At 39.2% G+C, this 50,677-nt stretch carries 49 protein-coding genes and 2 pseudogenes; 27 read left to right on the top strand and 24 right to left on the bottom strand.

The features are described from left to right. Positions 1–77: 77 nt before the first annotated feature. Both IQ31_RS24440 and IQ31_RS24435 read left to right on the top strand, forming a co-directional pair. Positions 78–287: a hypothetical protein gene (locus tag IQ31_RS24440; protein WP_145330733.1), complete on the top strand. Its 210-nt coding sequence runs from the start codon at positions 78–80 to the stop codon at positions 285–287. A 41-nt stretch (positions 288–328) separates the two neighbouring features. After that, the gene (locus tag IQ31_RS24435) at positions 329–892 is read left to right on the top strand and encodes a hypothetical protein (RefSeq protein WP_145330731.1); all 564 of its coding nucleotides are present in this window, start codon (positions 329–331) and stop codon (positions 890–892) included. Positions 893–1,214: 322 nt separating this feature from the next. Here IQ31_RS24435 and IQ31_RS28130 read toward each other — a convergent pair whose 3' ends face one another. Beyond that, a complete protein-coding gene (locus IQ31_RS28130) occupies positions 1,215–1,349 on the bottom strand; it encodes a hypothetical protein (protein WP_257786995.1) in 135 nt (44 codons plus the stop codon). A 133-nt stretch (positions 1,350–1,482) separates the two neighbouring features. After that, positions 1,483–1,857, bottom strand: coding sequence for a VOC family protein (locus IQ31_RS24430; protein ID WP_075993116.1), 375 nt, complete (start codon positions 1,855–1,857; stop codon positions 1,483–1,485). Positions 1,858–2,450: 593 nt separating this feature from the next. Between IQ31_RS24430 and IQ31_RS24425 the strand changes: the two genes are divergently transcribed. Then, positions 2,451–3,092 carry a DNA alkylation repair protein gene (locus tag IQ31_RS24425; protein WP_075993115.1) on the top strand — a complete coding sequence of 214 codons (642 nt, stop codon included), beginning with the start codon at positions 2,451–2,453 and terminating at the stop codon, positions 3,090–3,092. 668 nt (positions 3,093–3,760) lie between these two features. Here IQ31_RS24425 and IQ31_RS24420 read toward each other — a convergent pair. Together IQ31_RS24420 and IQ31_RS24415 are read right to left on the bottom strand one after the other, a co-directional pair. After that, positions 3,761–4,243, bottom strand: coding sequence for an adenylyltransferase/cytidyltransferase family protein (locus tag IQ31_RS24420; protein WP_145330729.1), 483 nt, complete (start codon positions 4,241–4,243; stop codon positions 3,761–3,763). A gap of 15 nt (positions 4,244–4,258) precedes the next feature. After that, positions 4,259–4,741, bottom strand: coding sequence for an adenylyltransferase/cytidyltransferase family protein (locus IQ31_RS24415; RefSeq protein WP_083663667.1), 483 nt, complete (start codon positions 4,739–4,741; stop codon positions 4,259–4,261). Positions 4,742–4,940: 199 nt separating this feature from the next. On the opposite strand from IQ31_RS24415, the gene treY reads away from it, so the two are divergent. The 3 genes from treY to treZ are packed head-to-tail and all read left to right on the top strand — an operon-like array spanning position 4,941 to position 13,091. Next, on the top strand, positions 4,941–9,143 hold the full coding sequence (treY, locus tag IQ31_RS24410) for a malto-oligosyltrehalose synthase (protein WP_145330727.1): 4,203 nt from the start codon (positions 4,941–4,943) through the stop codon (positions 9,141–9,143). Between the two features lie 8 nt (positions 9,144–9,151). After that, positions 9,152–11,260: a glycogen debranching protein GlgX gene (gene glgX, locus IQ31_RS24405; RefSeq protein WP_145330725.1), complete on the top strand. Its 2,109-nt coding sequence runs from the start codon at positions 9,152–9,154 to the stop codon at positions 11,258–11,260. Between the two features lie 13 nt (positions 11,261–11,273). Beyond that, positions 11,274–13,091, top strand: a complete 1,818-nt coding sequence (gene treZ, locus IQ31_RS24400; protein ID WP_145330723.1) for a malto-oligosyltrehalose trehalohydrolase — start codon at positions 11,274–11,276, stop codon at positions 13,089–13,091. 53 nt (positions 13,092–13,144) lie between these two features. Here treZ and IQ31_RS24395 read toward each other — a convergent pair whose 3' ends face one another. Further along, positions 13,145–13,297: a lmo0937 family membrane protein gene (locus IQ31_RS24395; RefSeq protein WP_120333750.1), complete on the bottom strand. Its 153-nt coding sequence runs from the start codon at positions 13,295–13,297 to the stop codon at positions 13,145–13,147. Between the two features lie 433 nt (positions 13,298–13,730). Between IQ31_RS24395 and IQ31_RS24390 the strand changes: the two genes are divergently transcribed. Beyond that, on the top strand, positions 13,731–14,231 hold the full coding sequence (locus IQ31_RS24390; RefSeq protein ID WP_075993110.1) for an RNA polymerase sigma factor: 501 nt from the start codon (positions 13,731–13,733) through the stop codon (positions 14,229–14,231). 163 nt (positions 14,232–14,394) lie between these two features. On the opposite strand, the gene IQ31_RS24385 is transcribed toward IQ31_RS24390, so the two are convergent. Further along, positions 14,395–14,679, bottom strand: coding sequence for a hypothetical protein (locus IQ31_RS24385; protein ID WP_075993109.1), 285 nt, complete (start codon positions 14,677–14,679; stop codon positions 14,395–14,397). A 246-nt stretch (positions 14,680–14,925) separates the two neighbouring features. Here IQ31_RS24385 and IQ31_RS24380 point away from each other — a divergent pair, with 246 nt between their 5' ends. Further along, positions 14,926–15,111 (top strand): hypothetical protein, encoded by a 186-nt coding sequence (locus IQ31_RS24380; protein WP_075993108.1) that lies wholly within the window; start codon positions 14,926–14,928, stop codon positions 15,109–15,111. A 188-nt stretch (positions 15,112–15,299) separates the two neighbouring features. On the opposite strand, the gene IQ31_RS24375 is transcribed toward IQ31_RS24380, so the two are convergent. Further along, positions 15,300–15,863: a YciE/YciF ferroxidase family protein gene (locus IQ31_RS24375; protein ID WP_075993107.1), complete on the bottom strand. Its 564-nt coding sequence runs from the start codon at positions 15,861–15,863 to the stop codon at positions 15,300–15,302. Between the two features lie 310 nt (positions 15,864–16,173). Here IQ31_RS24375 and ligD point away from each other — a divergent pair, with 310 nt between their 5' ends. The 5 genes from ligD (at position 16,174) to IQ31_RS24350 (ending at position 24,014) form a co-directional block, all read left to right on the top strand. After that, positions 16,174–18,936, top strand: coding sequence for a DNA ligase D (gene ligD / locus IQ31_RS24370; RefSeq protein WP_145330721.1), 2,763 nt, complete (start codon positions 16,174–16,176; stop codon positions 18,934–18,936). Positions 18,937–18,952: 16 nt separating this feature from the next. After that, complete coding sequence (locus IQ31_RS24365; RefSeq protein ID WP_088163585.1) at positions 18,953–19,864, top strand: cation diffusion facilitator family transporter; 912 nt, start codon at positions 18,953–18,955, stop codon at positions 19,862–19,864. A 153-nt stretch (positions 19,865–20,017) separates the two neighbouring features. Next, positions 20,018–22,132, top strand: a complete 2,115-nt coding sequence (locus IQ31_RS24360; RefSeq protein WP_075994852.1) for a catalase — start codon at positions 20,018–20,020, stop codon at positions 22,130–22,132. Between the two features lie 109 nt (positions 22,133–22,241). After that, entirely contained in the window at positions 22,242–23,105 is an 864-nt protein-coding gene (locus IQ31_RS24355) for an SDR family oxidoreductase (RefSeq protein ID WP_145330719.1), read from the top strand. A gap of 228 nt (positions 23,106–23,333) precedes the next feature. Further along, a complete protein-coding gene (locus tag IQ31_RS24350; protein ID WP_075993105.1) occupies positions 23,334–24,014 on the top strand; it encodes a DUF421 domain-containing protein in 681 nt (226 codons plus the stop codon). 353 nt (positions 24,015–24,367) lie between these two features. Here IQ31_RS24350 and IQ31_RS24345 read toward each other — a convergent pair whose 3' ends face one another. Continuing rightward, complete coding sequence (locus IQ31_RS24345) at positions 24,368–25,681, bottom strand: mechanosensitive ion channel family protein (RefSeq protein ID WP_145330717.1); 1,314 nt, start codon at positions 25,679–25,681, stop codon at positions 24,368–24,370. A 178-nt stretch (positions 25,682–25,859) separates the two neighbouring features. Here IQ31_RS24345 and IQ31_RS24340 point away from each other — a divergent pair, with 178 nt between their 5' ends. From IQ31_RS24340 to IQ31_RS24330, 3 genes are all read left to right on the top strand, one after another. Next, positions 25,860–26,849, top strand: coding sequence for an NAD(P)H-dependent glycerol-3-phosphate dehydrogenase (locus IQ31_RS24340; RefSeq protein ID WP_145330715.1), 990 nt, complete (start codon positions 25,860–25,862; stop codon positions 26,847–26,849). A 1-nt stretch (position 26,850) separates the two neighbouring features. Next, positions 26,851–29,115 carry a glucosylglycerol-phosphate synthase gene (gene ggpS, locus IQ31_RS24335; RefSeq protein ID WP_145330713.1) on the top strand — a complete coding sequence of 755 codons (2,265 nt, stop codon included), beginning with the start codon at positions 26,851–26,853 and terminating at the stop codon, positions 29,113–29,115. Between the two features lie 236 nt (positions 29,116–29,351). Next, positions 29,352–30,209, top strand: a complete 858-nt coding sequence (locus IQ31_RS24330; protein WP_145330711.1) for a helix-turn-helix domain-containing protein — start codon at positions 29,352–29,354, stop codon at positions 30,207–30,209. Positions 30,210–30,254: 45 nt separating this feature from the next. On the opposite strand, the gene IQ31_RS24325 is transcribed toward IQ31_RS24330, so the two are convergent. The 5 genes from IQ31_RS24325 to IQ31_RS24305 form a co-directional block, all read right to left on the bottom strand. Beyond that, positions 30,255–31,157 (bottom strand): hypothetical protein, encoded by a 903-nt coding sequence (locus IQ31_RS24325; RefSeq protein ID WP_075993100.1) that lies wholly within the window; start codon positions 31,155–31,157, stop codon positions 30,255–30,257. Positions 31,158–31,175: 18 nt separating this feature from the next. Continuing rightward, positions 31,176–31,871: a hypothetical protein gene (locus tag IQ31_RS24320; protein ID WP_075993099.1), complete on the bottom strand. Its 696-nt coding sequence runs from the start codon at positions 31,869–31,871 to the stop codon at positions 31,176–31,178. A 91-nt stretch (positions 31,872–31,962) separates the two neighbouring features. Continuing rightward, complete coding sequence (locus IQ31_RS24315; protein WP_145330709.1) at positions 31,963–33,210, bottom strand: helix-turn-helix domain-containing protein; 1,248 nt, start codon at positions 33,208–33,210, stop codon at positions 31,963–31,965. A 189-nt stretch (positions 33,211–33,399) separates the two neighbouring features. Beyond that, complete coding sequence (locus IQ31_RS24310; RefSeq protein ID WP_070565714.1) at positions 33,400–33,996, bottom strand: hypothetical protein; 597 nt, start codon at positions 33,994–33,996, stop codon at positions 33,400–33,402. Between the two features lie 173 nt (positions 33,997–34,169). Beyond that, on the bottom strand, positions 34,170–34,766 hold the full coding sequence (locus IQ31_RS24305; RefSeq protein ID WP_088161916.1) for a Crp/Fnr family transcriptional regulator: 597 nt from the start codon (positions 34,764–34,766) through the stop codon (positions 34,170–34,172). A 540-nt stretch (positions 34,767–35,306) separates the two neighbouring features. On the opposite strand from IQ31_RS24305, the gene IQ31_RS24300 reads away from it, so the two are divergent. Beyond that, on the top strand, positions 35,307–35,885 hold the full coding sequence (locus tag IQ31_RS24300) for a Crp/Fnr family transcriptional regulator (protein ID WP_075993096.1): 579 nt from the start codon (positions 35,307–35,309) through the stop codon (positions 35,883–35,885). Positions 35,886–35,954: 69 nt separating this feature from the next. Further along, positions 35,955–36,887 (top strand): DUF4267 domain-containing protein, encoded by a 933-nt coding sequence (locus tag IQ31_RS24295; RefSeq protein ID WP_075993095.1) that lies wholly within the window; start codon positions 35,955–35,957, stop codon positions 36,885–36,887. A gap of 152 nt (positions 36,888–37,039) precedes the next feature. Here the strand turns inward: IQ31_RS24295 and IQ31_RS24290 are convergent, their stop codons facing one another. Then, positions 37,040–37,387: a winged helix-turn-helix transcriptional regulator gene (locus tag IQ31_RS24290; protein ID WP_075993094.1), complete on the bottom strand. Its 348-nt coding sequence runs from the start codon at positions 37,385–37,387 to the stop codon at positions 37,040–37,042. Positions 37,388–37,512: 125 nt separating this feature from the next. Here IQ31_RS24290 and IQ31_RS24285 point away from each other — a divergent pair, with 125 nt between their 5' ends. Genes IQ31_RS24285 through IQ31_RS24275 form a run of 3 tightly spaced genes read left to right on the top strand, consistent with a single transcriptional unit; the run spans position 37,513 to position 38,806 of the window. Further along, the gene (locus IQ31_RS24285) at positions 37,513–38,307 is read left to right on the top strand and encodes an SDR family oxidoreductase (protein WP_075993093.1); all 795 of its coding nucleotides are present in this window, start codon (positions 37,513–37,515) and stop codon (positions 38,305–38,307) included. Then, a complete protein-coding gene (locus tag IQ31_RS28330) occupies positions 38,282–38,476 on the top strand; it encodes a DUF1330 domain-containing protein (RefSeq protein ID WP_088161915.1) in 195 nt (64 codons plus the stop codon). Before IQ31_RS24285 ends, IQ31_RS28330 begins: the two co-directional genes overlap by 26 nt. 6 nt (positions 38,477–38,482) lie before the next feature. After that, entirely contained in the window at positions 38,483–38,806 is a 324-nt protein-coding gene (locus IQ31_RS24275) for a hypothetical protein (RefSeq protein ID WP_088161914.1), read from the top strand. Positions 38,807–38,895: 89 nt separating this feature from the next. Here the strand turns inward: IQ31_RS24275 and IQ31_RS24270 are convergent, their stop codons facing one another. The 3 genes from IQ31_RS24270 to IQ31_RS24260 form a co-directional block, all read right to left on the bottom strand. Further along, positions 38,896–39,423 (bottom strand): hypothetical protein, encoded by a 528-nt coding sequence (locus IQ31_RS24270; protein WP_088161913.1) that lies wholly within the window; start codon positions 39,421–39,423, stop codon positions 38,896–38,898. A 167-nt stretch (positions 39,424–39,590) separates the two neighbouring features. Beyond that, entirely contained in the window at positions 39,591–39,998 is a 408-nt protein-coding gene (locus IQ31_RS24265; RefSeq protein ID WP_145330707.1) for a GNAT family N-acetyltransferase, read from the bottom strand. 108 nt (positions 39,999–40,106) lie between these two features. Beyond that, the gene (locus tag IQ31_RS24260; protein WP_145330705.1) at positions 40,107–40,862 is read right to left on the bottom strand and encodes an immunity 22 family protein; all 756 of its coding nucleotides are present in this window, start codon (positions 40,860–40,862) and stop codon (positions 40,107–40,109) included. Positions 40,863–40,970: 108 nt separating this feature from the next. Here IQ31_RS24260 and IQ31_RS28325 point away from each other — a divergent pair. After that, a pseudogene (locus IQ31_RS28325) lies at positions 40,971–41,168 on the top strand (integrase core domain-containing protein); the annotation flags it as partial. Between the two features lie 58 nt (positions 41,169–41,226). Here IQ31_RS28325 and IQ31_RS24250 read toward each other — a convergent pair. The 6 genes from IQ31_RS24250 to IQ31_RS24225 form a co-directional block, all read right to left on the bottom strand. Continuing rightward, the gene (locus IQ31_RS24250) at positions 41,227–42,012 is read right to left on the bottom strand and encodes a hypothetical protein (protein WP_145330703.1); all 786 of its coding nucleotides are present in this window, start codon (positions 42,010–42,012) and stop codon (positions 41,227–41,229) included. A gap of 11 nt (positions 42,013–42,023) precedes the next feature. Continuing rightward, complete coding sequence (locus tag IQ31_RS24245; protein ID WP_075993067.1) at positions 42,024–42,791, bottom strand: T6SS effector amidase Tae4 family protein; 768 nt, start codon at positions 42,789–42,791, stop codon at positions 42,024–42,026. 166 nt (positions 42,792–42,957) lie between these two features. Continuing rightward, positions 42,958–43,371, bottom strand: coding sequence for a hypothetical protein (locus IQ31_RS24240; protein WP_075993066.1), 414 nt, complete (start codon positions 43,369–43,371; stop codon positions 42,958–42,960). A 10-nt stretch (positions 43,372–43,381) separates the two neighbouring features. Beyond that, positions 43,382–44,335, bottom strand: coding sequence for a hypothetical protein (locus IQ31_RS24235; RefSeq protein ID WP_145330701.1), 954 nt, complete (start codon positions 44,333–44,335; stop codon positions 43,382–43,384). Between the two features lie 8 nt (positions 44,336–44,343). Beyond that, the gene (locus tag IQ31_RS24230; protein WP_145330699.1) at positions 44,344–45,543 is read right to left on the bottom strand and encodes a LicD family protein; all 1,200 of its coding nucleotides are present in this window, start codon (positions 45,541–45,543) and stop codon (positions 44,344–44,346) included. Beyond that, the gene (locus tag IQ31_RS24225; RefSeq protein WP_145330697.1) at positions 45,503–46,240 is read right to left on the bottom strand and encodes an IspD/TarI family cytidylyltransferase; all 738 of its coding nucleotides are present in this window, start codon (positions 46,238–46,240) and stop codon (positions 45,503–45,505) included. The genes IQ31_RS24230 and IQ31_RS24225 overlap by 41 nt, the downstream gene beginning before the upstream one ends. A 152-nt stretch (positions 46,241–46,392) precedes the next feature. Between IQ31_RS24225 and IQ31_RS24220 the strand changes: the two genes are divergently transcribed. After that, positions 46,393–47,550 carry a cysteine peptidase family C39 domain-containing protein gene (locus IQ31_RS24220; protein WP_145330695.1) on the top strand — a complete coding sequence of 386 codons (1,158 nt, stop codon included), beginning with the start codon at positions 46,393–46,395 and terminating at the stop codon, positions 47,548–47,550. Further along, complete coding sequence (locus IQ31_RS24215; protein ID WP_145330693.1) at positions 47,511–48,425, top strand: 6TM ABC transporter family protein; 915 nt, start codon at positions 47,511–47,513, stop codon at positions 48,423–48,425. The genes IQ31_RS24220 and IQ31_RS24215 overlap by 40 nt, the downstream gene beginning before the upstream one ends. Before the next feature lie 73 nt (positions 48,426–48,498). Here the strand turns inward: IQ31_RS24215 and IQ31_RS24210 are convergent, their stop codons facing one another. Further along, positions 48,499–48,771, bottom strand: coding sequence for a hypothetical protein (locus IQ31_RS24210; RefSeq protein ID WP_208734382.1), 273 nt, complete (start codon positions 48,769–48,771; stop codon positions 48,499–48,501). Positions 48,772–49,094: 323 nt separating this feature from the next. Between IQ31_RS24210 and IQ31_RS24205 the strand changes: the two genes are divergently transcribed. From IQ31_RS24205 to IQ31_RS24200, 3 genes and pseudogenes are all read left to right on the top strand, one after another. After that, positions 49,095–50,117 carry an Rpn family recombination-promoting nuclease/putative transposase gene (locus IQ31_RS24205; protein WP_145330689.1) on the top strand — a complete coding sequence of 341 codons (1,023 nt, stop codon included), beginning with the start codon at positions 49,095–49,097 and terminating at the stop codon, positions 50,115–50,117. Positions 50,118–50,233: 116 nt separating this feature from the next. Then, positions 50,234–50,389: a hypothetical protein gene (locus IQ31_RS27465; RefSeq protein ID WP_158638968.1), complete on the top strand. Its 156-nt coding sequence runs from the start codon at positions 50,234–50,236 to the stop codon at positions 50,387–50,389. Between the two features lie 44 nt (positions 50,390–50,433). Then, positions 50,434–50,677, top strand: a pseudogene (locus IQ31_RS24200) (IS256 family transposase); the annotation flags it as partial.

The following is a 50,677-nucleotide window of genomic DNA, read 5'->3' as shown; positions in this document are numbered from 1 at the left end:
CAGCCAGTATGGCAGTTGAATAACAGCTTTAAACGCACTACGCATCCCTAATTCTATTTCAATTTTGAGGGGTCAGCTTGTTCAAGTATATCCAAAAGGTAATTATCGCACTTCAGGTGGAAACAGGTTGGTCCATTTTTGTCGTCTATAAACAAACTCCGGATGGCGAATTTGTTTCTTACAGCAAGTACGGCAGCCATACAACGATATTTCGAAATACAAAAGAAATTGTGAAAAAGTCTAACGGTACAGAAATCATGACGTACAGCATTGCACCTCATTTGTAGTGAAGTATTATCTTATCTTACAATCAAAAGTAATTTAAATTATGAAAAAAGTTCTCTTAAGTTTAGTTGTGTTAATGTCCACATCTTTTGTTTTTCATTCGAACGCTCAAACACATAAAGACGATAATTTTGAGTTTTTTGATACTGTCATAAATAACCACAATCAACTCTTTCAAATGTCTTGCATTCCATCTGCTATCGAAATGATCTTAAAGTATTACAAAGTGGTGGATTTTGATTTTTACGGCTTACAAATTAAATGGCAAAACAAAGCAGATGGTTCTTTCCGGGATTTTGACAATAAAGAATTATACGGTATTACTTTTACTCAAAAATTTGTTTTACCCCGAGATTCTAGCTTTCCTGTGGACAGCCTTTTTCAAACGATAGAAAATGAATTGAAGTCTGGGAAAAAGGTTATTATCTCCCTTCCGGCAGATGGTGGCTGGCATATGTTTGTTATATGCAAACAAACTCCGGATGGAGACTTTGTATCATATAGCAAACTTGGAAGTCATACATTAATACTTAGAAATACAAAGGAGATTGTGAAAAAGTCTAATGGTACGGAAATCATGACCTATCGCACTCCTCCTGGTATGTAGCCTTTGCGAGAAAGCCCTTTTAAGAATAGTTCCCTATCATTTTGCCAAACTGTTATTTGGTCCCAATAAGTCTGGAAAAATCTACAGGATTCTGATCAGTCAAAATCAAATTTAAAGTTTATATCTAATAAACTATTTAGTTCATCCGCAAGTTGGATTTGCACTAGTTCCCTTAATTTTGGTCCCAACAAGCATTAAAATCAAGGTTAGTATTGACATCTCCTTATAGCGGATTGACAGAAATGAATCTGCACATTTTGAAGACTATCCTTAACAGATAACTTCCTTTCCAATTGTCCTCTTTTTTATCGTATTGAAGTAGCTAGGTTTCTGGAGAGATTTTCTCTCCTTTATCGGTTGAATGTTCACCAAGCGTAATCGTGATCTCTGAAGGAAGTGCGGGAATAATTTTGGCATAGGCTTTTTCGCCACCAAGGAATTCGATTATTGCTGACATCGCCTTGTAACCAATTCCCGGCTGAATAAGAACTCAGCTATGCCGCCATAATGAATCTCGGTGCCATGAAAAATAATACCATTCAGCAATAAAATTGTTTAAATCTGTAAAATACGCTACCCAGTGGATTTCGTTATTTTTTTTGCGTTTTTTGTAGGTTGAATACCGTCCCGGCTGGGTCAGTAATCCAATGCATATTTTCCGGTAATTCTTCAATTTCATCACAGGTTTCCACCCCGTTGGATAGTAAATATGCTGTCGCCATTTCTACGTCAGGAACCATAAGCTGTAACCAAGTTTCAGAATGTGTGTAATTGTCCACACAGTCAAGCCATATAATATTATTGCCGAATTTTACTTCACATGTCCTCGACACAGTTGGGTTGTTAATCGGCTTTTCCTCCACGTTAAACTTTAAAACATCCCTATAAAAAACGACTGTCTTTTCATATTTGCTTTTGGGAATTTTTAGGGCAATATTAATTCCTGCCTCAAATTTTGTGTTCATATTTTGTGACTTTAGGTACTATACAAAGTAATCAAAATGCTAAATCAATACTCTTATCTTATGGCAAGATTTGCACATTTTATACTGAACATTATCATTTTATTCTTTTTTAGTCGAAATGGCTTTTTATCTTTCCTTTTTTATAAATTTAAAAGATAATAAAAGGCTGTTGCTTAGGTTCTTGAAAGATTGAAGGATTTCTAATCCGCGGCTATCGCCAATACGCGACCCGTTGGCTGTAATTTTAAACCAAAGCTCAACCAAAATAAATAATATCTTCACAATTTAAATCTAAAAAACTATGGGACATTATTATAATTACGTCAATGTGCTTTCTTTAACAGAAAGAGAGTTTAGTGATAAATCAACCAAGAAGTTGATTTAAAGAATCTAGAAAATTTACTAAATCGAATTCTGATGAAATAGAATAGTATTGCCAAAAGCGGGGAGGACTTGGGGCAGAAACTTTTCGGCTCTAAAAGAACTTATGTCGTAGCTTGACATGTTGGTGCTGCGAAAGGGCCGTCTTCACCAAGCTGCCGAACCGTTACAAGCAACCGTGAAAATGACGTCAAACAAATAACAGGACTGAAATGAAACTTTCACATAAATTAGAAAATATACTGACAAAGATCACTGAAAAGAACACGAAACTTGGAGACTTACGAATTGTTGCCAAGGATATTAAAAAAGACCACGAATTGGCAATGGAACTTTGGTCATCCAAGCTTTTTTTTGCTCGTCAATTGGCAATCTTGATTATGGACAAGAAACTTTTAACCGAAGAAGTGATTGATCAATTAATTGCGGACATTAAGCAACATAACGAAAACGAGAAACTTCAAATGATTGATTGGCTCATGGCGAACCAACTAACAAAAGACAAAAAGACAATTGCTTTAATAGAAAGTTGGGCAGATAACCAGTCCTCGCTAAAAAGACGAATTTATTGGTATTTTCAAGGCCGTTTGCGCTGGACTGGACAACCACAACCCAACAGCGAAGAATTACTTACTAAAATTGAAAGTAAAATTGAAAAAGAAGAGCCGGAAGTGCAATGGGCAATGAATTTCACAACAGGTTGGATTGGAGTTTATGAAAAAAAATATCGAAATCGTTGTATAGCACTTGGCGAAAAAACTGGACTTTATAAAGGGAAAATGGTTTCAAAAGGTTGTACACCTGAATATTTACCAGAATTTATTGTCATTGAAAGCGATAAACGAAAGCTATAAAAGCATTATTTTTCGAATATCCACAACTGACTGACCAAAAGCCTGTGATAATAGGCCTATTAGTAGAATACATATAAATGATAGCTTACAAATCGAGAAAATCCCCATTGTATTAATATATAGCTCAGTATCTAAATTACACATCTATTTTTTATAAAAAATGATTATCTAACTCTTTGTGAATTATGATCTAGTTTAAAAAAAGGGAATTCACTGTTTAACAATGTTAGACTGTAAAACTGAATTTCTTATAAGCATAAAAAGTTGATTAATGTCCAGGTTAGGGGATAAAACCGATTGGACATAATTTGTACATCGCTTTGCTTCCCCAAGAAAAGTTTGATGTACAATGAGTAAAACGACCGTGTCGGGATAAAAATAATTTACAAACGAAAAGAAAAGTGCTGTGTCTTTAAATACGAGGCGATAATCTATCAACAGCAATTCTGGCCTTTCATTGATGTAAGAATTGCTGCTGATAGAATCAATAGAAGTTGCTTCAAGTACAATATTTGCGGGACTTTGTATATGCTCAGAAAAAAGTATACGGTAGGCGAACAGTAGCTTTCTCAAATTCGTAATAATACCAATATTGATTTTTTCCATATCTAACGATATTATTGTTATTTACAAGCTTTCTACTTATCGCTACCGATATATTGACACCTTTAAAATTGAGGTATACGTTGATTTAGGGATAGCATGTCAGATTGTGCTGAAAAGCATTTTCTCCCTTTTTCGGCTTCTTTATCACTTACAGTTTTTCGAAGTGATTGGCTCGAGAACCTATTTTTGTTTTTGGTATAGCATATTTCGATTCCTTCCGAGATACAATAATCCTTTCCTGAAAAATCGACCAATTTATATTCTTCACCTATAAAATACTTGTGAATGGGCAGCGACTGAAGCATATCCGTGATGTCTTTATCCGATTCAAAAGGAATAATTTCATCAACAAATTGACAACCCTCCAATTTGATAAACCGTTCAACCATTGTTTGTGCTGCATCTTGGGATTCAGCATTCTGTATGTTTGAATCGGTTTTAAGTCCTACAACCAAATAATCACATTTGCTCTTAGCTTCCTGTAGTGCAACAATATGGCCCACATGTAACATGTCGAATACGCCGAAAATAATACCTACGTTCATATATTCATTATTAGTTTATGCATTTATACGTTTTAAGGCGTAGTTAACTCCCTCATTTATGTTCACGACAGAACCCGGACTGACTCTTTCTTTCGATGCAATTATTCGGCGTAAAGAAGAACTCGAAAACCTGTTTTCCCGTCTATTGAAATACAATTCTATTCCTTTTTCTTCGCAATATTGCCTTCCTGTAAATGCTTTATCCATATATTCATCGCCTAAAATCCGCACATGTATTTTGAACGAACGTAGTACATCTTCCAGATCCTGTTCTGTTGCATATGGAATAATCATATCTACATGTTTACATGCCTTTAATTGCATATAGCGTTCAAATACAGATTGTGTTGGTTTGTTTTTCTCTGGACGATCAAGTGTTGGATCGGTTTGTAGGCCGCAGATCAGAAAGTCGCAATGTTCTTTGGCATCTTCGAGCATTTTAATGTGACCTGCATGGAGCAGATCAAAAGCAGAAAACGTAATTCCTATTTTTTTCATTTTATATTATTTTATAAACTGCAATTATTGAAGAGGTATAGGTAGAACGTAGCTCAAAAAGATTCGTTTTAATTTTAAATTATTTTTTTTCTGCAGTATTTTCAGATTTCTTAGACCTTTTTCCATCTCTCTTTTTTGAAATTCGTATGAACTAAAATTGCTGGCCGACGTTCTGATCTAAAATGAAATTCAGCGAGCCATGCAGATGAATAGAAATGTATCTATAAATACACCAAAGACTACTTACAGAATTCAGTTTCACAAAGAATTTAACTTTTCCGACTTCAAAAGAATCATTCCTTACTTAAGAGACCTGGGCATCGATACAATTTATGCTGCACCTATTTTTCAGTCAACACCAGGGAGTATGCATGGTTATGACGGCACAAATTTGAATAAAATAAATAGTGAACTTGGTACGCTGGACGAGCTGAGATCCATTAAAAAAGAGTTAAGTGAATATCATATCAAATGGTTACAGGATATTGTTCCTAACCATATGGCGTTTCATCCCTCGAATGAATGGCTAATGAATCTGCTCGAATTTGGACAGACATCAAAATTTAGCCATTTTTTTGATACCTGCTATAGTTCCAATTTATTCGAGAAAGGAAAGTTAATGGTGCCTATCTTGTCTAAGACTTTAGACGAAGCGATTTCAAACCATGAAATTGCTGTCGTTTTCTCAGACGATAGTCTTCGGCTTTCTTATCAGGAAAACCTTTATCCACTTTCCCCTGAATCCTATTTTTTCGTCCTTAATGATTATTTAAAAGAGAGCCAATCGGATTTTAGTGGACTTCTGGTTCAAATAAATACGGTTCAAGCTAATGGAGATGTCGAGGAATGGAGACAGCTGCGTGTCCATATTTTTAAGAACCTTTCTAATGAGAAATTAAAGCATGTCCTTGATCAATTTAATAATAATCTGGAAAGTATTCACGAACTGGTAGCTAGTCAGATTTATGAGCTTTGTCCTTGGTGGTTTACAAATCAACGTATAAATTTTAGACGTTTTTTTACGGTCAATGAATTGATTTGTTTAAATGTACAAGACAAACATGTATTTGAGCAGTCTCATAAGCTGATAAAAAAACTTGTCGATGAAGAACTGTTTGATGGATTAAGGATTGATCATATTGATGGACTTTATAAACCTACTGACTATTTATTTAATTTGAGGAAATTAATCGGTCCACAAACTTATATCGTTGCTGAAAAAATACTTGAACAGAGGGAGAAACTTCCACTCGAATGGCCTATACAGGGAACAACAGGCTACGATTTTTTGTCGGTTTCCAATAATGTTTGCTCCTGTAAATCGGGAAAGAAAATATTGGATAAGTATTATAGAAAAGTCATTGGAGAAAATCTATCCATTAAAAAACAACAGTATATAAAAAAGAGCATAATTCTCGATGAATACATGCAGGGCGAGCTTAATAACCTGGCCCGGTCATTGGCATCACTTTTAGCCGTTAAAAGTCCGAATAAGCTAGGGCCTTTAAAAGATATTCTAACCTCTTTTCTAGGATTTTTCCCTGTTTATCGATTATATGACGAAAGCTTTCCACTGGTGGCAAACAATTTTGATCTGCTGTCTTCTCTTTTTAAAAAGTTGACCCGAAAGCCCGAGCTCGATCAAAAGCTGGTTAATCAATTTCGAGAACTGTTTGAGCAAGCACAGGCAGATTCAAAATCGCTGAGCCATACTGTTGTGGCTGATTTTTTTCTCCGATGTATGCAGTTGGCGGGCCCAGTAATGGCTAAGGGTGTGGAAGATACGTTAATGTATACATACAACCGTTTTATAGGACACAATGAAGTCGGCGATCATCCGGATAACTGGGGGCTAAGTAAAAAGAAATTCCACAGATTAATGCAGGAAAGGCAAAAATTTTGGCCACTGTCCATCAATGCAAGTTCTACACACGATACCAAACGTGGTGAGGATTCGCGAAGTCGCTTATTAGTCCTCACTGCTATGGCTCAGAAATGGGTTAAACAGGTTCAGATCTGGCAAGATGTGGTTTGGAATGAATATCGAAAAGACCTCCCACATCCGAATGATGAATATTTTATTTATCAGTCGCTGGTAGCCTCATATCCAATGGAAAAACAGCATGGAGAAGCATATGACGTATTTGAAAAACGTTTTTTGGACTACATGGTTAAATATCTACGCGAAGGGAAAGAGCGCTCGAGCTGGGAAAATCCAAATTTAACCTATGAAGACGCTGTTCGGGAATTTGCCTCTTTTTTGCTTGATAAAGATCGTCCATTTTTTACGAGCTTTTATCAATTTATTGAAGCGGTAGCTGATTTCGGGATTTTAAACTCGCTTACACAGCAAATCTTGAAATTTACTTGTCCCGGTGTACCTGATATTTACCAGGGGTCGGAACTCTGGAACCATAGTTTTGTTGATCCCGACAATCGACGACCGATAGATTATCAATTAAGTGAAAATCTGCTGAAGGCTATTGAAAATATGCCCAACGACAGTCGAATTAGACAATTATGGCAAAATAGATACGATGGGACAATTAAGCTATGGTTAGTTAGGGAATTGGTAAAACTCAGAAAGCATGATGCTGCACTTGCATCAGATAGCAGTTATATTCCATTAAAAGTAAGCGGTCGTTATCGTAAACATATTTTGGCATTCGCGCGTAGATCTGGCGATGATTGGATGATCGTAGTACTTCCGCTACACTTGGCTGCTATCGGTAAAATCTCCAAATTCGTACCTGGCTCATTTGACTGGGCAGATACGAGCGTTCATCTTTCCGTAAATCATTCCGTGACCTGGCATCACATGCTATTTGACATAGTGGGCGAAGGCACAGAAATTTCAGTGAATGCCATTTTTAGGGATCTTCCAATGGCTATTTTAAAATACAAAAGTGCCCCACCTAAGCGTAGTGCGGGTGTTTTGATGCATATCAGCTCATTGCCATCATCCTATGGAATTGGTGATTTGGGATCCGGAGCTCGTCGTTTTGTTAAACAGCTGCATTATAGCGGCCAAAGCTGGTGGCAGGTACTTCCTTTAGGGCCGACAGATGTTGAGCAAAACCATTCTCCTTACAGCACCCTAAGTAGTAGAGCAGGTAATCCGTTATTCATCGATTTAAACGAATTACTAGAATTTGGCTTATTGGAAAGAGGGGAACTAAAGACTTTAAAAAGAAATAGTTCTAAAACAATAGACTTTGCTGCTATAGTGTTCACAAAATACAAACTTTTGGAGAAGGCATTTAATCGTCTTTCTGTTCAACATGCGCTTGATTTCTCCGAATTTGTAGACCGTGAATCTTCGTGGCTTAAGGATTATGCGCTTTTCAAAGTTCTAAAAAACAGACATGGGAATCGTCCTTGGTACGATTGGCCAACACAATACAAACATCGCGACAGCGCCGCACTTAACGATTTTGCAATTGAATTCGCAGATGAATTGCGAAAGGAAAAATGGTTTCAATACCTATTTTTCAGACAATGGGATGCCATAAGAAAGTACGCATACGATTATGGCATAAGATTTATCGGTGATATCCCATTTTATGTTGCCTATGATTCTGCCGATGTTTGGGCCAATCCGCACTATTTTTCCATAGGAGCAAATGGTATTATTAAAAATGTTGCTGGGGTTCCGCCTGATTACTTTAATGCAGCGGGGCAATTATGGGGAATGCCGACTTATCATTGGGGATCGCTCAAAAAAGATGGCTACAAATGGTGGATTGAGCGACTGTCACACAATTGCGCGCTGTTTGATAGGTTACGGCTCGATCATTTTAGGGCATTTTCTTCCTATTGGGAAGTTCCCTTTGAAGAAACTTCCGCCAAGAATGGACGTTGGTCAACAGGTCCTGGTTCGGATTTTTTTGATCAAGTAAAAGTTCATTTAGATGACATGCCTTTTATCGCTGAAGATCTTGGAGATATCGATGCGAAGGTATATGATCTGCGCGATCAATACAACTTTCCGGGCATGGCGGTTTTACAGTTCGCTTTTGATAACGATATGGCACATTCACCACATATTCCACATCATTATTGCAGAAATTCTGTTGCCTATCCTGGAACACACGATAATAATACGACACTTTCTTGGTATGGTGAAGATCTTAAATCATCGAGTAAAATAAATATCAATACCTATTTTGGACAAATTGTTGACAGTGGAAATGTAAATGAGGTCCTCATACGATCACTTTACGCTTCTGTCGCAGATACAGTCATTGTTGCGATGCAAGATATCCTCAATCTTGATGGATCGTGTCGTATGAACCGACCTGCCAGTACGACCGGAAATTGGCTGTGGCGCATGCAGAAAAGGGCTTTTTCTCCAAAACTTCAGGCGAGATTAAATGATTATACAAAATTATACAACCGTTAAACATAAAGATGGAAACAAAAATCAATACTGGAAGCCCTTATCCTTTAGGCGCAACTTACGATGGAGAAGGGGTTAACTTTGCCCTTTTCTCCGAAAATGCCGAAGCTGTCGAACTTTATCTCTATGATAGTTCGAACCAACAAGAAATCGAGAAATTTAAAATAACGGAGAAGACGCATCAAGTTTGGCATATTTATGTTTCGGGAATTAAACCAGGACAACTATACGGTTATCGTGTGCATGGTCCTTACGATCCGGCCCAGGGGCATCGTTTTAACCCGCATAAATTACTGATTGATCCCTATGCAAAAGCAATTTCGGGTGTCGTACAATGGAATGATGCTTTATTTGCGTACAATATAGGAGAGGACGATTTGAGTTTGGATACAACTGATAGCGCTCCTTTCGTCCCGAAATCCGTAGTTATAGACGGTCATTTTGATTGGGGGGACGACCATCCTCCGCGTATACCGATGCACCAAAGTGTGATTTATGAAACACATGTAAAAGGTTTTACAGCAACTCATCCGGAGATTCCCGAAGAAATAAGAGGAACATACGCTGCCTTGGCGCATCCTGTCACCATAAATTACTTAAAGGAATTGGGGATCACTGCAATAGAATTATTGCCTATACACCATTTTATTACAGACCGTCACCTACAGGATAAAGGACTAACTAACTATTGGGGATATAACAGTGTTGGTTTTTTTGCCCCTGATGTACGCTACTCTGCTTCAGGTACCCATGGAGAACAGGTCGTGGAATTCAAGGAAATGGTAAAGGCACTTCATGGGGCAGGGATAGAAGTTATCCTTGATGTCGTTTACAATCATACTGGAGAAGGAAATGAAATGGGGCCAACACTCTCTTTTAGAGGAATTGACAATGCTTCATATTATCGTTTGGCTGAAGATCCACGTTATTATATGGATTTTACTGGAACAGGCAATACATTGAATACCCGCCAGCCTAACGTACTACGGTTGATCATGGATAGTTTACGCTATTGGGTGCAGGAAATGCACGTTGATGGATTCCGTTTTGATCTGGCATCAGCATTAGCGCGGGAGCTCCATGACGTAGATAAATTGAGCTCTTTCTTTGACGTTATCCATCAGGATCCCGTGATCTCACAGGTTAAACTAATTGCCGAACCATGGGATATTGGAGAAGGAGGGTATCAGGTCGGCGAGTTCCCCGCCGGTTGGGCCGAATGGAATGGAAAGTATCGTGACTGTATCCGCGATTATTGGATCGGAGCGGACAGTATGATCGCTGAATTTGCTAATCGCCTGACTGGATCGTCCGATTTATACCGGGGAGACAATCGTACACCTTCCGCCAGTATAAATTTCATTACTGCTCATGACGGATTTACGCTCCACGATCTGGTATCGTACAACGAAAAGCACAATGAAGCTAATGGTGAGGATAATAAAGATGGAGAAAGCCACAACCGCTCCTGGAACTGTGGGGCAGAAGGACCTACAGATGATTCTACGGTAAATAACCTAAGAGAAAAACAAAAAAGAAACATGCTCGTCACATTATTTCTTTCCCAGGGAGTACCTATGCTTGTCGCTGGCGATGAACATGGGCGAACACAGCAGGGCAATAATAACGCCTATTGTCAGGACAATGAGATTTCATGGCTCAACTGGGACAATGTGGACGTATCTTTATTGGACTTCACTAAAAAATTGATCCATTTTAGGCGAGAACATCCGGTATTCTGTCGTCGCAAATGGTTTCAAGGATTGCCTATCCGCGGTACAGGTGTTGAAGATATCGTATGGTTTCTTCCAGATGCATCTGAGATGGATGATCATCACTGGCAGGAAGACTATGCGCGCTCACTCGCTGTGTTTTTAAACGGTGCGGGAATTAGATCAGTAGATACCGATGGAAAGAAAATCGTGGATGCTAATTTTTACCTGTTATTTAATGCGTATTGGGAAGATGTAACCTACACGCTCCCCGGTGAAAATTATGGGGCTGGTTGGTTTAAGATCTTAGATACGAATAATGATACGATAGAAAGCTTTGGAAACTATTCAGCAGGAGATGCTATTTTAGTGCCCTCACGTTCTATACTTTTATTTCAGTCACAATAAAGTGGGGATATATATGAGCAAGACAGGAATTCAACAATTGGGTATTCGTCGCAATGGTGACCTTTGGCAGATTCGCGTATGGGCTCCAATGGCAAAGAATGTGCTTTGCCGATTTTATCAAAAAGATATGGAGATCGCGCTTAAGCCCCAACAATATGGTTATTGGTACGCGGAGACTGATTTGTTAACAGCTGGAGATTTATACTGGATCAGTGTCGATGGCAACGAATTGCCGGATCCGATTTCGCTCTCCCAGCCAGAAGGTGTACATGGTCCCTCAAAAGTCGTTGATCTTACTTTTTCTTGGACCGATAATGACTATCGGCCTCCAGCATTGTCTGATTTTATTATTTACGAGCTTCATGTAGGAACATTTACCTCATCCCATGATTTTGATGGTGTTATCAAAAAGATTCCCTATCTGAAAGATTTGGGGATCACTGCTATTGAAATTATGCCTGTTGCACAGTTTCCTGGTGAAAGAAATTGGGGCTACGATGGTGTTTTTCCTTTTGCAGTGCAGCATTCCTATGGTGGCGCTTCGGAATTTCAAAGGCTTGTGAATTCCTGTCATGAGGCCAATATTGCGGTAATTTTGGATGTTGTCTATAATCACCTCGGGCCAGAGGGAAACTATTTCTCGAATTATGGCCCATATTTTACCGACAAATACCATACGCCCTGGGGTAATGCGCTGAATTATGACGATAGCTATTGTCATGGACAGCGGGATTTGGTACTGAACAATGTACGCATGTGGTTTGAAGACTTTCATATCGATGCGCTGCGTTTGGATGCGGTACATGCAATCAAGGATTTTAACGCTGTTCATATCCTTCAGCAAATTCGTAAGGAAACGGATGAAATTATTGCTAAATCCGAAAAAAGCCATTTTCTTTTTATTGAATGCGATCTCAACGATAGACGATTTTTAGACCCATTAGCGAAAAATGGTTTCGGGATGGACGCACAATGGCTAGATGAATTTCACCACTCTTTAAGAGTAAGCGTGGGCGAACCCAAAAAAGGGTACTATGAGGAATTTAGTGGATTGGCCGATCTCGCAAAAGCTTATGAAAAAGCATATGTATTCGATGGTAACTATTCTCCCCATCGGGAAAAATTCTTTGGAACGGACACTCTCGGTATCAAAGGGGATCATTTTATAGTTTTCTGCCAGAATCATGATCAAGTCGGCAATAGGATGATGGGCGATCGCGCGGCTTCACTCTATCCTGTAGAAACAACGCGACTTATGGCCTTTGCCGTGTTCATATCCCCGTATCTTCCTTTACTATTCATGGGAGAAGAATGGGGTACAGAAAGAGCTTTTCCCTATTTTACCAGTCATAGTGACCCCAAACTTGTAGAGCAGGTGAGACAGGGAAGAAAAAAAGAGTTTGAAGATTTTTTTGAAGATTCAGAATTTCTCGATCCGCAGGACGAGACGATATTTAGGAATACCGTTTTGAATTGGGACGAACAGGATAGCGAGGTCCATCAGAAACATTTATATTATTATAGATCCCTGATAGCATTCCGTAAAACCAATCCTGTGCTGAAAAATATACAGCGCGATGAAATGACGGCCAAATGCCTCCCGGAGCAAAAAGTACTTATCTTAGCGATGAAGAAAAGCGATAGTTCTTTATTTGTACTGATGAATTTTTCTGCCACTGTACAACAGGTAACGCTGCCTGAAGATCTGCAATGGAAAATTATATTTAATACGAATGAAATGGATGCCGCGGTTTTGTCAGATACTGATTATGCTCAAATCACTGTCGCATCGCTAAAGCCTTGGTCAGGTCAGGTCTATATTTCTATCTAGATGTATGGTATATAAAAATTTTTATATACCATACATCAGATTTTTATATCGCGTTAAGCAGCCCCTCGGATGACACGTAACAGAACGACAATAATGGCGATAACTAATAAAACGTGAATTATATTACCTGTAGCATAACCTCCAAAGAAACTAAACGCCCAAATAATGACTAAAATAACAGCAATGATATATAATAAATTTCCCATAATATATTTGTTTTTGCAGTAGAACAGCCTTCGATGGATTATGGTTTGAATGGATAAAATTTAAACGTTAGTTGTTCGTTATCAATCGTCAGTTGTTAGTTATTAATAAGGTGTACAGTTGTCAGCGGCCGACTACCAAACTGGTTTGCAAATAACACTTTAGAATCAACGTATTTATAACATTTCCCATATATAAATACCCTATTGTCTTTTTTTATTATTTGCTTATTTTTTTATCTGTATTTAAAATTAAGGGCAAAAATCCATTAAAATTTGCTTAATAGGCTTTGTAAATAAGGACAACGTATTTTTACCGCTAACGATGCAATTTATTTTACGGGCAAATTGGCCCTCAAAATTAGCACTCTTCTTGTTATCCTTTTCTTGTAAAATCATTTTAAACAATCAGTTGAATAAAGAAAGAGGATAAGTTATGAACAACCACAATTTAAATGTACTCATCAACGAAAAAAGAAGTTTACTTCATCATTTTGCTGCTAAATTTACTGCTGATCCGGATGAAAAGGAAGACCTGATCCAAGAAACTTGGATACGCGCATTGAAGTCCATAGACAATTTTGTTCAGCATCCGAAGCTAATGAGCTGGTTATATGTAATTATGAAACATACTTACATCAATAAGTATAGAAAAGCAAAGCGTACCACCGAAATTCAAGATCAATATGTGGTCTTGGAAAGTACAAATACAATAGAACTCAACAAAGGGATCAATAAGTTTATGGCCGAAGATATCGAACGGGCGATGAACAGCTTAACGGCGGAAAACTATGAAATTTTTCGTTTGTTTTTAGATGGTTATAAATACCATGAAATTGCATCCTATTTTGATATGCCAGAAGGTACAATAAAAACTCGAATCCATATGGTAAGAAAAAAGCTGCAAAAACAGCTTAAGGTCTACCGGTTAAATTGACAATCCCTACAAATAAAACAAGAGCTAACGTTTCAGTTTAGTTTGATATTTGCGAAAGGCTGACCTTTTAAGGTCAGCCTTTCTTTCGTATACTTTCAAAACAATAGTCCTTTGCGGAAATCGTATGTTCATCAACTGAACATGATTGCACTCCGACGAAGGTTCATCCTGGCTGCAGCTTTTCAACTATTTTCCAATTGTCCTCTTTTTTATCATAGCGAAGTAGCCAGGTTTCCTGGGGGACTTTCTCTTCCTTCCCGGTTGAATGTTCACCCACCGTAATCGTGATCTCTAAAGGAAGAGCATGCATAATTTCGGCATAGGCTTTTTCGCCGCCAAGGAATTCGATAATTGCTGGCATCGCATTATAACCAATTTCCGGGCTGAATAAGAACTCAGCTATGCCGCCATAATGAATCTCAGTACCATGAAAAATAATACCATTCATAATCTTACAAATTGAAAGTTAAAGTTATAGTGATCTTATCTCAGGTCATAAATTTTGGAATTTTGATCTGCGATAATTCTAACAGTCGTATGCCATTTTTGTTTTTTTAGCAATCCAATAATTTATTTTACAAAAGCAATCTATTTGTTTTTGAGACGTGTTATATCAGTAATTAAAAGCAGGAGCTTGAGGGTGAAATAGAAAAATTTTCAGGCAAAAAGGATTCAAAAAAATAATATATTCATCATGAACGTAAAAAGAATATTTGGAACTATTCTCACAGTATTGGGTATTGTAGGACTAATCTATACCGGCTATGAACTGATCATGAAAAGTAATGCCTATACGAATTTGGCAGTAGTCGGCATTTTGGCGCTTATTTTCTTCTCATCAGGAATAAGTCTTGTGAAGAACACTAAAGACGAGTCTTAAAGGCGGTTCATTTTGGCAAGTCTAATTTTCGGCGTTTGCTAAACATTAATGAAGGTCGGATTATCAAGTCCGACCTTCATACATGAATTTTACTTAATATAGTTGAGAATATATATAACAACTATATACCTCGCATTGTTTTCGTAAAAAGCCTTTAGCTGTTGGCCAAGGTTTTTGCTGTATTTCAACTATTCTTGGACAGCCTTGTCGTTTACGAAACCGCCTGCTATCCCTGTTAATGCTTCGTCGGTATCCTTCTCATTGTCTAAGGTATTTTGGAGCAGTGAAGCTACATCGTCGTGTCCCATCGTTTCTGCAAATGTGCGAAGAGTACCGTAAGTAGCGATCTCGTAGTGTTCTACTTTCTGTGCAGCAAGGATGAGGCCTGCATCTCTGGTAAAAGTATCCTTTTCTGTGTCAGAAATGATCGAATCGGCTTCATCAAGCAGACCCTGCATAGCGTCACATTTTTTAGCAACAGCTTTTTCTCCCAATTGCTCAAATACCTGTTCAAGAGTTTCTATATGTTTCTGAGTTTCCTTGGTATGCTTTTCAAAAGCAGCGGCGAGTTTTTCGCTAGTTGCAGCTTTCTGCATTTTGGGTAAAGCTTTCACTAAGTGTTTCTCGGCCCAATAAATGTCTTTTAGTTCATCGACAAAAAACTCGTGGAATTCACTGTCTTTCATTTTTCCGGTATTACCAGAAGGTTTTTTTGTGGCATTTTTTGCCGGTACAGATTTCGTAGTTGCCATAATAAAAATTTTAAGTGTTATTGCATAGATAACCCAGCCCAAACCACTTTAGTTCAATAAAAGATATTTAACTGTTACCATATAAAAGCGAAAGCGATATTCTCTTCTTAGGTTTGGTATAATCCTGTTAGCGTAACCTTTCGCACACCAATATTGTTCAGATTAGTATTTATCAGGCCATAAAAAGCAATTTGCTAAATGAGAGAAAACCATTTCGTATTGAGTTTTGTGCTATATCAAAATCGAATTAACTGGTAGCGTAATATGCATTTTATTATTTACCAATATATTAATTTTTAAAATACCGATCATGGCCGATAATAAATCAAAAAAGGGAAAAACAGCTAGAAACAGATCATCTAAAGATACAGTTACGGGATTAACTAAATATCGGCAAAAGCGTACCGAAGAGAAAACCCCGGAACCCTTTGGCGGGAAACCAAGTGGAACAGAATTACGCTTTGTGGTTCAGAAACACGATGCTTCACATCTGCATTATGATTTTCGTCTTGAAATGGATGGTGTTTTAAAAAGCTGGGCGGTACCTAAGGGGCCTTCAGTTGATCCAGGTGTAAAACGTCTTGCTATGATGGTTGAAGACCACCCCTATGATTATCGGAATTTTGAAGGAATCATCCCAAAAGGGCAATACGGCGGCGGTACAGTTATTGTCTGGGACGAAGGAACCTATGAACCTGCTGAGGGCGATTTTAAGGACGTTCCGAAACAAGAAAAAGAACTTTTACATCAGCTGTATTCTGGTAAGCTAAAATTCAAACTCAATGGCAAAAAACTCAAAGGCGAATTTGCTCTTGTTAAAGCCCACGGCAGGGGAGATAACGGCTGGCTGCTGATGAAACTGGATGATAAATATGCTAGTGAAGAAGACATTACGATGAAAGATAAGTCGGTGCTATCTGGCAAATCCATTGCGCAGATGGAGCAATCTCCAGATCATGTATATGGAGAACGTATCATTAAAAAAGACAGTACCGTTAAAGATAAACGCTCCGTAAAAGCCAAAGCATCTGAGCTTATCAATGATCAGCTTGATGCAGTTCCTAAAAATAAATCTCCGAAGAAAACAGATCTTCAAGATTTATTAAAAAATACACCAAAGCAAAAATTCTATTCCCACATTGAGCCCATGTTTGCCACATTGGTCGATAAGCCTTTTGATGATGAAGACTGGATCTATGAAGTAAAATGGGATGGGTATCGGGCGGTAGCTTTTATGAACAAAGGGGAAGTGGAATTGAATTCCCGCAACGATAAAAGCTATAATGAAAAATTCTATCCCATTTATGAGAATTTAAAGGAGCTTGGATTAAATGCTATATTGGACGGGGAAGTAGTGGTGCTTGGTGAAAACGGAAAGGCCAATTTCGGGTCTTTACAAAATTGGCGCAGTGAAGCAGATGGCGATCTAGTTTATTACGTATTTGATATCCTTTGGTGCAATGGGCAAGATTTAAAAGATCTTACGCTGCTTGAACGTAAAACTATATTAAAGGAAATCTTACCAGAACAGAAAAGCATTCTAGTCAGTGAACATTTTGAAACTTCGGGAACCCAGTTCCTCGAAGAAGCCAGGAAACTGGGCCTTGAAGGAATTATGGCCAAACGAAAAGATAGTATATACCATGTTCATAACCGTTCAAAGGACTGGCTAAAGATCAAGGCGAATAAAAGGCAGGAGGTCGTGATAGGCGGATACACGCTGAATGATAACTCCAGTAAGTTATTCAGTAGTATTCTTGTAGGTGTCTATGAAGGAAAAAAATTAGTCTATACAGGTAAAGTCGGTACAGGTTTCAATGAAAAATTACAGAAGCAGATGATGCAGCGTTTTAAACCGCTGATCATTTCTAAAACGCCTTTCAGTGAAGAACCAGATTTAAACAAACCATCACGCTTTAGACCCAATCCACCACACGCCTCGGTGACCTGGCTTAAACCCGAGCTCGTCTGTGAGGTTAGTTTTACGGAATTGACAAGTGATGGCGTAATGCGGCATCCTTCTTTTGATGGAATACGCGAGGACAAAAGTCCTAAGAAAGTTATTTTGGAGGAGGAATCTCCTATAGCAGAATTCGTTAATGACATGGAAGATAAAATGATTACTCCACGAAGTAAAGGTGAGCGTAAGACCCTATTGAATCCGAAAGATAATACGCAGGTCAAAAAGATCAATGGGCATGAGTTAAAATTCACGAACCTAGATAAGATCTTTTGGCCAAAAGAGGGAATAACAAAAAGAGATCTTATCAATTATTATTATCAGGCAGCTCCATTTATATTGCCTTATCTAAAAGATCGTCCCCAAAGCATGAACAGATTTCCCGATGGTATTGAAGGTGAAGGTTTCTATTTCAAGAACGTAACGGATACTGCTCCGGACTGGGCGGAGACATATCTTTACCATAGCGAGACTGATAACAAGGATAAGCATTATTTGGTCGGAAAAGATGAAGCGACACTGCTTTACATGGTCAATCTTGGCTGCATTGAGATGAACCCCTGGAGTAGTACGGTCAAAAAGCCCGAAAATCCATCATTCTGTATTATCGATTTAGACCCGGATAAAAATTCCTTTAATCAGGTCGTTGAGGCAGCACAGGTAACGAAGAGCATCCTAGATGATATGGGCGTTCCAAGTTATTGTAAGACCAGCGGTTCTACTGGCCTTCACATCTATATTCCGCTCGGGGGGAAATACACCTATGATCAGTCCAAGGAATTTGCCAGGGTGATTGTCACATTAGTTCATAATGAGTTGCCCAAGTTCACCAGTTTAGAACGGTCCATTAAGGATCGGAAAGGAAAAATGTATCTGGATTTTTTACAGAATAGACCCCATGCAACCATTGCTGCAGCCTACGCTGTCCGTCCTAAACCCGGTGCAACGGTATCTATGCCGCTTCATTGGGATGAAGTTAAGAAGGGGCTGAAAATAAGTGATTTTCATCTCTTGAATGCCATAGAAAGGATGAATAGTGAAGGTGATATTTTTAAGCCTGTCCTTGGTAAAGGTATTGATCTCAAAAAAGTAATTGAAAAATATACGAAATAAACGCATCAAAACCTCCATGGATAATCCGGAATTAAAAACCAGTAATAAAAAATCAATATACAGTGCACTCGCGGCGAATGTATTAATTGCATTAACTAAATTCATTGCAGGAGCATTTACAAATAGTTCCTCCATGATTTCAGAGGGTATTCACTCAACGGTAGATACAGCAAATCAATTGCTCATACTTTATGGCTTGAAAAGAAGTAAGAGGTCACCCGACCAGTCTCATCCTTTTGGTTATGGCAAAGAACTATACTTTTGGTCTTTTGTTGTTTCCATTCTGATTTTTGGGCTTGGTGGTACATTATCTATTTACCAGGGTGTAGCTCATATCATGGAACCCGAATTAATGAGCGATCCTTTTTGGAATTATATTGTACTCATACTCTCCTTAATTTTTGAAGGAACTTCTTTTTTTATTGCTTTAAAAGAATTCAATAAAACCCGCAATGGTATGGGGTGGTGGGATGCAATTATTAAGAGTAAAGATCCTTCCAGTTTCCTTGTGGTCTTTGAAGATGGTGCAGCTGTGGCAGGGCTAATAATCGTTATGGTACTCATGGGACTAAGTCATTACTTGCAGATTCCTGAATTAGATGGCCTAGCTTCAGTAATCGTAGGCTTGTTGTTGGTTTTTGTATCCTTTATATTGGCTAGAGAAAGCAGAAGCTTATTAATGGGAGAGGGAATTGCTTCAGAAACAAGATTGAAAATTGCCCAGCTTGCTGAAAAGGATTCGGCTGTTATAAAAACTAAAAACATACTATCCACTTATCAATCGCCAGAGTACGTTGTATTGATGCTTATTATTGATTTTGAAGATCATCTTGAAACAGAGGAAATCACCGAGGCGATACGCCGGATTCGTGAGGATATAAAAAATGAATTTAAGTTTGTACACTTTGTGATTATTCAACCAGAATAATCAAATACAAGCCCATTTAACACGCAATCAATACATCATCTTCAGGCCAATAGCGTCAGAATTGTCGGTAATCCTGGCAAATGTAAATACCTGCCAAACCTTTCAGACTTTGGTTTTGTTCACCTGATGGATCAAACCAGAAGAGCATTAGATATGAAAAAAGAAAAGAATTTAAAAACTGCTGAGATAGATCAGCATTTAGTGGATAATTCCGAGCAGATTATGACCACCAATGATGGTGTGCCTATTTCCGACAACAACAATACATTAAAGGCGGGTGAGCGGGGGCCATCATTACAACAGGATCATATTTATTTTGATAAGCTGATGCATTTTGACCGCGAACGTATACCAGAACGTGTCGTTCACGCGCGTGGATCAGGAGCTCATGGAATTTTCGAAGCGACCGCTGACCTATCTCAATATACAAGCGCAGCATTTTTAAAAAAAGGAACGGTAACGCCTCTTTTTACTAGATTTTCCACAGTAGCAGGTTTCAAAGGCTCTACCGACCTTGCTAGAGATGTACGAGGTTTCTCTGTTAAATTCTATACCGAAGAAGGTAACTACGATCTTGTGGGAAACAATATCCCAGTTTTTTTTATTCAGGATGCGATGAATTTTCCAGATCTCATCCATGCCGTAAAACCAGAGCCGAACAACGAAATGCCTCAGGCGGCATCTGCACATGACACCTTTTGGGATTTTGTATCACTGATGCCCGAATCTGCACACATGATCATGTGGACGATGTCAGATCGTGCAATACCCCGAAGTTTAAGGATGATGGAAGGTTTTGGTGTCCATACATTTAAATTTGTGAATGCCCAAGGAAAAGGCACATTCGTTAAATTTCATTGGAAACCCAGATTAGGAGTACATTCAGTCGCTTGGAACGAAGCCCAAAAGATCTCAGGATTTGATGCTGATTTTCATCGAAGAGATCTCTATGAAGCTATTGAAAGGGGCGATTTTCCGCAGTGGGATCTCGGCGTTCAATTGATTCCTGAAGCGGATGAATTTAAATATTCGTTTGACATTCTGGATGCGACAAAGATTATCCCAGAGGAACTGGTGCCTGTTCAGATTGTCGGAACGATGACACTAAATCGAAATCCAGAGAATTTTTTTGCAGAGACCGAACAAGCCGCTTTCGATCCCGGAAGGTTAGTGCCAGGTATAGATGTTTCGGATGATCCGCTTTTGCAAGGGCGAATATTTTCGTATATGGATACCCAAAATTATCGATTAGGTGGTCCGAATTTCCATGAGCTTCCTATCAATCGTCCCGTAACCGGCAAACATAATAACCAAAAAGATGGTTTTGCGCGGTCTGAGATTCCTACAGGTGCCGTGAGTTATTTCCCTAATAGTAAAGCTGCAGGCTGTCCTTATCATGCAATGCTCAATGATGGAGTAGGATTTGAATCCCATAAGCAACCTTTTGATGGCTCGAAAATTAGGGCCCGCTCAGATTCCTTCGCAGACCACTTTACACAAGCAAGACTATTTTTTAATTCACAGAGCCCAGAAGAACAGGATCACATGGTCAATGCCCTGAGTTTTGAGCTTTCGAAAGTAAATGATGTCAATATACGAAAGCGAGAACTGGCTATTTTGAACCAGATAGACCAAGGATTAGCAAAAAATGTTGGTTCAAACCTCGGGCTTACACCGCCAAAAGAACTTGATCCTTTAACCCTCAAATTTGCACGTCAGAACCATCCCGAATATCCGCTTAAACCAGTCAAACCCGAAGTTGAAAAGTCTGCTGCTTTGAGTATGAAAGTAAAAGACGGCGAGGGTACGATCAAGAGTAGAAAGGTTGCTTTTCTTGTTGATCATGGAGCTAGCAAATCCTCCATAGATAAAATGAAAACAGCACTCGAAAGGGAAGGGGCGCAAGCAGTGCTAATCGCATCTCATGTAGGAAAGATCCGGTTCAAGGAAGGGACAGAAGAAGATATCCAACATTCCTATCTTACGGAGGCATCAGTTTGTTACGATGCATTCTACACAGCAGCAGGCGAATCGGTCAAAACTCTTGCGGAAAATGCCGATTACCTTCATTTTATCAATGAAGGTTACCGACACTGTAAGGCCTTGGCATTTGCACAAGGTGCTGAAGAGTTAGCTGAAAGATCATTTATTAAAAAAGATAAAGGCGTTATTTTCGAAAGCAAGGACAATTTAACAGAAGATTTTATAGCGGTAATGAAAGGCCACCGTGTTTGGGAGAGAGAAAAATCCAGAAAGGTACCTTCTTGATTTCTTGATATACAACAAATAGTCCTTCGGTAGAACGACTATTTGTTGTAGTCGAATAGAAGGAGGACCGGAAATCAGAAATTGCTTATAATTATTTACAAGAAGTAGCATGAAAAAAGAAGCAAGTAAAAAGATTCGACCGCTGCAAAAGCAAAAGCGACCGGGATTGGAAATAAATATGGTACCAATTCCTGACACGTCTCCAATACAGTATCCTGCAGAAGGAAAATTAAAAAATAAGGTCGCATTGATTACGGGCGGAGATAGCGGTATCGGCAAAGCTGTCGCTCTGTTATTTGCGAAGGAGGGTGCTGATATTGTTATAGCCTATCTTAGTGAAACAAAAGATGCAAAACAAACCAAAAAAGAGGTTGAATCCTTCTCTCGAAAATGTGCGCTGATTAAAGGTGATTTGCGAAAAGAAAATCACTGTAAAAAAGTCATTGAAATTGCAATAAAAGCGCATAAGAAAATTGATATTATAGTTAATAATGCGGGGCTTCACTGGGAAACAGAATCAATTGAGAAAATTTCCACTGAGCAGTTAATCAATACTTTTCAGAATAATTTCTTTTCCTATTTCTGGGTTACGAAGTATGCCATACCTTATCTTAAGAAGGGAGCAAGCATAATTAATACATCCTCGGTCACTGCCTATCGAGGCAGTCCAAAGTTGATCGATTATTCTGCAACAAAAGGTGCAATAATTTCGTTCACACGGAGTTTGTCAGCAAATCTTATAGTTAAAGGAATTCGGGTCAATGCTGTTGCTCCAGGTCCGGTATGGACACCATTGATAGCATCATCTTTTGATCCTAAAAAGAACTCCGAATTTGGAAGCGACTCTCCAATGAACAGGGCAGGAATGCCTAATGAAATTGCGCCAAGCTTTCTATTTCTAGCCAGCGAAGATTCACATTTTATGAGCGGTCAAGTTTTACATCCCAATGGAGGAGAAGTCGTAAATGGTTAGTAAACGTATAACTCATAATCAGCCCAGGAAGTCGTCTACCGGGCGATCTTTGAAAACCGAGAGGTAACACGCTTCGGCTAATTGCGCATTTTCGTCAAACTAATTGCTTCTTAACAATCAATAATTTATATATATTGTTTTTGCTGAGTAAGGAACTATTGCAACCGGAGGAATGTTTTAGGATTGAATGTGCGGAGGCCACATTAAGATTTTTGGTTTTAAAAGGTTATGATTGATATACAAAAAATATTTGCTGAGGGGGTGGAAATCTCCTTTCTTGTTGAAATAGGAGCGAGAACAGTAATAATGTTTCTTCTAATATTGATAATTCTAAGGCTCTCGGGTAGAAGGGGAGTTCGACAGTTAACTCTTTTTGAGGTTGCGATTATTATCAGTTTGGGCTCAGCTGCGGGAGATCCAATGTTTCAAGAAGACATACCGATTTTTCATGCGATTGTTGTTTTTATAGGTGTAATTTTCGTCTATAGGTTGATCACCTGGCTCGCCTCCCGATCAGAGAAGATTGCCCATTTATTGGAAGGTAAAGTTTTACCTGTAGTAAAAGATGGTGTCTTTGATATAAAACATGAAAAGGATAATAACTTTTCACATATGGAATTTTTTTCTGAACTGAGAAATTTAAATGTAGAACATTTGGGACAGGTTAAGGAAGGGATTCTAGAAGTCGATGGAACCTTAAGCGTTTTATTTTATGCGGATAATGATGTGAGATATGGGCTACCATTATTCCCATCATCTTACAAAATGGTTGATGTATCGAGTTCCGAAGGGCCATTTGCATGCATGTATTGCGGTCATGTTTTATTTAGTTTTGAGAATGATTCCCAGTCATGTCCAAGGTGCAATAAAACACAATGGAGCATAGCCTTGAATTCACGAAGAGTTTAGAATAAATAATACCATGTATTATTTGAACATATCATAGGATGGTGCAGTAAGACCGTTTTTATTCGAAGGATTAAGGGTTGATCAGATGAAAATACCATTTGGGAAGAAGTTTGTGACATATAGACTCTTCAATCTGAATCGCCGAATCTACACTGTACTTTTGAAAATATATCCTGTTGATATAGTGAAAACTATTTACGATATGGAATGTATGATGTCAGGCCTCTAAATGCCGGCAAAGAAGGCCCGTATGCTAAACTATGGGAAACCAATTTAGCCGGTCTTTTGATAGCTGCCCAGCGGCAATAAGATTGAAACCACCGGGCAAGCTTAGGTTTATCGCAACAAAGGAGCTACTGTTGGGAACGGGGGGCCATCGCGCCGAGCAGCCGCAGGTCGTCCGATGCAGGCAGTTCAAATACCTGCAGGTGAAAGTGCTTAATGGCAGCTAGTAGATGGTCAAATATATCGGCCATCGTATCTTCGAAATAGGCCCATTGTGTCCCCTTGGTAAACATGTAGAGTTCCAGCGGAATACCGTATTCACTAGGGGCTAACTGACGGACCAATAAAGTAAGTTCCTGATGGATATTGGGGTTATGTTTGGCATAGGCGAGTACATAGGCCCTGAACAGGCCGATATTGGTCATCCTGCGACCATTGACGGGCGAGGAGCTGTCTGTACGCCAGGTTTTATTGTACTCGGCAATCTCGCGCTCTCTTTTTTCGATATAAGGAGCCAGCAGCCGGATCGTTTTTAATGCCGTGATTTCCTCCGCACTGAGGTAGCGCACCGAAGACATTTTAATGTTCAATGCCCGCTTTATCCGACGGCCACCAGTCTCCTGCATTCCACGATAGTTTTTGAATGAATCGCTCAGTAGGGTATAGGTCGGAATGGTGACAATGGTCTTATCCCAGTTCTGTATCTTCACATTGTTGAGGTTGATCTGCAGCACGTCGCCGTCCACACCGTATTTGGGCATTTCTATCCAGTCTCCTACACGGACCGAGTCATTCGCGGACACCTGAATACTGGCCACAAAGCCCAGGATAGTGTCTTTAAATACGAGCATGAGGACGGCGGACGCCGCCCCAAGTGAGACTAGAAAGGACCAAGGTGAATTGCCGGTCAGCAGGGAAACGACCAGTGTACCGATCACAAAAATTAAAAAGATCTGTACCACCTGCAGGTAGCTGTCGATGGGTTTGTCCTTAAACGCATTTGAACCACGAAAAATATCGCGGCAGGTTTTTAACAAGCTATTGGCCAGATGGTAGATGGTGAACAATAACACGATATCCAGAAACTTGACAATAGCGGCTGTAAGCACCGGAAAACCAACGAAGATCACCGGCAGCAGCTGCCGTGTAAGCAGCACGAGCAGGGTACGGCTCACGCGTACATGCACCTTGTTTTCCAACAGATAATCATCCCATTTGGTCGAGGTCCGCCGGGCAATCCGGTTTAATGCGGAATAAAATACTTTGCGCATGATATAATCGAGCGCATAGAGCAGCACCGCAAAAGCAAAAAGTAACCCGGCGGCCGTAACAATATGTGCCTGCTGCTCCGGTAAACCCAATTTTGCAAAGAGATTAAAAATGTACTGATAAATTGAACTTGATGATTGTTCACTGAAGTTAAGTATGTTTAAATTTTTCATATGAACAAACAAATTTACGAAGAAATATAAACACGGATTTTGGCGTGGAAAATACCCCTTTAACCCTGTTTTTACGCGTAAAGTTTGCTTATTGATTAATTTTTACGTATATTGGTGAATTAATAGATAACCCGACGGCGAAAATTTTCTGTTTCGCGTCTTTAAAACCCCCAACGATTTGAATGAGATTAGTGTGATAGGTGGTGGGAGTTGGGCCACGGCCCTGGTTAAAATTTTGACAGAAAATAGCATTTATACCAACTGGTACATGCGGCGTTCCGAGCAGGTGCGCGCGATAAACCAGGATGCTATTAACCCTGACTACCTATCGTTTTTAAAACTTGACAATACAAAAATTTATGCGTCCGATCAGCTGGACGAGATCGTGGCTCGATCGAAAGTAATTCTTTTCGTCGTGCCCAGTGCGCATCTGGACAGTGTTTGCGCCGCAATCCCCAAAGAGGACCTTGCTGAAAAATTTATCATCACCGCCATCAAAGGGACCGTCGGCCCTGACAATCTGCTCCCAAGTGCTTATCTCGCCCGGTATTTTGAACTGAAAGATTTTCAGCAGGCGATCATTGCAGGGCCTTGTCATGCCGAAGAAATCGCGCGGAACAAGAAAACCTATATGACGCTGTGCGGTCCGAATGAAACCTTTATCAGTAAGATTTCCAACGGGTTTGCTTCAAGCTATATGCAGGTGAATTATAGTCCCGACACCCTGGGTGTGGAGTACGCAGCCATTTACAAAAATGTGGTCGGTATTGTCTGTGGCATGGCCGAAGGACTGCATTATGGTGATAATTTTATGGCGGTGCTGGTTGCCAATGCCATTGACGAACTGGGACTGCTACTGCGTGCCGTCGGTGCACCCCATGTCCGGCTGGGCAGCTCTACCTATTTGGGAGACTTATTGGTGACGGGTTACTCCGCACATAGCCGCAACCGGACTTTTGGTAAATACCTTGGCCTGGGGTATTCGGTTTTCGAAGCCCGTCAGCTCATGGGCATGGTCGCCGAAGGATATGTTGCAACCAAGGGGCTGATGGCGACGGTCACGAGCCTTGGACTCAATTTACCCTTGTTACAGACAGCCTACCGTGTGCTATACAACCATATGGCTGCAATTGATGAATTTAAACTTTTAGAAAGGAATATAAGATAATATGCTATTAGCAACAGATTTAGACGGAACTTTTTTAGGCGGAAAGATGGAAGACCGCCTCAGATTATATAGACTGATCAAGGCCAGCCCGAATATGCAGCTGGTTTTTGTAACCGGAAGAGGACTGGAGTCGGTATTGCCGCTACTGAGCGATCCGCTCATTCCGGTGCCGGACTTTATTATTGCGGATGTGGGCGCCACAGTCGTTAACGGCCATAGCCTGGAAGCAATTGAACCGCTGCAAAGTGAGATTGAGGAAAAATGGCCGCAGACTTATGCAATCCGGGCAGCGCTGGAGGAAATACCGCAGTTGAATTATCAACATGTGCCGCAGCAGCGCCGCAGTTCATTTTATTATGAAGGAGGGGTTGACCATAGTCTGGTGCAGCAGGTGGCTGACAGGTATGACTGTGATATTATTACTTCGGCCGATAAATACCTGGACTTGCTCCCCAGAGGTGTCAATAAGGGGACAACATTAAAGAAGCTGGTTGAATTTTTGGCTGTCGATCCGGATGATGTGATGGTGGCAGGTGATACCCTTAATGACCTGGCCTTATTTCAGATCGGTTTTCGGGGTGTTGCGGTTGGAAAGTCCGAACCGGGTTTGCTGCAGGCCATTGATCAATTGGATACAGCGTACAGCGCAGAAGCTGCCGGGGCGGGCGGTATACTGGAATATATGGGCAAATACCGCCCGTTTCAGCAGTTGATTCGTGGAGAACAAAAATTAGTGCCTCAAAAAAGAAAGTCCAAAAAATCCGATCAGCTGGTGATGGTCTACCATCGGCTGCCTTTTGAAAAGGAATCGGTCAATGGTAAGACGGTGCGGGTAGCACCCAAAAGTCCAAATGGCATTATTCCTTCGCTGCTGGGCTTATTTGAAAAGGGACGCTCCGGTCTTTGGATCGGGGAGGAAGTCATCCAACAGGACGGAAAGCCGGTTCCAAATCAGTTGGTGGACGAAAGCCGATACCCTAATCTGGTCGCTTCCACCATATCGCTGTCTAAAGAGGATATCGATAAGTTCTATCGTGTATTCTCCAAAGAGGCGTTCTGGCCGACGATCTTTTCCTTTGTGGACCGGGCAAAATTCAACCACGAGGACTGGGAACATTACCTGATGATAAACAAGCGCTTTGCCGAGCGGATTGCCCGCGAGGCCGACGAGGAGGCGCTGGTCTGGATCCATGAGTATAATCTGTGGATGGTACCTTCTTTTTTAAAGACCATGCGCCCCGATCTGAAAATTGGCTTTTTTCACCATACGGCTTTTCCGGCAGCAGATATTTTCAATATTATTCCCTGGCGCAAAGAGATTATCGGCAGCCTGCTGCTCTGTGATTTTATCAGTTTTCATATCCCCCGTTATGTCGAGAATTTTGTGGATGTGATCCGTAGCCATACACCATTTAAAGTGGTCAAAAAAGTTGATGTCGCCAATCAGTTCCTGACCTATAGCTGTGCGCTCGGCGTCGATCAGATGACCAAGATCATAGAGGTAGATGGCCGGCAGATTAGGCTTGGCGCACAGCCGGTGGGGGTCAACAGGGATCATATCGAACAGATTTTGACAGATGATAAGGTTAAGACCGAGATCAATGCCCTCAAAGAAAACAAAGCCGGATCGGGAATAACGCGTATCATATCCATCGAGCGCCTGGATTACGTCAAAGGCCCCTTGGAAAAAATCCAGGCTTTTGGTGAATTTCTGGCCGAATACCCAGAATTTAGGGGCAAGATCGAACTGGTCAATGTCTGTACGCCGCCATCACAGGGGATGACGATCTATGACGAAATTCGGGATCAGGTGAATCAGGCCGTGGGCGAGATCAACGGTAAATATGCAACGATGAACTGGACCCCGATCCAATATTTTTACAGGGCCTTACCTTTTGAGGAAGTGGTCAAACACTATGCGCTGAGTGATATTGCCTGGATCACGCCTCTGCGGGACGGACTGAATCTAGTCGCAAAGGAATACATTGCGACCCATGGGTTATTGGAGACTCCCGGGATTCTCGTGCTCTCAGAATTTGCAGGTGCCTCGGTCGAATTGCCTTATGCCATATTGACCAATCCCTACGACCGTAAGAGCATGAAAGATGCACTGTTGAAAGCCTTGGTCATGGAACCCGGAGAGGCTCAGGTCAGGGCGCGCAGGCTGTACGAGCATATTGAGCACTACGATATCCATTACTGGGGGCGGGATTTTGTGAAAGAGCTCGAAAAATCGGGTAAGGCAATTGTTCCTGAAAAGAAGTAACTGCTAGTCTTAGGTGTCAAACGTGCTTTTTTAGTCATCTTAGAAAAAAAGAATTAGAAATCCGTGTTAATCTGGTTTCTTGAATAGAAGACAAAATAACGTTGAAAACGAAGCTGCTGGATGTATCCTTTAGGAAATCCCTCTATTTTACAAACAAAATTGTTTTAACGAGGGTTTTTCTTGAGGGAATAATTCAATAAAAAATAACGCGCAAAGTCTCGAAGAAAAAATAAAATATGATAAATACTGGTAATAATAATGAATTTCAAAATGCTTTCAGTGCAAGCTTCAGTTATTATTTTGACAATTTTGGAAATGAGGAGCAATTTTTTGATTCTGCCAAAAGATGGATTGATGATAAATATTTCTTGATTGTGTTTGGATGTTCAAATAAGGATCATCGTGGACAACATATCTTATTATTTTTCAGCAGCCAGTATTTTCCGGTCCAAGAAATAAGAGGATATTTTAAAGAAGGGGCTTATTTTGCATTCCGTTCAGATCTATTTACAGGATATAGTCTGCGAAATAAATTGAAAGAATTTGGGTTTCTAGAATACTCCATTCAGGAATCGATGATCTTATCGAATAACGATTACAGACTTATAAAAAATATCTTTGAACTGATAGACCTCGAGACTAAGATGCCCATGAGTGAAACGCAGTCTAAAATACTTATTTCTTATCTTGATTTGCTTTTACAACATATGCAAAGGTTTTATCAACAGTTAATGGAAGATAAGCTGAATGAGTTTAGAGCGTTACAAAAAGATTTCATGAGCGAGCTGCACACTCTTTTTGATAGCAAAAGAAAATGCTTGTCCCTACTTCCTAGTTTAACATTATTGTCCAGGAAACTAAATTGTACAACACGATTTCTCAATGATGTTTCTTTAAAAACTTCTAAAAATACAGCACAGTATCATATTGATAATTTTATTGTTAAAATAGCAAAGGAATTACTTGCTGAAACTGATTTATCAGTAGCTGAAATCGCTAAAAAAATGCAATTTGATCAACCTCAGTCATTAACCAGACTGTTTAAAAAGAAAACAAGAATTAGTCCACTCGACTATCGTATATCAATTATATGACAAATTTATTCCCAGAGGAATCAGCATTAGCCTAGCCAAATCAGTTCATTGGTCAAGCCAATGAACTATATTGAGCAAAAATTGAGCATTCTGTTTTGCGGCCGGATGGTTCATTCCTCTTTTTTCACTTTTGATGCCATGGAGTTGTGCCGAAAAAGGAGCACCATCTCCGAATACCACAATTCTCCCTTTCCCGAACTGCAGGTAAGCACCGTTTGCAAACCCTTTGCCCGACAATCGGGGAATATTGTCTGGAATAGGCCTTTTTATCTGATTCGCATCATTGGGTAGGTAGATGTCATATTCTTCATTTAATAAAGAAATAATACGTGCCGTCGTTGGTACGATAAAGCCAGTTCCGCCCCAGCACATAATACTGTCTATTTCTTTACCTGATCCAGTGGTTATAGAATTTGATAACAGTGTTTCTCTGTCCTTTGAAAAGATCTCGGGACGTCCATTCTTAGGTAAGGCAAAACCGTTCACGATATGAATACCAAATGCCGCACCGAGCGTTTGTACAGATCCGCCACAAGGCATGTGGTCGGTGACTAGAAATAGGCTTCCACCATCAAATACCCATTGGCGGAGAGTTTCTATCTCCTGATCGGTAAAGGCTGAATAGGTGGGTAATTTCCAGTTTTCCGGATTATATAAGGCATTTATACTGATATAGATTTTTACTTCTTTTAGTTGATCGTAAGAGATTTTTTCTTTAGCACTTCGGAGGCGATATCCATCAGCCAGAAGGAGATCTGAAAAAGGAGCGTAGGCTCCTCTCAAAGTAACCGGATTGTTGTGTGCCTCGTCAAATAGGAGTAGCGGTCCATCACCGATCCGGTGGTGCGGATCGGTGATGGGATAATGAAACTGTTCATCCGCCACCTGTTGGGCGCTAAGCTGAGCTGTACCCAGCAGCAGGAATAAGCAGGCAATAAATCTGTTCATAATATTTTTTTATTAGGATTATTGATCAGTTTTTAGCCAAAGATCATTTTCGAAACACTGCATCTGCTCTACCTTTCCATTGGCAACAGAAAATGTCAATGGAAAGGTGCCATCATCATTGAGGAAGAAAAATTCCGATCGTGGGGTAAATGAAATTGTTTTGTTATCCCACAATTGAGTAAGCGTTAGGCCTGTTGAGGAGGGATCTATTTGAATTTTAAAGTTGTTGTCATTTACCTTGAGGTAAGTTCCGGCAAGTTGTTTCAGTTGAGATGCGGTTAAACTCGCGATTTTAGTGGGGTCAAATGGCACACGCTCACATAAAATCCTACCCAGTATCTTGGTTTGGCTAAAATCGCCGGAATCATCCTTTAAAAATTCTATGGCATAGCCTTCGTTTTTGGATTCAAAATGCGTATCATCTTTACGGACCAGCTGATATCTTTTTTTCTGATCCCACAGCTGTGTCGCATACAGGTTGTTATCTTGCTCCTCGAAAGCAATGAAAGCTACTTTATTGGGTAGCTGGTAGTAGCCTTGAAATGATTTTAGTGGAACCAACTGTTGTTGCTGGGGGCTATCTTTAGAGGCGGACTGGGCAAATGTATCAATCGAAGCAAAAAGACAACATGCTCCCACCAGAAGACCATATGTTGCTTTGGAAAATTGGCGGATCGCTCTCGAGTACCCGCTTGGTTTGGTGTATTGTATCATAATTTCTTTTGTTGATATGATACAAGAGTAAGTCTTTTTGATAGGCTAACCGTCCGAATGGATGCAATCGAACAAACTTCATTGTGCCGAGTTAGTTTGATTGTTTACTATTGACTTTCATATATTCTGTCGGCGTAATGCCTGTTGCTTTTTTGAAGCTGGCATAAAAGGTTGTTCTTGAATTGAAACCTGCCCTTATTGCGATTCCAAACATATCAAGTAGCTTGGCCTCTTCGGATAATAAAAGTTGTTTCGCTTCCTCCGTGCGAAGCTCGTTGATAAACTGGTAAAAATTTTTCTGCAGTCCATTGTTTATGATGTAGGACAGATCGTGCGGATTGATTCCGATATGCTCCGCGAGGGATGATAGTGTTAAACCCGGGTCGAGATATAGCTTTTCAGCTGTAGTTTTCTGTAATAGTTTTTCTTTTAATGTGTCTACCTGTTGTGCTGTAAGCCGATCCTCGGCTTTAACCTTTTTATGCTGCGCTTCGTTGATGAGGTTTTTTGTAGACTCAATTGTGTAAATTGACCGTTGTGTTAGCGTTGCGTACCCAAGTGCCACTGTGCCCATAAAATATAAAATTGGGGCGACAGCACTAAAAACTAAATGAACCATAGCGAGTAGACGGACAACAATCATCAATAACAGCGCAATCAATAGGTACTTTAACCAGGCCATGTTTATCTTTTCCGTATAGGAAGATAGCTGGCGAATGTTTTTCTGGTGTATTTTAAAGAGGTTATAACAGGCAATCCAATAAAAGATACATTGTGCAAAAAAGAAATATTTGATAGTAAAGATGATCCATTGCGGTAATTGAGGCGGATGGATGTGTCTATTAGAAAGTCCGGGTATTAAATAAATGATGGAGAAGAAAACGAAAGCGAGGAATGGAAAAAAATGTAGTCCCCAATACCGAATTTTTGCTGTTGGTTTGACCATGTAGTGAACGGCCAGGTAGAAGCAGGGGAGTGTAGCCCATCGCGGGAGTTCCAGCGTATGGATCAATCCATTGCTCTCGATATGAAAACCTTCAAGAAAAAGCTGGGTAAATAAGCATGCCATCAAATAATACCAAGTCCCAAGCCACCGGTCTGCGTGGGAACAACTGTGGTTGACACCCATAACGATTAAGGTGCCGAGCAACAGAAATGCACCCGCTGAAAAAGCATGAAAGGTATAGAGTATATTGATCATGGGCCGTAGCAAGTTATCATTGTAACGTGAATTTAAACATAATTGATCAAATGGTGCTACATCATTCATATAGGTACCCCGATCCAACCATTTACGGATAGCGGGGCGACGAGTAAGCTTTTTTTTACAAATTAGCAATGATCTTTACTGGTCTTGTCCGTGTCCATCCAAACGGATAAATCTGTTAGGGTTCCATGCGATACAATATCAAACTGCTGTCGAATGAGATTACTGATATAGGTTGCTTTTTCGTTTTTCGGTTTATGCTTCGATCGCTTAAGCGGAGATAGTGATTTTATCAATGACAGCACAGTTCTCGATTATAGCTTATTGTTTCCATTTCACTTTTCCCTTATCGTCCAACATTTCGATAGAAGGGTTACCCAGACTGTCCACCTTTAAAATAATTCTCGGTATCTCATTGTTATCTTTCATCACCAAAGAAGCGTTCCCATTCTCTGTTAGTAGGTTTATCCGGTTAATATTATGCCCCGGCTTACCGGATAGATCTTTATCATTAATCAATAGACCAGCCCTGAAATAATTGTCGTGTTTATTATCCTGTGCCAGGATACCAATGGCATCGGCATTCTGATAATCAAATGCAAGTGCATTCAGGTTAGTCTCTTCATTATCGGTAATTGCCAAACCGCCTCTTTCGTCTCCATTTTTATCATAGAAAATCAGGCCCGCGGGAGCGTAAGCCCTTTTATATGTTTTCCCTTTGATAATAGGTTGCGGAATGTTATCTGTGTTTGCAATAACGACACGATTATTTCCAGATCTGTCCTTGATATCTATTCTTTCCGCGCTTAAACTGTGCTTGTTGTTCAGAAAAAAGTAGACCACACAAGCCATCAGTACGATATTGGAAAGAATAAGTGCGGTTAGAAATATTTTTAGTGTTTTGGAAATTGTTTGCATAATTTAATTTCAATTGTTAATTATTACGGTCTCCTATTCCAAACTTCAATTAATAGTACGATGCGTTCTATTTCAAAGAGTTTAATAGTATCCTTTATTATTGTTTGATAATAAGCAAAAATAAAGTGTGATTTCGACAACGCACTCTACATAGGTTGAGCGTAATGATTTTTTTATTTGTTTAGCCCTTTACGTATTCGGCTCAACTGTGTTGGGGTAATGCTCAGGTGCGAAGCAATATATTGTAGTGGAATTCTGCTGTCAATTCCCGGATGTGCCGCCAGCAATTTGAGATATCTTGTGGTTGCACTTTCGGTCAGTAAAGAAATTTCTCTTTCTTCATTAATGACGATCCATTTTTTCTCCAAATAGGCAATGTAAAGGTTTTTTAGTTCATCATTTTGATTGATAGCTGCTCTTGTTTGATGATAAGGCATACATAGCACAGTAGTGTTTTCAATAGCTTGCAGTTTAAAATCGTTGGGCGTTTTTATGATTGCCGAAAATCTTGTGCTCGCAAAATCCCTCTCCAAATAAATCCATTTATTCCAGATAGCTCCTTTTTCATCAATAAAATAAGAGTTTAAGGCTCCTTTACAGACAAAGAAAATGTCATTGGCGACACGCCCTTCCCTAAGTAAAACTTCATTTTTCTTAAACTGCTGAACGTAGGCCGTTTCAGCCAATAAATCAAATGCCTTATCCGAAATGGGATATACGCTTGTAACAGCTGTTTTAAAGTCAGCAAGATATTTTTCTGTTTCTGTCATTTGCTTTAGCGGGGCTATATTCGAATAAATATAACGTATATTTTAAATAGCTAAAATTGATTTTTCTTCTTCTTTGGATATTTCGATATCAATGACCACTAGATATATATGATAGATTTTATCTTGGTATTATTGTGCCTGAATTTGTAGCGGCAATAATAGTCGTCTGTATTTATTGTTCTGTTTCGTTTTTGAAACCGAAGCGTTATCCCAGTAGCTGCGGTGAGAATAATCTCTACCGATTCCGTATCGAGATCCCTGGCCGACCTCAACGAATAAAATTTCCAGATAAGTCCAAATCTGAGAATAAGTTATAAGTGTCGAAATAAAGGAACTATTTTGGCTACTTCATAAGTGGCTCCTTTGTAGGGGCTTATTGTTTTTTTGTCAATTTTTACCATCAACTCTCATCCTTTGCAGCATTTTCTTCGGCAAGCTTTCCTTTAAGTTATAGGACACCAGCTATCCCGATCACCCTTTGACTTTCTGATCCTGGCATAAAATTTTTTACGATCTTTAAAGAACCAATACGTCGCTATTATGATAAATATATTATTAAAAACGGTCACAGATGCAATAGACATTAATCAAGCAGATAGGGACCTGATTTCAAAACTTTTTAGGGAAAAGAAATACAGGAAGGGTGAATATTTTTTGCGTGAAGGGGACGTTTGCCGTTATGTTGGTTTTATTATCAGCGGTGTTATGCAGTATTATATCAACAATGATGGGGAGGAGAAAACATATGGATTTGGTAAAGAAATGGATTTTGTCTGCAATAACGAAAGTTTTATTCCCCAAAAGCCATCTAGGCAGATTATTCAAGCTCTTGAAGATTGTACACTATTGGTAATTTCTTATAATGATCTTCAAGTGTTTTATTCTGAGATCAAGAATGGCGAACGTTTCGGCAGGTTAGTGATAGAGCAGGTTTTTGTTCAAACCCTTCAAGGGCTTAATTCTTTTTATACTGATTCTCCCGAAATTCGTTATGAGAAATTTATAAAAGAATACCCTGAGCTAGTACAAAGAATTCCTCAATATTATATTGCTTCGTACGTCGGGGTGAAACCACAATCGTTAAGCCGTATCCGGAGCCGAAATACGAGGAGGGACTGAGTTATTAACTTAGGTGCATGAATAGTGAAATCGGTCCAGATAACTTTGTTGTCAATAAAATTATATATTATGGCAACAAGAATATGTTACATCATTTCATTTTTGACCGGAATAGGTTTACTATTTATAGGTCTAAGATTTTTGTTTTCACCGCTTAACGCTGAATTCGATTACGGTATCTCTACTAATACACATGCTGATTATTCCTTTCACTACATCAAAGGAATTCGCGATCTATTTTCTGGTATTCTTCTGGTGCTTTTAGTATTGGCAAATGAAAGGAAAGCACTGGCCATAGCGTTGCTAGCAGCGACCGTCGTGCCCTTAGGCGATTTCATGATTGTAATGGGCAAAAATGGCAGCGACTGGCAGCATGGCATAGCTCATATGATAGCTGTATTGATCTGCATTATAGTGGGACCGGTGCTTTTAATGCAAAAAAAGAGAACCGACAATCCTTATAATCAAGTATCTTTTGATCTTATTCAGTCTGCGGCCAATGGTGGTTCTACTATAAGTGAATGTGATCTACTCCCCGGAGCAAAAACGCCATGGCATTATCATACACTATTTTCTGAAAGGTTTGAAGTCCTTGAAGGTGAATTGGAAGTGGGTAGAAGCGGTAAACGTTACCAACTCAAGTCGGGGGATAAGATCTTCATATCGGCTAATGAAACACATCTTTTTAATAATAGATCTAAAGGCGTGTGCCGGTTACGGACAACCATCGATCCAGGAAATATTGAATTTGAGAAGGCCGCACTGATTCTATTGGGGCTGGCAAAGGATGGTCTTACGGACGGGAACGGAATTCCAAAGAATTTTTCAGACCTGGCTCTGTTCATTTACCTGAATAACTCCAAGATGACAGGAGTAATGAAAATTGTAGAACCTCTTCTGAGTATTGTTGCGAAAATTGCAATAAAAAGCGGACGATTGAAAATTCTTGAGGAAGCCTATTGTAAGACAACTGGTCTACAAGGATATGGTGATCTGAAATGATGAAGCTGGCCACCAGCGTTATCGAGGTCGTAAATTTTAGGTCATATATCATAGTTAGCGTATGTATATAAGTCGATTCTAAATGAAGAATCGACTTTTTTTGATATTTCGCACGCCATTTTTTTGAATTTCTCCCGGGGAAATTCAACGTTTTATTTCAAAATTACTTTCCTTAGACGCTCCTGATGCTCATCACCCCAATTTCCTAGTGCAGAAATTACAGGGATTAAAGTCTTCCCAAATTCTGTAAGACTGTATTCCACTTTAGGTGGTACAACAGGGTAAATAACTTTTGCAACCAATTCGTGCTCTTCAAGTTCTTTTAGCTGAACATTTAGAACTCTTCGTGAAGCATCCGGTATTTTGCGCTGGAGTTCGCTTGGGCGTTTGTACCCTTCATTGATAAACCACAATAATCTTATTTTCCATTTACCATAGAGAACTTCACCAATCAGGTCTAAACCACAGTTGAGACTTAAAGGTATTTTCTTTTCGTACATATTCCAAAATTAAGTCAATGTTCGAAAATATACAATATGGGATAAATTTATCCCTATGCAATTCGTTTTTCCGTACTTGTGTAAACTGTTTATAGGTCGGAAATTTGTATAAAAATATTTCAATAATGAAACATATAGTTGATTTCAACAAGGAGTTATCGGGTAAATTTGCTTTGGTGACAGGTGGTACAAAAGGCGCGGGAAAGGCAATAGCTGAGCGCTTGTTAAATGCAGGCGCAACGGTTATTATTGCGGCAAGAAATACCCCTAAACAAGCCAACGACAAGTTACATTTTATTTCTGCTGATCTAAGCCAATCTGCCGGAACCAAAAAAATAGTTTCAGAAGTTCTTCAAAAATTTGGAAGGTTGGATATACTCGTCAATAATCTGGGCGGTTCAGATGCAGAAGGCGGAGGTTTTTCAGTATTGAGCGATGAAGATTGGGAAAAGGCTATTCATACCAATCTGCTTGCGCCGGTCCGTTTAGACCGAGGCTTTTTGCCTCATATGTTAGCAAGGGGAAATGGTGTCATTATTCATATCGCTTCCATACAAGCTAGGTTACCACTACATGATTCAACATTACCTTATGCGGCAGCAAAGGCAGGCTTGTTAAATTACAGTAAAAATCTATCAAATGAAGTATCACCGAAAGGAGTACGAGTTTTAACTGTTTCGCCGGGCTGGATTCAGACAGATGGTGCAACGGGAATGATGCAGGAAATTTCGGAGCGAAACGGTATTAGTGTTGAGGAAGCAATCCAACAGGTCATGAATAGCCTGGGAGGAATACCTTTTGGCAGGCCGGCAAAACCCGAAGAGGTTGCGGAATTGGTCGGTTTTTTAGTATCACCACGAGCAGGATATCTCACCGGAACCGAATTTGTAATCGATGGCGGGACAATACCAACCGTTTGAATTTAGTCATATGCCAGCATACATAATATTTACAAGAATCACAACTATTGATCAAAAAGAGCTAGAGAAATATTGGAGCCTGATCAGGGAGACTATGAAGGGGCACCCAATTGAAGTTCTTTCTCCTTATGGAGACTTTGAAGTTCTCGAAGGTGATCAGATAAAATAAGAAATCATGGAATTACCAAAAGTGTTAATAGATTTAGTGGCAGCACAAGCGAGCTACAATAGCGTTGCATATGCCAAGTGTTTCGCCGAAACAGCAGTAGTTTATGATGAGGGCAAAATGCACAATGGACGAAAAGAGATCGAAAAATGGATTTCAGATGCAAATAAAAACTATAAGTCAATTATGAAGCCTATCAGCTTTGAGAAGAATGAGGATCAAAGTATTTTGAAAGCGGAAGTCTCAGGTAATTTTCCTGGAAGCCCTATTGTCTTGAGTTACCGGCTCAATATTGTTGGTAATCAAATCCAATTTCTAAAAATTACAGGATAAGGAGAAATTTTATGGACCAAAGGGTATCGGTGGTATTTATCGAAGAGTGGGTTGATCTGGAGAAAGACTGCGGAATAGTGCTGCTGTAACTATGTTTCTATCGTCGAGAATAAAAGGTGCTGTATTGACGGAGGATTTTCCCCATCTGCCTCGAAGATATCAACCTTAGTTTGTAGCAACCTATCATCTTTAATTATCAGATGCGCGGGGAAAACATTTTGTACTTTCTTTTTTAGCTTTTCAAATACCTGAAAATCAGTGTCGCTTACAGAGGTAAATGATTTTTCCCGATTGGAAAGGCTCATTATCCTGATCGCAAAATAGGGTAAGATAACACTGACAAATAAAGAGTATAAAATGTCTTCATTCTGCTCAAGGCGGAAGGAAAAGTGATACGAAGGGCTTCCCCCTAAGAAGGAGTAGTCCCAGATTTCAGCAGACAGGTCGGTAAGGGATTCTTTTAATTGTTCCCATTGCCCGTGGTCTGACCAGGCTGATTCAATACATCGTTTCCGGTTACTGTAAGGTTCTGAAGAGGAATAAGCCATGATATCGTCGAGGGTAAGACCCTCCGGATAATACTCTTTTAACTGCTCCGTTATTTGTTCCTTTCGCATCTGAATTTATTTACAAATAGGATCCCAGTTTTTCACTCCCGTCCCAGGATTAGTTCCTACCATATTGGCTACTCTCGCAAGATTCGCTCCAAGCTGTGCATTGATATAAACCTGCATTTCAGTCTTTACAAATGCCGGAATTTTGGGCAGGCTACCTTAACCTTCTCTCAGTGATCACCCCCAGAATAGATCCACATCGGCTCTTTTTGACCTGCTCGTTCAAAGCCGTTCTTTTTATAAAAGTCGATCGCATTTCCATCAGCCGTAAGCATCTGCATGTGAAAACCCTTATAAATCTCTTGCATTTTATCCATAATCAAACGCCCAACACCTTTGCCTTGATAGGAGGGTAGCACCAGTAGATGTGGATAATAAACCACGAGATACCCATCGGAAATAGCATTTCCTAGACCTACCAATGTCGTACCATCCCATGCCGTCACTAAGGAATGCGAATTTAAGAGTGCTTTGATCAGTAGTTCTGGTTTATCGGCCGCACTCCATTTGTTAGCTTGATAAAGTTGTAGTATGTCGTTTGCGTTTAAATCTCTATTGACACTTAGCTGTATGTTCATCTATTATTCTGTAGTTTTAGTTGGTATTTTTAAGCAGATATTCTTCGTTCGTAAATATGCGAACAGGTGAAAATCGACGATTACAAACTGTAAAAAACAAATTAGATTTTATTCCTTGTCAAATTTTCCAATATATTTCATACCGAGCATATCGGCAATTTTTTCACCATGTATTTCAATTGAGCCTTTTACAACAAGTTCAAGTACGGAATGGGCGGTGATCATTCTCAGCTCTTCAGCTTTGAAAATCATCTTTTCGGCAATGTTGTAATCTTCTATTTGGAGAAACAGTATCTCGTCAAGTTTTTCGCTTTTTGAAGTATGGTAATAATTCAGTTTTATAATATCCTTTTTATTTAGTGCCGCTTGTTGGAGAATATTCTTTTTATCAATTTTATTGTCTCCTATCCATAAATAATGAACCTCATAATCAGATAAAGACTGGTCAGAAAACTGAGCCAATTTCCCAATGTACTTTATCGTTTCAGAACGTGAAGCATCTTTTTCATCTAGGTCATTGTCTTCAAAAGCTACAACAGCGTTAAAACCAATGAAACTATGTCCTCTTAATAATGTTTCTAACTCATTTTTATCTACACCAATATCATTTGCAATGGTTTTGATATTTAGAGAGTTCTTATAATATTTCATTATCATGAGATCTTCATCATAGTTATCCAAATGAACTTCCTTGCAAAAATCACAGCGTAACTCCGTATTTGGTTCTTTATCGTCCTCTTCGTTTCCGGTTGGCGGTTCGTTGTCATAAACAGACCATGCTTCCAGATAGTCATTTTGATCCAGATATTTTTTTAATTCTTTCTCCGTTTTAAACTTTCCGAACCATACATGTATTTTTTTCATCCTGTGATGTAATTTAAGAATCTGAATTAGCAATGGTAAAGATAAAGCAATGCTCCGGCGTTATGGCATTGCGATTAGTATGGCGCAGCGTGGTAGCCTTATGATAACGCGCTAGCTGAACGTGTTAATGGTATTCATAAAAATGAATTCTATCCCAAGCGAGTATACCAAAATCATAAGGACACAGCCAAAAGCATCGATAAAATTATTAAAGTTTATAATTTGCAGCGACCACACAGCAGTTTGGATTTCCAAACTCCCGAAAAATGCACTGTATCGTCCGTTTATGGTTTTACACGTTCCTAACGTGGGAAAATAAAAACCTATTTCCAGAGATTTAAAGAGTTACTGGAAATAGGATAAACTAACTTTGTTTTAATATATAATAGGGTTCCTTTTCTAAACTGTAGGATCCATCTTTAAGAATATTATATTTAAAGAAATTCATTGTTTTAATAAGTTCGTCAAAGATGACAACAAATGATTCCTTTTGCTTAACACCTGAGGTTTGAAGGACTATAAACGCATGGGGACTGTTTACCCGAGGTTTTATCTTTCCCGCGGCTCTAGTCACATTCCATTTTGAAAAGCTATTAATCCCCTTTAAATTTCCGTCCATGTCAAATGAGACCTCATCATTTGAGTCGCCTAATCTATAAGTACCGTTTATCAAATGTGCAAAGTAAATTTCCGATACGTCTTTATTCATCATGAAATCTGTAGGTCTTATAAATTTGATAGAATCTACAGTGTTTCCACTTTTATCATTAACAGTTAAAAGCATTTCATTTGCCCTTTTTGTTAATAAGAAATCCTTTCCATCTGATGAATAATCATACATATGATTACTTGTCATTGTTTCGCCGATATTCAGATATAATTTATCCGAGCCTTTCACAGGAGTTAAAGAAACGGGAATCAGGTCGTCACCTATTGCCGGTTGATAGTATAATCTATCTTTCTGTATTAAAAATGCCTGTATAGGAAAGCCTTGGCTTGGATCGGGTGTTTTCTTTTCCGAGAGGCTGTCTGATAATCTATCAGAAAACCAATACTCTTTGGCTGTATTTACATTTATTTTTTTCTGTGCAAAACCAACAGAAAAATCAATAAAGAGAAAGAGTAAAACTAATATTTTAGTAAACTTCATAATAAAAAATTTTATTGACATGCTGAATTATCTATAGGAATGAAGATCACTTTGTCAACATTTCCTGATAACCAAAGAGATCCTACTTCGTTTTTTCCTTCATCGCCTTTAAATACATCAATGTGATTTACTCCACCACGTTGCATATAAACTATACCATTTAACTTTGAAGATGCCGAATCAAGGAATGCATTTGTCGAATTATATGTTTTTATTTGGCTCTCCATACCTTTTGATTTATAGTCATCAACTAGATAATTTTTTAAGTTAGCCGCCCGAATAGGATAACCTTCTGATGATAAAGGGTCGTCAAATTCTGTACCATAACTACCGAAGTCAACATCATATACTTCTTTTAATGCCGCTCCCACGCGAATAGCACATTGGTTTGCGTAATCATCTTGGCTTGGATGTTGGGTTTGACCATTTACATTATGTGGATAAGCATCCCAAATAGCATCAAAACATAATTCAGGTAGTTCATCTGCATCGGGATCATTATCAGGATTGTTATCGATTCCGCCATCGCCTAAGTCATCATAATCCTCAAAATCTTCGTCATTTCCATCATCCCAAGGATCTTCCCAATCGTCATCTCCTCCATCATCCCAATTGTCATCGTCACCGCTACCCTCAGGAGGATAAACGTCAATTTCTGGACCTTCTGTTTCCCATGCGATATCACTATCGCCTCCTTTTAATTTAAAAAGCTCGTTTTCTGGTAATTGATCAATTTCGCTTGCGATATCGAAAAAGTTTAAGATTGGTTTTCTTTTCATAATTTTTAATTATTTGTAATTTGTAAATCTTCCTAATTTATCGGTTATAATAGGCACGGTGGTCTGTTTTTATACTATGCTTCTTATACTTATGCTACCAAGAAAATAACCTTATTTCTTCGCGCCAGGCTTTATATTTCAGATCTAAGATGTCATACGGCAGTATTTATCTCTTCAAAGCTTTCTCCTTTTCCATTTCTTTAAGCATCCAGTTTCGGAGTTTTTCCTCTCTTTCAGGACTGATGCGTTTTAGAACGATTACTCCTTGAAGATTCTGAGTTCGGTTTTCTGTAAACCTATCGAATTCGACTGTAATATCATATGCTAGATGATTCCATTTTGGTGAAGTGAGACTGTCAAATGGAACTCTGAATATGGAGTCTTCCTGCTGAACATAAACCAGTTTAGCCCAATTGACTGATGTCTTACTTGGAACACCAGACATCATTGCAACATCACGGAGATCCAAATGTATTTTTTCAACCAAAGTCTGAAGTATCGATAACTCCTTTTCTTTTTTTTGACCAAAAGCAGATGTTAAAAGGCAAATTCCTACAATTGTTAAAATGTTATTCTTCATTTGTTATCTATTAATTGGGGTTAGAGGATACGCCGTGGATCGGACAGTTTTTTCCATCACCTAAGTTTGCGTATGGTTTGATCGTTTGAGGTTGACCATCGGCACCAGTTACTGTGATCGTCTGGTTTTTTACCCAAGTTTCATTTATTTCAACAGGCGGATTACCAAAAGTTGCATAATTATTTGCAAATGCGAAAGCTTCAACTTCATCATCGATGCCGTATTTTAGTTTTATTTCATTATCAAACATGTTAAAACCGATCCTGCCATCTAAAAATTGCTCAACATGCTTTAATTCATGAGCTAATACTTCATTAAAAGCGGCATAGTTTAAATCACCCTTCTTATGAAGGAGGATTTCGGTGCCGGCAAGATATATATCCTTTTTATAAACCAATTCGGACTGATCCATTGTAATTTTAACATCTTTATTTCCGCTGAGTGATGTATACGCTGCGCTGCCATCGGCATCACCAAAGTTGATCACCAGATTAAAATTAGAACTCTCGATCCTGTTAAAAATCTGATTCAGTCCATTTAACGTGTCTTTGAATGCCTGGTTTGTATTTGGGTTATTTAAATCAGCAGTTATTGCACTTCTAAAAGTACCCAAATGATTAGAATAGTCAACAATCCCTCCAGAGCCAAGTCCCACAATTCCTTTTGTACAGGTACATTTCGGTTGTTCCTCCTCATCATTATCGGTTCCGCCATCGCCGTGATCATCACCATCCCAGTCTTCATCACATTCATCATCCCATGGCTCTTCAGGACCGTCATCACCACCATCGTCCCAATTGTCATCGTCACCACCACCATCCGGGGGATATACATCAATTTCAGGGCCTTCGGTTTCCCATGCGATATCACTGTCACCACCTTTTAATTTAAATAGCTCATTCTCGGGTAACAGGTCGACATCGCTTGCAATGTCGAAAAAATTTAAAATAGGCTTTCTTTTCATATTTTCATTCATTTATAATTTGTAAATCTTCCTTTCTTGTCTGTGGTGATGGGAACGCTGATCTGTTTGACGCTGTGCTTTTTAAATTTATGCGACCACGAAAATATCTTGATTTCATTTCTCCAGCCTTTATACATTGTGTCCAGTATATCTGTTGCCACGGCGGGATGATAGAATTTAGCATTTTCAAATTCGATAGGCTGCAATGGAAAGTAGCTCTGTTTCTCAAAAACATACCCGTCATTGGTATGGATTTTATTCCCGATTTCTTCAGTCCACCAGATGTCGACAAAGGGAAAAGTGTATTCATAGCCTTCTGTTTTATAACCGCCCTCTTTCCAGATCTTATAATATGTTTTTCCTGTTTTTGACCATGTCCATTCGGTCACATTATATATACCATCCTGCCGGATAGCGGGGATCAATTTGATGAGATCTTCTTTTTTTACCATGAGATCGATGTCATCGTCCCAGGGCATAATTTTTCCGCTATGCCTGATCGATCCGAGTAAGGTACCAGCGTGCAGAAATATCTTTACATCCACTGATGCGGCGGTTTCCGAATGGTAGCATAATATTTCCCGTACTTCATTTATCTCGTCCTTCTCCCAGGCACTGTACGACCTAATGTATTCGATCATACTGTTTTTTCTTGCCAGGTAAGAAGGGGCCTTTCGGTCGGAGAACATAGTCCAGTCGGTATCAACGGCAATCATCTTGATTTTACGGTCAATTCCCAGTTCTAGAAATTGTTCTGCTAAGGGCCACCTTATTTCCGAACATTTCTCTATGAGTTCCTTTATGGACTTTCTCGAGATAATATAGGACGAAGTACCCCAATAAAATCCAAATCTGCTGAATGCGATTGGCATTTTAAGACGTGTGTCTGAGTTAATGAGGTCAAAGGGAAATAAGACGTGGAAATTTAGATCTTGTCCCAGCAATACCGATTTTATTTCCGTTAGATCCTTCAAAATTGCGGTGCCATGCTCCTGGATCAGGTAATAGTCTTTTGTGGAGTTTTCCAAAAAGTCTTTCCAGATCGCATGATGGACCTGAAATAAATTGACTTCGTAATCAGTAATCTTTGCTCCATACCTGCTCTGATAATCTTCTCCCAGAGCTAGTTGATCCGATCCCTCTTTTGCCGACTTTTTGTAGCCGTTCTTATAATATTTTAGTGTAGGAGTTACCGTATATTTTTCCATTTGTTTCAATTGAACTGCTAGCGAGCAATCTGTCAAGTCCTTCTGCGATGTAAAGGTCTTGTGGATGTGTTATCTTTATATTTTCGTAATTGCCCTGGCAGAGCTGTATTTTGTAGTCCGCCTTTTCGACGATAGTTCCATCATCCAGCATGTCGGGCGTATAATTTTGGCAGTATGCGGTTTTTATAATCTTGGAACGGAATACCTGCGGGTTTTGGACAATCTTGACGTACTGCCTATCAAGTGCGTTATTCTGGTTCTCTTTTGCTATCCGAATTGTGTTGACTGCATTAAAGACAGGCACAGCGGTACCGTACTGAGAAGCGGTGGTGTAAGCATGATCGATGGTTTCTAAGGTAACAAAAGGGCGTACGCCATCATGTATTCCTATCAGGTCGTTGTCACTGGAGTCAATAGATGCTAATCCATTTTTTACCGAATGAAATCTTTGTTCGCCACCGTCAATAAATGTTATTTCACGGATAAGCGGATAGTCAAGTTTAAGCTCGTTCCAGTGCGCAATGTGGTCAGGGTTGACCACGATTTTTATCTTTTGCGGTTCAAAACGTCGTAAGAATTTACAGATGGTCTTAATAATCACCGGAACACCGTTTATGGCTTGAAACTGCTTGCTCATAACGCCTCCATATCTTTCCCCAAGACCTCCTGCAAGTATCACTATATAATTTTGGTGCATTGATTATTTATCTTTTAAAAGCTATAAAGTTTCTTTAATCTTCTTTTTGTGTCGATGAAATTTAGTAATTTTCATTTTTATTTACAAAAAGTAGTATAAGATTAATATATTGTTAACATTAAGTGTACGTAAATTTAATAGCTTAGGATTTTATGAATGTGTTTTTTAAGCGTTTTCCATCTGAAATTCAGATGGATAAGATGGATTGTGGACCAACTTGCCTTAGGTTGATCGCAAAGTATTATGGACGGTTTTATCCGATCAATTTTTTAAGAGAACTATGCGGCACAACAAAAGAGGGGATCTCTATTATTAACCTGATCCATGCTGCTGAAAAAATAGGACTAAAGAGCAGGGGCGTTAAGTGTACCCTCGCACAGCTGCAGCACGATGTTCCACTTCCTGTTGTTGTTCACCGGAAAGATTCTCATTTTTTGATCGTATATAAAGTAGATAGAAGGTATTTTTACGTTTCTGACCCCAGTGCCGGACTAGTGAAACAACCCATAAAAACGTTTGTTAAAAGCTGGTATAAATCGACAACAAAGAAAGGGGTGGTGATCGGATTTGAACCTGACGGTAATTTTTTTGATCTTCATCAGGAAGAGAATTTCAGACGGAAGAAGAGCTTTAATACTATATTCCAATATTTTAAGCCATACCGGCTGAGTATTATTAACCTTTTTATTGTGACGCTTTTTGTCACAGGGCTTCAGGCCATCATCCCTTTTATTGCGCGGTCAATAATTGACATAGGTATAAGCACCCAGGATATGAATTTTGTCAATATTATGCTCTTTGCAAATATTGCCATACTTTTAGCCACGACACTTTCCAATGCATTAAGGGACTGGATTGTTCTCCATCTCACAAGCCGCATCAATATTTCTTTGATATCTGATTATCTGGTCAAGCTTATGAAACTTCCCATTGGCTTTTTTGAAAACAAAATGATAGGTGATATTCTTCAGCGGGCACAAGATCATCAGCGTATCAAGGACTTTATTATGGGTAACTCCCTTAACCTGATCTTCTCAGGCTTAACTTTTATTGTATTTGCAGTTATACTTGTGACCTTCAACACATTTATTTTTTGGGTGTTTGTATCTGGGAGTGTGATTTATTTCCTGTGGATATTTGGGTTTCTGGCCATCCGGCGTCGGCTGGATACCAACTATTTTGGTCTTATGGCAAAAGATCAGAGTTACTGGGTAAAGACGATAACGGGAATGCAGGATATTAAAGTAAATAATTATGAAACGCAGAAACGGTGGAAGTGGGAAAACTTGCAGGCAGGCTCTATAAGGTAAATCTAAAACTTCTGTCTATAACCAATTATCAGAACCTTGGTGGACAGTTTATTGAAAATCTTAAGAATGTTGCCATTACAATTGTTTGCGCAAAAGCGGTGATTCAGGGAGAGATGAGTTTTGGGATCATGATGTCCACCCAGATTATAATCGGCATGCTCAATGCTCCCATACAACAATTTATACAGTTTATCATTTCGGCCCAATTTGCGAAGATTTCATTTGCCCGTATCAACGAAATACATGGTTTGGAAGATGAGGAGCAGGTCGGATCTTGTAATGAGACGATTTTGCCTCAAGGGAAAGACATTGTTTTAAAAAGTCTTTATTTTCAATACGCACCAATGCAGGAAGATAAGAGGCATTATCAATGGGGAAATCAATTTTATAAATTACTGAAAGAGAATAAATCTCCAGATCTGAAGGTAGACTTCAGATATTTTGAAGACGAAAAGCATTTAACAGTAACAATTCCTGCCACATATTATGGCCTTCGATATCTCTTCGAGCCATATGAAATTGATATAAATGAAGTAACAAAAGACCCCGATATATTGGTAAATTACAGTGCAAAAATAAAAAAGGAACTTTTCTTTGATACTAAACCGGACCAAAGTTTTGTAAATACTATTGGATATGTTGCCCTTTATGATAGAGAGCTACCCGATATAGCAATTTCTATTTTTGAGCTGAATACGAAAAATTATCCGCAATCAATCAATGTATGGGATAGCTTAGCTGAGGCCTACACAGTCAGGGGTTATATGGATAAAGCAAAAAAGTGTTATGAAAAAATCTTGACACTTTCTCCAACTAATAATACTGCAAAAATGAAACTAGAAGAATTAAATAGTAAAATAAGACAGAGAAACTAAATGCTAGACATCGGCACGCGAAACCAGCATTTTATACCTCTTCACTCGCAAATTGATATATTGGACTTGGGTATTAATCATGTCCAATTGAAAAGTCGCAGGCCGTGATAGCAACCACGATCAATTCCAAGCTTCCAATAGCTGCCAATGTTATTATCGGTACCAATGCTTTAGCGATATAGGGGTGAGCTATGTAGATTTCTTTGGCGGTAGCTCTACCAGTTGTCCTCCCGCAATCTTTAATAATTGCACCGATCTTAAAGGTTTTCTGTCTTCTCTCCAGCATAACGGAATTAATTCTATTTGCGAAAAAGTCCTTAATTAATTCCCAGCCACTTATATTCATACTAACATTCCCGTTTTTGTCGAGGTAGTCAATAATATTTAAAGTGCCAATAATTTCAAAATTGTCTGGATCAGTTCGGAAACAAAACATTCGGGATCTACGAATTGCCTTTAAAGTCTTCTTACGGTTTCCCTAACCAATCATTCTTTCAAACCAATATCTCATCCCAACAGTTTTTTACCAACCCGATAGCCTGGTATAATATGGAAGATATACCAGATTAAAGACGAATTCTTAAAACTAATGTTTTTACTAAAAATATTAGTTTTAATGTTTTAATTTGCTTATAATTGTATTGTTGACCAATTTAAAAACAATATATTATGAGTGAATTGAAGCAGTCTAAATATATCGATATCACGACAGATTACGGCTTTAAAAAAGTTTTTGGATCAGATACCAATAAAGATCTACTGATCGCTTTCTTAAACGAACTCTTTAGAGGGCGCAAGATCATTGCTGATTTATATTATAACAAAAATGAGCATGTTGGAGATACAGAGGATATCGGTACGGTTATTTTTGATCTGACCTGTACGGCAGACAACGGCGAACGTTTTATTATTGAAGTGCAGCGTACGGCGCAGGATAATTTGAAAAAGCGCATGCTTTACTACAGCAGTAAATTGATAGCGGATCAGGCACCCAAAGGCAACCGAAGGGCTTGGAATTATGCAATTAGTGAAGTCTATATCATTGTATTGATGGATGGATTTACGATGCCTGATGCGGGTGAGGAGAAGTATTTTTTACACGATATTTGTCTATGTTATCGGGATCACAGTAAAATATTTTACGAAGATCTGGGTTTTATATATGTAGAATTGGTTAACTTTGTTAAAGCTGAGGCAGAGTTAGATAATGATTTGGATCGTTGGCTTTTTATACTCAAAAACATGTCCTCGCTAAAGGGACTTTCAAGATATCTGCGAAAGCCGATATTTGAAAAGTTATTTCAGTTAGCAGAGTATAGCAAACTAAAACCGGAGGAACGAGAGATGTACAACGCAAGTTTAAGGAATAAATGGGATGCCGAGAGCATCCGAAGTAGCCAGGAAGAACAATTGAAACGAGCGCGCGAAAAAGCAATTGCAGAAGGAAGAGCGGAGGGAGAAGCTAAAGGAAGGGTAGAAGGAAGAGCAGAAGGAAGAGCAGAAGGAAGAGCAGAAGGAAAAGTAGAAGGAGCGGCTCAAGGGATGGTCGAGGGAGAAGCTAAGGGTAAAACGGAAGTAATAAAAAACCTCTTGTCTTTGAATAAGTTTTCGATTTCGGATATTGCAGAACTGGCGAATGTCACTGTTGATTTTGTAAAGCGAATAGAGGCAGATATAGTTAAAGAAAAATAAGGTATATTTAAAATATAGGATTTCAAGGCCGCTCGGACAGTATCCAAGCGGCCTTTTCTTTCTTATGCAATAACGTGCAGGTATAACCGTGCAGCAGAAACTATCGATACATAACGATGAGAATAGATTACGAACAGTTTGCCGGTAAAAAATGTCAGGAACTTATGCAGATCCAGGAGAGGTTTAGAGAACAATTGAGCATCGGCAACTATCAGGATTGGTATTATGATGCCGAACTCGCACTCTTGCGGTTGTACAATGAGAGGGTGTAAATTAAACTGTGTCAAATAAAGAATATTTATATTAGACACAGCAAATGGAAAAAGAGGAATTTGACTTTGAACGCTTCAAAGAGGAAGCAATGAGAGGCCTTTACGAAGGCAAGAAAATGGGCGGTACCGACGGAGTTTTCGCTCCGATGTTGAAACACCTTCTGGAAAGTATGCTTGAAGGTGAGCTGGATCATCATCTACAGGAAAGTAAAGCTTCCGGGGAGATTAATCGTAAAAACGGGAAGACAAAAAAGACGGTACGGAGCCTTCAGGCCGGACATTTTGAAC

This window comes from Sphingobacterium siyangense (assembly GCF_007830445.1).
GTDB lineage: Bacteria > Bacteroidota > Bacteroidia > Sphingobacteriales > Sphingobacteriaceae > Sphingobacterium > Sphingobacterium siyangense.
This window is presented reverse-complemented; position numbering and strand designations above follow the sequence as displayed.

Excerpts from the sequence above, each read along its gene's own strand:
- IQ31_RS24435 (WP_145330731.1), top strand. The coding sequence starts at position 329 with ATGAAAAAAGTTCTCTTAAGTTTAGTTGTGTTAATGTCCACATCTTTT.
- IQ31_RS28130 (WP_257786995.1), bottom strand. The coding sequence starts at position 1,349 with ATGTCAGCAATAATCGAATTCCTTGGTGGCGAAAAAGCCTATGCCAAA.
- IQ31_RS24430 (WP_075993116.1), bottom strand. The coding sequence starts at position 1,857 with ATGAACACAAAATTTGAGGCAGGAATTAATATTGCCCTAAAAATTCCC.
- IQ31_RS24425 (WP_075993115.1), top strand. The coding sequence starts at position 2,451 with ATGAAACTTTCACATAAATTAGAAAATATACTGACAAAGATCACTGAA.
- IQ31_RS24420 (WP_145330729.1), bottom strand. The coding sequence starts at position 4,243 with ATGAACGTAGGTATTATTTTCGGCGTATTCGACATGTTACATGTGGGC.
- IQ31_RS24415 (WP_083663667.1), bottom strand. The coding sequence starts at position 4,741 with ATGAAAAAAATAGGAATTACGTTTTCTGCTTTTGATCTGCTCCATGCA.
- treY (WP_145330727.1), top strand. The coding sequence starts at position 4,941 with ATGCAGATGAATAGAAATGTATCTATAAATACACCAAAGACTACTTAC.
- glgX (WP_145330725.1), top strand. The coding sequence starts at position 9,152 with ATGGAAACAAAAATCAATACTGGAAGCCCTTATCCTTTAGGCGCAACT.
- treZ (WP_145330723.1), top strand. The coding sequence starts at position 11,274 with ATGAGCAAGACAGGAATTCAACAATTGGGTATTCGTCGCAATGGTGAC.
- IQ31_RS24395 (WP_120333750.1), bottom strand. The coding sequence starts at position 13,297 with ATGGGAAATTTATTATATATCATTGCTGTTATTTTAGTCATTATTTGG.
- IQ31_RS24390 (WP_075993110.1), top strand. The coding sequence starts at position 13,731 with ATGAACAACCACAATTTAAATGTACTCATCAACGAAAAAAGAAGTTTA.
- IQ31_RS24385 (WP_075993109.1), bottom strand. The coding sequence starts at position 14,679 with ATGAATGGTATTATTTTTCATGGTACTGAGATTCATTATGGCGGCATA.
- IQ31_RS24380 (WP_075993108.1), top strand. The coding sequence starts at position 14,926 with ATGAACGTAAAAAGAATATTTGGAACTATTCTCACAGTATTGGGTATT.
- IQ31_RS24375 (WP_075993107.1), bottom strand. The coding sequence starts at position 15,863 with ATGGCAACTACGAAATCTGTACCGGCAAAAAATGCCACAAAAAAACCT.
- ligD (WP_145330721.1), top strand. The coding sequence starts at position 16,174 with ATGGCCGATAATAAATCAAAAAAGGGAAAAACAGCTAGAAACAGATCA.
- IQ31_RS24365 (WP_088163585.1), top strand. The coding sequence starts at position 18,953 with ATGGATAATCCGGAATTAAAAACCAGTAATAAAAAATCAATATACAGT.
- IQ31_RS24360 (WP_075994852.1), top strand. The coding sequence starts at position 20,018 with ATGAAAAAAGAAAAGAATTTAAAAACTGCTGAGATAGATCAGCATTTA.
- IQ31_RS24355 (WP_145330719.1), top strand. The coding sequence starts at position 22,242 with ATGAAAAAAGAAGCAAGTAAAAAGATTCGACCGCTGCAAAAGCAAAAG.
- IQ31_RS24350 (WP_075993105.1), top strand. The coding sequence starts at position 23,334 with ATGATTGATATACAAAAAATATTTGCTGAGGGGGTGGAAATCTCCTTT.
- IQ31_RS24345 (WP_145330717.1), bottom strand. The coding sequence starts at position 25,681 with ATGAAAAATTTAAACATACTTAACTTCAGTGAACAATCATCAAGTTCA.
- ggpS (WP_145330713.1), top strand. The coding sequence starts at position 26,851 with ATGCTATTAGCAACAGATTTAGACGGAACTTTTTTAGGCGGAAAGATG.
- IQ31_RS24330 (WP_145330711.1), top strand. The coding sequence starts at position 29,352 with ATGATAAATACTGGTAATAATAATGAATTTCAAAATGCTTTCAGTGCA.
- IQ31_RS24325 (WP_075993100.1), bottom strand. The coding sequence starts at position 31,157 with ATGAACAGATTTATTGCCTGCTTATTCCTGCTGCTGGGTACAGCTCAG.
- IQ31_RS24320 (WP_075993099.1), bottom strand. The coding sequence starts at position 31,871 with ATGATACAATACACCAAACCAAGCGGGTACTCGAGAGCGATCCGCCAA.
- IQ31_RS24310 (WP_070565714.1), bottom strand. The coding sequence starts at position 33,996 with ATGCAAACAATTTCCAAAACACTAAAAATATTTCTAACCGCACTTATT.
- IQ31_RS24305 (WP_088161916.1), bottom strand. The coding sequence starts at position 34,766 with ATGACAGAAACAGAAAAATATCTTGCTGACTTTAAAACAGCTGTTACA.
- IQ31_RS24300 (WP_075993096.1), top strand. The coding sequence starts at position 35,307 with ATGATAAATATATTATTAAAAACGGTCACAGATGCAATAGACATTAAT.
- IQ31_RS24295 (WP_075993095.1), top strand. The coding sequence starts at position 35,955 with ATGGCAACAAGAATATGTTACATCATTTCATTTTTGACCGGAATAGGT.
- IQ31_RS24290 (WP_075993094.1), bottom strand. The coding sequence starts at position 37,387 with ATGTACGAAAAGAAAATACCTTTAAGTCTCAACTGTGGTTTAGACCTG.
- IQ31_RS24285 (WP_075993093.1), top strand. The coding sequence starts at position 37,513 with ATGAAACATATAGTTGATTTCAACAAGGAGTTATCGGGTAAATTTGCT.
- IQ31_RS28330 (WP_088161915.1), top strand. The coding sequence starts at position 38,282 with ATGGCGGGACAATACCAACCGTTTGAATTTAGTCATATGCCAGCATAC.
- IQ31_RS24275 (WP_088161914.1), top strand. The coding sequence starts at position 38,483 with ATGGAATTACCAAAAGTGTTAATAGATTTAGTGGCAGCACAAGCGAGC.
- IQ31_RS24270 (WP_088161913.1), bottom strand. The coding sequence starts at position 39,423 with ATGCGAAAGGAACAAATAACGGAGCAGTTAAAAGAGTATTATCCGGAG.
- IQ31_RS24265 (WP_145330707.1), bottom strand. The coding sequence starts at position 39,998 with ATGAACATACAGCTAAGTGTCAATAGAGATTTAAACGCAAACGACATA.
- IQ31_RS24260 (WP_145330705.1), bottom strand. The coding sequence starts at position 40,862 with ATGAAAAAAATACATGTATGGTTCGGAAAGTTTAAAACGGAGAAAGAA.
- IQ31_RS24250 (WP_145330703.1), bottom strand. The coding sequence starts at position 42,012 with ATGAAGTTTACTAAAATATTAGTTTTACTCTTTCTCTTTATTGATTTT.
- IQ31_RS24245 (WP_075993067.1), bottom strand. The coding sequence starts at position 42,791 with ATGAAAAGAAAACCAATCTTAAACTTTTTCGATATCGCAAGCGAAATT.
- IQ31_RS24240 (WP_075993066.1), bottom strand. The coding sequence starts at position 43,371 with ATGAAGAATAACATTTTAACAATTGTAGGAATTTGCCTTTTAACATCT.
- IQ31_RS24235 (WP_145330701.1), bottom strand. The coding sequence starts at position 44,335 with ATGAAAAGAAAGCCTATTTTAAATTTTTTCGACATTGCAAGCGATGTC.
- IQ31_RS24230 (WP_145330699.1), bottom strand. The coding sequence starts at position 45,543 with ATGGAAAAATATACGGTAACTCCTACACTAAAATATTATAAGAACGGC.
- IQ31_RS24225 (WP_145330697.1), bottom strand. The coding sequence starts at position 46,240 with ATGCACCAAAATTATATAGTGATACTTGCAGGAGGTCTTGGGGAAAGA.
- IQ31_RS24220 (WP_145330695.1), top strand. The coding sequence starts at position 46,393 with ATGAATGTGTTTTTTAAGCGTTTTCCATCTGAAATTCAGATGGATAAG.
- IQ31_RS24210 (WP_208734382.1), bottom strand. The coding sequence starts at position 48,771 with ATGAATATAAGTGGCTGGGAATTAATTAAGGACTTTTTCGCAAATAGA.
- IQ31_RS24205 (WP_145330689.1), top strand. The coding sequence starts at position 49,095 with ATGAGTGAATTGAAGCAGTCTAAATATATCGATATCACGACAGATTAC.
- IQ31_RS27465 (WP_158638968.1), top strand. The coding sequence starts at position 50,234 with ATGAGAATAGATTACGAACAGTTTGCCGGTAAAAAATGTCAGGAACTT.